This window comes from Sulfurirhabdus autotrophica (genome assembly GCF_004346685.1).
Classification (GTDB): domain Bacteria; phylum Pseudomonadota; class Gammaproteobacteria; order Burkholderiales; family SMCO01; genus Sulfurirhabdus; species Sulfurirhabdus autotrophica.
The window spans coordinates 1-57,671 of the sequence record NZ_SMCO01000017.1; the positions used below are offsets into that span (position 1 = coordinate 1).

Below are 57,671 nucleotides of genomic sequence, written 5' to 3' on the forward strand. Positions count from 1 at the left end.
GTGCCCCTCAAGACTTACTGCACTTTTTTTGATAGTTCGTGCTTTTACACAATACCGTCAAATTTGATACAAAGGAATAATACAAGGTTGGGCTGAAGAAATGAAGCCCAACGTAAACACAGTCGTAATATGTGAGGTCGTAATGCAAACAGGGTCAATTGTTTGGTTTATATGCCCAACTAAACGAACAGGTAAATTTATTCTGCCCACAGTGATATTCGTACAACACTTAGTATGGCTTAGTGACCATCAAGTTAATTGGCACTTCAATTATGGCGAGATCATTATATGTAGCAACCTCAATTTTTCCAGGAATAATTGGTGAGTTAAATCGCCATTGTGATTCAACTACAGTTCCTTCTGTTCCGCCCCGTCTTGAATAGCCGCCACGTTCCCCCACTATAATGGTGCCATCAGTCTTAATGATTTTAATTGTGGCAACTCTTGTTAGCCTGTCATCACCACTCAAAGTCATGGAATCGGACTCAATTTTGGAAATGAGAATATTTCCAAGACCGACATCAATTCCCTTACCTACCTTTGGTTGAAAAGCGGCGCTGTTTCGTTTAATGGCGCTTGCAACGGGTAGTTTTATGAAACCTTTAAATAGCACCCCTGAAACAAAGCTATCCGGTAAGCGAGAGACAGAAATTGAGACTAGGGTTTTCTTACCGTCTTCACTGATTTTTCGAAAGCTTGATGTGCTCGCAGTACCCAAAGACACTTGGGTCTTGTTAGGTAAAATTGCAAACGCACTCACTTTTGAGTCGTCACCGAAAGTGGGAATATCTGCTATTAGCCGATTTTCGAAAATAATGACGGCATGGGTTTCAACTTTTTCTTGCGCTCCAAAAGCACCCATTGGAATGAGATTTTTTTCTCTTCCTGGGGGTGCCTCAAGGAATAAGGCCCCAATCTGCTTTACTGATACAGAAGGGCTATCAGCAACCACTGGCCCATTTAGAAAAAATACCAACAACGTAAATAAGCTGGCTTTCATAGATATCCTTGATCTAACGTTAAGTTCTAGTAAAAAACGCTTTTAATCCTATTTCTTGGCACAGTTTTGACCTAAATGCCAGCCTGCTCATATCTTTTCAGCACCTCAATGCCCAATTCATTTTTTTCCTTCAGACCATTCAAGAAGCATACAACGGTTTTTTTATTTCTTCTTCCTGCTGCTGCAATGCCCACATCTGCGCATAGGTTTCCCCCTTATCCAGCAGTTCTCTGTGTGTGCCACGCTCGATAATCCGGCCATGATCCATCACCAGTATTTGATTGGCATCCACCACCGTTGAAAGACGGTGCGCGATCACCAGCGTGGTTCTGTTTTGTGCAATGAGCTTCAGTTCGGCCTGAATTGCTTTTTCCGATTTTGAATCCAGCGCGGAAGTGGCTTCATCAAATATCAGGATAGGCGGATTTTTGAGAATGGTTCGCGCAATGGCCACGCGTTGTTTCTCTCCCCCTGAAAGTTTTAGCCCACGTTCGCCTACGATGGTTTCATATTTATCCGGCAAGGTTTCTATAAACCCATGGATATGCGCATATTTTGCCGCCTGATAAATTTCTTCTTCGGTGGCATCAGGGCGACCATAAGCAATGTTGTAATAAATGCTGTCATTGAACAACACCGTATCCTGAGGGACGATACCGATAGAGGCGCGCATGCTTTTTTGCGTGACATCGCGAATATCCTGGCCATCAATCATGACCTTTCCCTGATTCACGTCATAAAAACGGAACAGCAAACGAGACAAGGTCGATTTACCTGCGCCGCTTGACCCCACTACCGCAACAGTATGCCCGGGAGGAATATCAAAACTGACATCAAACAGAATCTGGCGGTTGGCATCGTAACCAAAACTCACGTGATCGAAACGCACTGCACTATTTTTAACCACTAACTCCGGCGCATTCGGCTTGTCTGACACTTCGGTATTCACTTCCAGCAAAGTGAACATTTTTTCCATATCGGCAAGAGAATGCCGTATCTCCCGATAGATGAATCCCAAAAAATGCAGCGGTATATATAACTGCAGCATGTAAGCATTCACCAACACCAGATCACCCAGGGTCATGGTGCCTTTTACCACACCATTCCCGGCCAGCATCATCAGGACTGTAACCCCGATGGCAATAATCACACTTTGCCCTGTGTTCAGCGCAGCCAGGGAAGTCTGATTTTTTACCGCTGCGGTTTCCCACACTTTAAGATTGTCATCGTAGCGGCGCGCTTCATATTCTTCATTACCAAAATACTTAACGGTTTCATAATTCAGCAAGCTATCGATGGCTCGGGTATTTGCCTTGGAATCCATGTCATTCATGGTGCGCCGGAAAATCATGCGCCATTCGGTAATGACCAGAGTGAAAGCGATGTAGACAATCAGGCTGACAAAAATCACCACCGAAAACATGATGTCGTATTTTTTCAGCAAAATGCCTGCAACCAGCGCAATCTCTATGAGTGTGGGCAAGATATTGAACAACATGAAATTCAGCAAAAAGCTGATCCCGCGTGTACCCCGTTCAATATCACGGGATACCCCACCTGTCTGACGCTCAAGATGGAAGCGCAGAGCCAGTTGATGCAAATGACCAAACACTTTCAATGCCACTCGCCGGATAGCGCGTTGCGTTACCTTGGCAAAAACCGCATCTCTTAATTCCCCAAAAGCCGTGCTGGCAAACCGCATTGCACCATAACCCAGTAACAATGCGACTGGCAGTACCAAAACGGTTTGAGGATGATTCAGCGAATCTACCACTTCTTTTAAAAACAGGGGTACGGTCACATTGGCGACTTTAGCTGCAACCAGAAGCACCAATGCCAGTACAACCCGCCCTTTGAATTCCAGCAAATACGGGAATAGTGAGCGGATGGTTTTCCAGTCATTTCGGTTTTTAGGGGGTGGCCCGGAATGTTTAACTCGCATAGATCTTCTTTAAACGCTTATTTAGTTTTGTGAGATTATCGGCTATATTGAAGCTGAGCACTACCTTTGCTGCAGATATTCGTGCCCGGATTAAATGTAACCTCCCCTCAAAAACCCGGATTCAACTGATGAAAAAATTATACGTACTGGCTTGTCTTTTATTTTCCCCAGCCCTGTTTGCAGCTACCCCTGCTGAAACACTCTTCAATGTAGTGAACTTTCAGGCTCAGGCAAGCAGGGAAGTTTCCAATGATATCGTCAATGCTGTATTAACGATTGAAATGACCGACAACGATCCAAAAAAATTAGCGAATTCTGTTAACGAAGCGATGGGGCGAGCGCTAAAAATTGCGCAAACCTACAAATCCGTCAAACTCAGATCAGGCGATTATCAGACTTACCCGGTATATGATAAGAACAAACTGATCCAATGGCGTGCCAGAAACGAACTCAAATTAGAAAGTACCAATACCGAAGATGTCACCACTCTGATTGGTAAACTGCAGGACAGCATGCAGCTTTCCCGGATGACCTTCTCGGTCTCTCCCGAAGCAAGACGGAAAATTGAAAACGAGCTGATCACAGAGGCTATCACTGCATTTAAACAGCGCGCGATGTTAATCAGCACCAGTTTCAATGCGAAAACTTACAAAATCAAAGAATGTAACATCAGCAGCGGGGAAAGCACCTTTCGCCCGGAAATGGCCGTACGCAGCCTGTCGGCTTCGATGCATGAGGCATCTGTCTCTCCTGCTGTAGAACCCGGTACAAGCACGCTGACAATTAACGCTGCGGGTTCGATTGTGATCGAGTAAACCCTCTGCTCCATATCAAGAAAAGCTCAGGTCAGGAGTACCGCCACGATTCCCGTCAAAAATATTCCATCAAACGTACCCGCGCCACCTATTGATGCAACAGGGGTTCCCATTTTTTTTATTTCTTTTAAACGCAGCAAATCAGCCCCAATTAATACCCCCATGGTTCCAGCAATATAGGCCAAGGGGGCACTTTGATCTGCGCTTAATGCCACCGCTAGAAACGCAGCGGTTACCGGTGCAACAAAAATCGGCATGCCAATACCTATCCCAGGCAGTGGTCTGCTGAATAAGTAACTGATCGCCGTCACACCAGCAGTAGCAATAATAAGCGGATATAAGCTGATGGGATTGTGCACCAACAGGTACCCGGAAAACATCATGGGAACCAAACCGCCGCCTACATTCAAAACCACCACGGTTTTGCCTTCATACACCCTATTGGCCTGTCTGAATAATTGTCGAAACTGCTTGAGTAACAGCTCCGGGTTAACCGCTTCGTTCTTCACTGTTAAAAGAGGTAAATTAACAAAGCTGCCCAGCAGGGTAACCATAAATAATAAATACGCTGAGTGCGATGACAGGCCCAGCTTATCAAAGGCAATAGTGATTATGTTCAGCTGAACAAAAGTAACCAGAAAGGCCAGCAGCGCAAATAACAATATCATTCTAGGCGGTAACTTTGGCATAGCTAATCCACCTGACCAGCATTTTCAGGAATATAAACCCGAAACAAAAATCCGCATGATAACTGACGGAAATTGCAATGATTGAATGACGCGAAATTTATCATTACGAGAAATCACCCCGCGAGTAAAAAGTAAAATTCCTACCCCAAAAAACTGGCACGCGAATTGCTCTACCTTTTGGTATCAGAAACTGAAAGGAATTGCTCAATGACTTATACCGTAGATCATTTTTTTGCTGCAACCCGTGACGTACTCGTGCAAATACAGGCATGCGAAAACACCAACTATCCTATATGCAAAGACCATCGAAAGCTCTACCGCCTTCCGACATCACTGGATTTGCGTGAATTAGACTGTGATATCCAGCCATGTCGCGCTACCTGCCCTTTCAATTTGATGGAAGTTGAAACAGGGATGGTTTGCTGACACTTTAAAATGGTATCAGTTAGCGAACATTCTTAACCCAGTTTCAACAAAAATTCGGTAACACACTGTCAAATAGCAATATTTAATTCTCTCCACAAATTCTGTGGATAACTCTGTGAACAACACATTAATACTACTGTAACCTGATTGTAAGAAATAGGTTTTTTTCAAGTTGCCCATTATTTAACCAAATAAAATATACTTTTAAATCATATAGATATAAAAAATACCAACAATACAGCATCTATTTAACCAAAGTCATTTTAAACGGCTTTTAGACGGTGCATAACAAACCGCTTACCCCACCCCCTGTACTGTCAGAAAATTGCCACCACTGAGGCAATTTCAACACAGCAATATAATCATTTTGCTTCAATTCAACCTTTTCACAGTAGCTACCACTTTTATATCCAGCGCACTTTTCCTGGCATGGAATTTGCATATTCAAAGATATACCCAAAATATCTTCAGGACTAAACGGCGATGCTATTCAAGTTATCTGACAGATTTACGTTGCAGTTCAAACATGGTAAGACAGCTTTTAGTTTTTTTAGTGCTAAAACTAATCGCTTAGCCCTTTACAGCCTGACTTTCTTGCATCTGGAAGTGAACCTTCACAAGCAGCGTCAATGGCTTTTGGATTAGTGTGCTCATTCCTGTCTGAACATCAATTTTATTGAGGGAGTCATATAGTGCGCATATTGCTTCATTCAAAGTGAATTATGTTGCAGGACAATGGACCTGATCATACCAATAACCGAAAAAAAAGAGACCTAAACTACAGATCTCTTTTTCTCACTCATCACCTAATAAATTAGTGTGCTGAAAAACTCAAACGCCAATCACACCACATTGCCAGACAATGCATGACTGCTTCTGTTCAATACTTTTTAATTATGGACGAATGTAAGCATAGCCTTCGCGCTGCTTCTTCATCAGTTCAACAACACCGGCAGGAACGTAGCCAATTGTAGGCAACATATCATCTTTGGTCAGCTTCTGACCTTTCATGGTATTTTCACAAGCAACTACTTTAACGCCAGATGCCAGCGCCTCATCAATACGGCTTGCTACAGGTGAGTCTATTTTAAGCATACTAATGCCAGGACCATAAACGACAATTTCAAGCTCTGCTTTCGCGCCCAGTTCTTGTCGTACATTTTTCGCATTGTTAAGCGCAAGATTCCAGTTTTTTGGATCGGCTTCACTCACCTGAAAAACCACCTTATCAACGGAAGCTGGAGCAGGAGCTTCAACTTTAGCTTCTGCCTTTGCTTTGCTTTTACTGGATGCAACCGCTTGCCCAGCAAAAAAAGACATTGAAAGAAACACAGCCATTAAAGTTGCGAAGAAAAAGTTTAAACGGTTCATTTGTGTCATATTTAAAACCTCCAATATAGTTATGTTGTATTTGTGATATTTTGTACCACTACTTACTAAGACGTAATACTGCTCTACTTTATTCCATTTATTTTTTAATTTCAAAATATATTTTATTTAATGGAATAAATCAGTAGGTTAGTACGTCTAATTTAATACCGATACTTCTTTAATTTATTTCCACTTCAACATGCGATGAAAATTCTTTCTCTCTTCAGCCGTTCCAAAGCTTTCAACAATCAATTGGAAGCAAGCCGAACACGACTGTATCGCGTCGCATACGCATGGAGTCACGATCCGATGCTGGCTGATGACATCGTACAGGAAACATTAGCCAAGGCACTCAAAAATGCCGGAAAATTACGCGACATGGCGCAATTAAATGCCTGGCTTTTCAGCATTATGACGAATTGCTGGCGTGATCATTTCCGCCAGTTGAGGGAAACTGACAATATTGAAGATATTGAAGACTTTCAATGCAGCCATGAAACCACCCCCGAGCATATAAGCAGCCAGACGCAAACTGTGACACGCGTGCGTGCTGCCGTCGAAAAACTCCCGCTGGGGCAGCGTCAAGTATTAACGCTGGTGGATTTAGAAGAGTTTTCCTATGTAGAAGTAGCTGCCATTCTGGACATACCCATTGGTACCGTCATGAGCCGCCTATGCAGGGCGCGTAAATCCCTGAAAGCGCACTTGCAAGAGCTTGCTCCGCTTCAACCTGAGCAAGCCAACAAAATCCGGAGAATTAAATGAAGCCCATTCAACCCATTTCAGATGAATTCCTGAATGCTTTTGTGGATGATCAACTGGAGTCTGAAGAAAAAGGTCAAGCATTTGACCTGATCGAACAAGACCCTCTTCTGAAAGAGCGGGCATGCGATCTTCGCGGCTTAAAAGAGGTGATGCAGCATGCCTACCAGGACCCACCTTCAGTCAGGAGAGCACCCGCAAAAGGCGTCCCTTCATGGCCCCCGTTTTTCCAAGTTCTGGCTGCTGGCCTGCTGCTATTCATAGGTGGCACATCGGGCTGGCTTACCCACGCCTGGACGAGCCCAGACAGCGATCGCACCATGATTAACATGCTTCAGGCAACCCAGCGTAATAATCCCGGGATGGAGCCTAAAAAAATTATTGTTCACGTTGGCACCTCCAATCCAGTCAGATTGAAAACAGCATTGGATGAAACAGAAAATTTACTGAACTCGTATCGTCAGAACAATCAGGAACTCGAAGTTGAAATAGTAGCAAACGGCAGAGGAATAAATTTGCTCCGCAGCAGCACATCTCCTTATAGCCTGCGCATTGCACAATTGCAGGAAAAATACCCTAATCTGGCACTTGTGGCATGCCAGCAAACGTTGAACAAACTTGAAGAAAGCGGTGTAAGGGTAAAGCTCTTGCCGCACACTGGCATTGCGCCATCAGCTGTCGATCAAATCACTAAACGCGTACAACAGGGATGGGACTACATAAAGGTATAGCGTTAGATCAATCAAGCAAAAAATACAGGCGAGAAAGTCCGAGCCTGCTTGTATGCTGCTTCCTTCGATTACTCTGCGTATAACCAACCGAACATTTCATTCAGATCATCGTGCAATTCATCAATTTCTTCATCGCAAATTACAAAGCCGTCTGAATGACGGAATAATTCTTCACATTCTTCTGGTTTAAAATTAACGGCCATCATTTCCAGCCCGTTTTCGTAAAAATAGGGGCTGTATAGTTCAAATGACTCTTCGACTGAGTCATGCCACAAATACTGGTTAATCATATTAGCCGCCGCTTGCTCTACTTGGCCAAATAACTCCCCATCCATAGTCACGTTGCTTTCGCCTGATGATGTCTGAGAACCTTTTGCGTCGACAAATTTACCATCCTGGAGGTGCCACTCAGCAATCAACCCATCGCTGATGCGCTTGACCCCATCTTTCACTTCCCAGATGAACTGTGTATCCGTTGCATCAATAAAGTAACCATAAACATGCCCCTCCCGAACCGGAAACCAGATGGTTGCGTTCCAGAATTCACTTCCTTCATGTTTAATACAGAGATGTTGTTCAATCATGGCACTATTTCTCGAAAATATAACCGCTAAAAACAAAAGAGGTTAGCTGTAAAGCTAACCTCTTTATTATTTGGTGCGAAAGGGGGGACTCGAACCCCCACACCTTACGGCGCTGGAACCTAAATCCAGTGCGTCTACCAATTCCGCCACTTTCGCAATACAACCCAGGATCAACCTGGTAAGTCTCAAAAGCCTCAGGTTTTACCTGACGCCCTATTATGGTGGGCCCGCACGGACTTGAACCGTGGACCAAAGGATTATGAGTCCTCTGCTCTAACCAACTGAGCTACGGGCCCAAACTTGAATCTAGCCCTGAGGCCAGGCCAGTATTAGACTTGGATTACGTTTCCGTGTCAAGAAAGCTTTTCAGCCTTTCTGAACGAGAAGGGTGACGTAACTTACGCAATGCCTTAGCTTCGATTTGACGAATACGCTCGCGGGTGACATCAAACTGCTTGCCTACTTCTTCCAGCGTGTGATCCGTGTTCATCTCGATACCAAAACGCATACGCAATACTTTTGCTTCACGCGGCGTCAGTGAATCCAGCACATCCTTGGTTGCATCCTGAAGGCTGGCATATACAGCCGCTTCAATCGGAGCCAAGGTAGCTGAGTCTTCGATAAAGTCTCCCAGATGAGAGTCTTCATCGTCACCAATCGGTGTTTCCATCGAAATTGGTTCTTTGGAAATCTTGAGGATTTTACGAATTTTTTCCTCAGGCATTTCCATTTTTTCTGCCAGTTCGGCTGGATCAGGCTCTAATCCTGTTTCCTGCAAGATCTGGCGTGAGATGCGATTCATCTTGTTGATGGTTTCGATCATGTGCACCGGAATCCGGATGGTTCTTGCCTGATCTGCAATAGAGCGGGTAATAGCCTGACGAATCCACCATGTTGCATAGGTAGAAAATTTGTAGCCCCGACGGTATTCAAATTTATCTACCGCTTTCATCAGACCAATATTACCTTCCTGAATCAAATCCAGGAACTGCAAGCCACGATTGGTATATTTTTTGGCAATCGATATCACCAGACGCAAGTTAGCTTCAATCATCTCGCGTTTTGCGCGTCGTGCTTTTGCTTCGCCGGTAGACATCTGACGATTGATTTCTTTCAGGTCCTTGATCGGGATCCCGACATGCTCGCGCAGCTCAACCAGCTTTTGCTGTTGTTCAACAATCGCTGGCTCGTAGCGCAGCAATGCTTCAGCATAAGGTTTCTTGGCCTTGGCTTCATTCGGCAGCCAGTCAAGATTTTCTTCGTTACCCGGAAATACTTTGATGAAATGTTTGCGCGGCATGCCTGCCTTATTTACGCACATTTCCATAATTTCGCGTTCACGCGTACGGACATTTTCGACCAATGAACGAAGGCTGTCGCATAATTTTTCAACTTGTTTTGCTGAAAAACGTATCCCCAGCAATTCATTTGAAATCTGCTCCTGAAACGCGAGGTATTCTTTACTATGCGGGCCTTTCTTAGGCAGCACTTTAATCAAACCGGCAAATGCTGTGCTGATCACGTTAAAACGCTCCATCGCGTCTACTTTCAGCTGAGCAAGATTGGCTGCTGCTGCAGCGGCGCCTTCTTCTTCCTCATCACCATCATCGTCTTCGTTTTCTTCTTCGTCGGTTTCTTCAACAGACGTCTCAGCGACGCCTACGATTATTTCATCTTCACCACTATGGGTCATCAAACCATCAACCAGCTCATCAATGCGCATTTCATCGCGCTCAACTTGCTGCACCAGGCTTAAAATTTCAAGAATAGTCGTCGGACACGCTGAAATAGCCTGAATCATGTGCTTCAGGCCATCTTCAATACGTTTGGCAATTTCGATTTCGCCTTCGCGGGTCAACAACTCAACCGAGCCCATTTCACGCATATACATACGTACAGGGTCTGTCGTACGACCGAAATCCGAATCTACAGTACTAAGGGCTGCTTCGGCTTCTTCCACAACATCTTCATCTGTTACCGAAGGTGCCGCGTCCGACATCAACAATGCTTCTGCATCCGGGGCTTCATCGTAGACTGAAATACCCATATCATTGATCATGCTGATGATCCCTTCAATTTGCTCAGCATCGAGCATATCGTCAGGCAGATGATCATTGATTTCGGCGTAGGTCAGATAACTACGTTCCTTACCCAGCACAATCAGGTTTTTTAAGCGCATGCGCCGTTCTTCGGCATCCGTAGGCTTAACTTCTGATTTATCATTTTGTGAGTTGGCCGCTTGCGCAAGCGCACTCGACTGTGTTTTTTCCGTCGCCATTACCTAATTCTCGCTAGCATTTTTTGCGTTGAAAAATCGAACAATTATACATGAATTTCAAACCATTGCATATCTATTAGCAATAGCTTATTTTATGCCGCGTCCGGGGCAATCAACCTACAAAGTCAGCCGCTGAGCTAACTCCTGAAACTCCCGTTTTTCTTCTGAACTCAATCCTTGTGAACTTGCTTTCACCCGTAGGACATCTAATCTCTTATTACGTTCCATTGTCCGCAACTGGGTCATACCATCACTGAATTCCGCCTTGAGCTCATCCACGTCAAAACTCCCCTGATCCAGCACTTCTCCCGCAATTTCCCCCAGCAATGACGCATAAGTGCCGCTACGAAATTGCTCCATCACAGCGGCCGTAGAATTAACATGAGGGCTGCTCTGCAAAATTTCAAGCAGCATGACGAGCGCGGCCATCTCACCTTGATCGCTTACTGGCAATTTACCCTGGACCTCTACGGCAAGTTGCGGCTGAAACAACAACATCTGCAACATGCGCCTGGGCAATGAAGGCGCTTTTCTGCGAAGTTTTTGTGGCTGTGCAACTGAAGCGCGTCGGTGCGCATTACTACCCATCGAGGCGCTTTGCTGCTGTGGTGCTGACGTTTTCGAATCTGATTTAACCTGAAACACTTCTTCCAGCTCTGCCTGAGAAATCCCCGCAAGCTCAGCAAGGCGTTTGCGTAACATCAGCCCAAAAACAGGCGCTCTGATTTGCCCTTGTAATGGTCGCGCCAGCTCCAATAGCTTCGCTCGCCCTTCCTGGGTTTGCATATCCACTTTTGCAACCAGTTCGCGCAATAAAAAAGCAGAGAGCGGCAAGGCTTCCTGTTGCAAGAGTTTCTCAAAACCATCTTTACCTGCCTGCCTGATGTAACTGTCAGGATCTTCACCCTGCTGTAAAAATAAAAAACTGAGATCTTTACCATCCACTATCAATCCCAGGCTATTTTCCAGCGCACGCCAGGCTGCACGACGACCTGCATCATCCCCATCGAAACAAAACATGACGCTATCACTTTGTCGCAGGAGCTTTTGAACGTGCATCGGCGTAGTCGCGGTACCAAGCGTTGCTACGGCATACTCCACACCATGCTGCGCCAATGCCACCACATCCATATAACCCTCGACAACCAGCACCCGACCTGCATCACGGATTGCCTTGCGCGCCTGAGGAAGTCCATATAGTTCCAGCCCTTTCTCAAACAAAGGTGTTTCAGGCGAATTAAGATATTTCGGCTCACCCTGGCCTAGCACGCGACCACCAAAACCGATGACCATGCCACGCTGATTCTGAATCGGAAACATGATGCGATCACGAAATCGGTCGTAACGCTTCCCTTCTTCTGACTCTATAACCAGCCCACACTGCACCAATGGCTTTGCGTTGTAATCCTGAAATACCGAGGTAAGATTTTGCCAGCCACCTGGCGCATACCCAATGCCAAACCTTGCAGCAATCTCACCAGACAACCCCCGCTTTTTCAGGTAATCGATGGCTGTTTCAGACTGTTTGAGTTGACTGCGATAATATTGCGTCGCCTGCCGCATGATCTCGAACAAATCTTCAGTTTCAGGCTGAACCTTCTTACTGAAATTGTCATCCTTTTCATCCGGGACCGGCATACCCACATTGCCAGCCAGCTCCTTAACCGCCTCAATAAATCCCAACCCGGCGTATTCCATTACGAAACTAATGGCCGTTCCGTGGGCACCACAGCCAAAGCAATGATAAAACTGCTTACTGGGGCTGACGGTAAAAGAAGGGGTTTTTTCTCCATGAAATGGACAGCAGGCAGCGAAGTTCGCTCCCGCTTTCTTGAGCGGGATATAACTTTCTACCACGTCGACAATATCAACGCGATTCAACAAATCCTGAATGAAAGATTGCGGAATCATTGTTTTTTGAAGTTCAGATCAAACCCCGCATATGCCACCAGTAAGACGCAAAAATTCTTGCCCAGCACAAAAAATCAACTTAATTTTGCCTTTACGAGTGCAGATACTTTTGCCGCATCTGCCCGCCCGGTAATTTGCGGCTTCAAAATTGCCATGACCTTACCCATGTCTTTCATGCCTGCAGCACCACTTGCTTCAACGGCCTGATCCAGTAAAGCTGCCACTTCAGCATCGGTTAACGGCTGAGGCAAATAGGTTTGAAGTACAGTAATTTCCAGCTTTTCAACATCAGCTAAATCCTGTCGGTTTGCCGCCTCATATTGAGAAAGGGAATCTCGGCGCTGCTTCAGCATTTTTTCTATTACGGTCAAAATCTGCTCATCATCCAGTTCTATCCGTTCATCGACTTCACGTTGCTTGATTGCAGCCAACAGCATACGAATAGCCGAAAGACGGGAAACATCTTTGGCTCGCATCGCAGTTTTCATATCTTCGGTAATCTGTTGTTTTAAGCTCATGCATCCTACCTATCAAATAAAATATTAGAATTTTTCATCACTACGCACCCGAAATTTCACAAAATCCCGAAATTTCGTAATATTATAAACCACCCTGTTTTTTCGTGTGCATTTCCACCATACTGTATAAAATTGGAAATACACTTCTTAAATTAGCGCACCATAATAAAAATCTTATTTTCTGATGAAGCTGCGCATAAACAATTTATCTGAAACTCATCTTACAAATGAGTAAAAATTTCAGTTTCGGTCTCCGGGGAAAACTGGTGGTCATTGTGGTGACCGGCATTGTCATCGGCTTCACCATCATTGGTGTTTTCAGACTGAATCAGGCCAAACAGAAAATCATCCTGGAAATGAATCGTTCTGGGAATGAACGCGTGACACTCATTGCGGAAGCCTTCTCTAATCTGATCATTGGTTATGATTACAGCAATATGGAGTCGCTTTCAGAACGTATTGCCAAACAAGATGACGTTCTGCAGATTGACGTTCGCAACAAGGCTGGAAAAATCATGGTCAGCCGCATAAGCGATGACTATACGCCATCGAGTTCAAAAGATTTACTTTTTAAATCGGTAATTCAGTTTGGGGGCGAACCGGCAGGAAGCGTAGAACTTAAAATTTCCCTTAAGCGCCTTGAGACCACCATCCACGAAACTTACACCAACATCATTCTGGAACAGGTTTTTTTCGCCATTTTCCTCAGCATTCTCATCTTTGTTGTCACTTCCCGAGTTATCGTCAAACCCATTGGCCATTTTCGGGATCTGATGAATACCATTCTAAACAACCCCAGTGAATCCTCGCATCAAAAACTGGTGATCAAAAATAAAGATGAAATTGGTGATTTAGCGCTCATTTTTAACAGTATGAATAACCAGGTTCATGAATATCAACAACGCCTGAAAGATAAATACAATCTGGCAGACTCTGCATTGGTAGCGACCAATGAGCAACTCAAAATCCGTACAGCCGATCTGGAAAAAGCATTAAGGCTGGTAGAGCAACTGGCCATTACGGACAGTCTGACAAACTTGCCAAACCGACGGCACTTTGATGATTACCTTGCCACCACTTTCTCCCGTGCCGTTCGCTTTAAAGAGCCGCTCTGCATGATTCTGCTTGATATTGATCACTTTAAGCAAATTAATGACACACACGGCCATGCCGCAGGAGATTATGTATTGAAAGAGCTTGGCAAGCTATTTAAATCCAGAATACGGGAAACAGATGTGTGCGCCCGCTTGGGTGGCGATGAGTTTGCAATACTGCTTTACCGTGCAAAAATTGATGATGCAATGAACTGGTCGCAGCTTCTCTTGCGCATCATCCGCGAGCATGCTTTCACAGAAGCTGGAATTACACTCACCGTCACACTCAGTATTGGCATTGCACAGATAACTGCCGATAACCATAGCATTGAGGCACTTTATAATGCTACGGACAATGCGCTTTATGAAGCAAAAAGACGGGGACGAAATCAGGCAGTCATTTATCCTTTCGAGTAGTAGCTTTGACAACTGGCTACCCTCGCGCTAGTCTAGCAGCTGATCAATATCACAATGTAGCGAAGGACACCCCATGCAAAAATACGATTGGTTGCGCTTTATTGTCAGTTTTTTCGCCTGCTTCTCTATAACCAGCATAACCATCCCGGCGCATGCCGCCGAAAACGCACCGCCCGAGTTATATCTGGGCTCGGTTGCCATGGATGTCCCCGCTGAAATGGTCAGACGCATGACCCCTTTAGCAAAATACCTCAGCATGCAAACCGGCTACAATATTTTATTTCGCGCATCCCCAAACCTCGCCTCAGCAGTTGAAGATATTGGCATGGGTCACACCCAGATGGCCTACCTCACACCAGTCGCTTATATCGAGGCACATGACAAATACGGTGCAGTGCCGCTTGTTAGTCCCCTTACCCGGGGCAAATCCACATTCAATCTGGTCATTGCAGTCCGGAAAAACAGCCCAATTAAATCCATGAGCGATTTGCGAGGGAAAAAATTTGCATTCGGCGACAAAAATGCTTTACTTCAACCAGCGGTCGTCGTGAGAACCGGAATAAAATTAGAAGACTTTGCTTCGTATGATTATCTGAAGCATTACGATAACATTGCCAAAGCCGTGTTAAATGGCGATTTTGATGCGGGCATTCTAAAAGACACAGTCGCTGAAAAATTTGAACCACTGGGTTTGCGCATCATTCATATTTCGCCACCTCTTGCTTCCTACCTTTTTGCAGTCAGCAACAAGATTTCACCTGATGCCATAACCAAAATCAAAAGCGCAATGCTTGCATTGAATACCGACACGCCTGACAACAAGGCAGTACTCCGCGCGCTTGACCAAGGGTATGACGGATTCACATTGGTGGAAGATCAGGACTACAACGTGATTAGAAAATTAATTGCACCATTTAAAGACAAAAAATAGCTATCAACATCCAAAATCACTCGACGAATTAAATAGACTTTAATGCAAAACGGCCTGCCTAATTAAAGGCAAGCCGTTTACAGAATTTCTTCATTTCTTGCTAACACATCACATGCGTATCACTACACATGAAAGAATCGGCTTGAAATTGTTACCTGCCAGAGAACTTTACTTAGTAAAGCTTGGTTGGCAACATTTGGCTGCGAATGCGCTTGTAATGGCGCTTTACTGCAGCGGCTAGCTTGCGCTTGCGCTCAGCTGTTGGTTTTTCGTAAAACTCACGAGCGCGTAATTCGGTTAACAAGCCTGTCTTTTCAACAGAACGCTTGAAACGCCTCATCGCCACTTCAAATGGTTCGTTTTCTTTAACTCGTACATGTGACATCGAGGCTCAACCCTTTTATCGAATTCGGAAAAAACAAGGATTATATCAACAAAATTCCCTTTTTCAAAGCACTGATGCACTTTATTTTCTAAACCCCCTGCATTATTCCTCTCAGTCATTTGTGATTTTCAACAAACCCGATAAGATGTCAGTTTTTTGAATTCAATAAACTATGCTGGTACTTGGAATAGAATCTTCCTGCGATGAAACCGGTATCGCGCTTTATGATACGGAGCTTGGCTTGTTATCCCATGCAATCTATTCTCAGGTCGCCATGCATGCAGAATACGGTGGCGTGGTTCCCGAACTGGCCTCTCGCGACCATATTCGTCGTGTTTTACCTTTAACTCAGCAAATTCTTGATGAATCAAGAAAAACGCTTAAAGATCTGGACGCTATTGCCTATACTAAAGGGCCGGGGTTGGCTGGTGCCCTTCTGGTTGGCGCGAGCATTGGTTGCGCGCTGGCATTTACATTAAAAATTCCCACCTTGGGCGTACACCACCTGGAGGGCCATCTTCTTTCCCCCTTAATTTCTGACACCCCCCCGGTTTTTCCTTTTGTCGCCCTGCTGGTATCTGGAGGCCACACCCAATTAATGCAGGTTTCTGGCGTTGGGCAATACGAATTGCTGGGTGAAACGATGGATGACGCTGCAGGTGAAGCTTTTGACAAAACAGCAAAGCTACTTGGATTAGGCTATCCCGGTGGCCCTGCACTTTCTGAAATAGCGCATAAAGGCCAGCCAAAGCGCTTTAAACTGCCGCGCCCCATGCTGCACAGCGGCGATCTGAATTTTAGCTTCAGTGGCTTGAAAACTGCCGTATTGACCTTGGTAAATAAACAGACGCTCGATGACCAGACCAAAGCAGATATTGCACTCGCTTTCCAGGAAGCAATGGTGGAGGTATTGATCACCAAATCAATGGGCGCAATGGAAAAAACCGGCCTTACTCAGCTTGTAGTGGCTGGGGGTGTAGGCGCTAACAGCCAATTACGCGAACAACTCACGCGGAATACCCAGAAAAAAGGCGTAACCGTATTTTATCCAAAACTTGAGTTTTGCACCGACAATGGTGCAATGATTGCTTATGCTGGTGCCATGCGGTTAAAGCACTCACCTGCTGGCGAGTCCTGTTTTACAGTAAAACCACGCTGGGACATGGAAATGCTGACCACCCCCGAGAGCGATAAAGTATAATCTGTATGAGGTGATTCGCGTATGTGGCTAGGTTTAAATACTACTCTCCCCGCAATAATCTCACCCAATGGGCTATGGTGTCGCTCCCACTGAATCGTGCTAACTGTTCTGGAAAAAACAACAGCCCGAACATCAGCAGTAGAAAGAACATCAACATCAAATGCGAAAAAATACTTTCTGGGCGCAACACTCCCCAGTACCGCATACTGAGATAAACGAGATCTTTTTTATGCTCTGACATTCGCGTGTAGCGTTGCACCAGTTTGACTAGCATATAAACGCTATACCCACCCGCCAGAGAAGCAAACACTACACGGAAGATTCCAAACAGATTTAATGATCCTTGCGCATAACGCTGGTACATCAAGGACATCACACCTACCACGACAGAAGCCGATACAGCAATCAGCACATTGGCAATCAGTCTGCGTCGCTCACGTGCCAAATCCTGCTGCCGCTGGACAAAAAAATCATCCACTTCTTTTTTGAGATATTCGACTTTTGTTTGAACCAGAGAGGTGATCTCTTCTTTCATGACGTGAATACGAGCGTCAATCGTCACGCTCAGCTTATCAGCCGCGTAATCTACCAGTTCTTTCACATCGGACTTGGTAAAACTGCGTTGATTGTGGAGTTCTGTTGAAATTTTATCCAGTTTGGCATCAACTTCACGACTCGCCCCCAGAACAACATCCTTAAGCTCACCACTAGCGCCTGTAATCCCTTCGCGCACTACCTGGCTCAGCTTATCACCAGCACGTTCTATTGCCGATTCGGAAGTCTGCTGAAGACTTTCCCGGGCGTAATCCATCTCATCTTTAAACCACACCATGTTCACCTCCGAACATGAAATTAACCCATCCCCGCCGATTTATTACTCCGGCGGCATGTCTCCAGGCCTGTCTGCACATTTCCCGATACCACTTTCTTTACCCGCCAGTAAGTTTTTGATATTACTTTGATGCCGCCAGAATAGTAATAGTGACAAAATCAACACAGTGCCAGTGTAAACAGAAAAACCAAACAGGGTCAGTGCAAATAGCGGTGCAAGACCAGCCGCTATCAAAGCAGAAAGCGAGGACGTACGCCACATATACGTGGCAAGCAACCAAGTACCAAACACGCCGAATCCCATCCAGGGATTTAACGCCAGCAAGATTCCTAATGCTGTCGCCACGCCTTTACCACCATAAAAGCTGAAAAACACCGGGTAAATATGGCCAATAAAAACGGCCAGCGCAACGGAGGCAATGGCATAATCACCGTATCCATAAATGGATGAAAAATGTTGCGCCAAAACAACCGCCACCCAGCCTTTAGCAGCATCACCAAACAAGGTTAATGCTGCTGCCAGCTTTTTACCAGTGCGCAATACATTGGTTGCACCGGGATTTTTCGAACCAAAACTTCTCGGATCAGGCAGACCAAACAGCTTACTGGTAATGATGGCAAATGAAAGAGAACCAATCAAATAGGCCAAAAAGGGCAAAACTATCGTCGTCATATTAAATATCATACAATGGCTGTTTTTTGATTTTAAGGCTAAATGCCACAACTGCAGGGCTGCAACTAACTACACTCATGGATATACTTTTCTTACGTGAATTCAAACTTGATACCATTATCGGCATCTATGACTGGGAGCGCAAAATACCGCAAACCATTCAACTCGATGTGGAAATTGGCTTACCCAACTCCCGCGCCTGCGAAACCGACAATGTGGAGGATACCATAGACTATGCAAAAATCGTTGCTCGAATTCAGGAAACGCTAGCGGCCAAGCCATTTTCACTGGTAGAAGCATTAGCCGAACATGTCGCACAATTAATCATAAATGAATTTGGTTCGCCCTGGGTAAAAGTCTCGGTTGCCAAACTGGGGCTGATCCGCGGAATCAAGCAATTAGGTGTAGTTGTTGAACGAGGCTCTAAAGGTTGAACTGGGAAACCCTGGCACCGGCTTTTGTGATTATTTTTACCGCTTACTTCATTCGCGGCATTACCGGATTCGGGTCAGGCTTAATTGCAGTCCCATTACTTGCACACCTTTTTCCTTTGCAATTTGTTGTCCCATTTGTTTTAGTTCTGGATTTTATTGGTTCCGTTGTGCTCAGTACAGGCACGCGTAACCAAGCCTCATGGCATGAACTGAAAATACTGCTGCCCGTTGGCCTTATCGGCGTAGTGCTGGGTGTAAGTCTGCTCATCAGCCTCCCCAAGGAACCATTACTTGGTGGATTAGGGTTGTTTGTACTGGCATTCGGCATCCGCAACGTCTTGAATATACACGGCAGCAAGATTATTTCACGCTGGTGGGGTATTCCAGCCGGGTTAACTGGCGGCACTGTCAGCGCTTTATTTGGTACCGGCGGCCCACCTTACGTTATTTATTTATCCCATCGATTACAAGATAAATCCGTTATGCGCGCAACTACTTCAGTCTTGTTTATGATTGAAGGCGGCGCAAGAGTTGTGGCTTTTATGATTGCAGGACTTTTTCTGCAGACCAACATTGCCTTGGCCATTCTCAGCGCCATTCCGGTTATGGCGATCGGGCTCTATCTTGGGAACAAAACGCATATCGGTATCTCTCAACAGCAAATCCTCAAACTCATCGGCCTGCTACTTGTCGTGAGCGGTTCATCGCTGCTTTGGAAGGCATGGATATTACATATTCACCCTCTGGGATGATGGGCAGCATGCAACAACTTCAATCTTTCCCGAGCCACATGGGTGTAAATCTGCGTAGTCGAAATGTCGGAATGCCCCAGTAACATCTGCACTACGCGCAAATCTGCACCATGATTCAAGAGATGCGTTGCAAATGCATGTCGCAGCGTATGAGGAGAAACCGTCTCGTGCAGTCCGGCTTGGGCAACATAACGCTTGATCAGATACCAAAAAGCCTGTCGCGTCATTGACTCTCCACGTTGCGTCAGAAAAAGCGCATCGTGCAGCTTGCCACTTAACAATCCAGGCCGCGCTTCCTGTGCAAAACGACGGATCCAGTCCAGTGCCTCTTCGCCTAATGGCACCAGCCTTTCCTTATTTCCCTTTCCCGATATACGCACAACCCCCATATCCAGAGATACTTCGGAAATTTTCAACGCAACCAGTTCTGAAACCCGCAATCCAGTAGCATAAAGCGTTTCAAGCATGGTTCTGTCCCGCAAACCGAGCGCTGTATTAACATCAGGAGCATTCAGCAAAGCTTCAACATCTGTCTCGGTCAAGCTTCTAGGCAGCAGTCGCACCATTTTGGGCGACTCAATCTGCAAACTGGGATCTACACTGATTTTACCCTGACGCAACTGATATTGATAAAACCGTTTAACACTCGAAAGTACACGACTAGTGCTACTTGGACGTGCTTTAAGACTCACTTTATATGATAAATAATCCAGCAAATCAAAATGCTCTACATCCAGCAACGTTTTATTGCGCTCTTGCGCCAACCAGATAGTCAATTGACGTAAATCACGACGATAACTTTCCAATGTGTTGCGCGAAAGTCCATCTTCCAGCCACAACGCATCACAAAACTCGTCTAGCAAACCGTCACTGGATACCTTCATGCCTCAATAGCCATTTTTTAATCTGAAGCGGGTCACCACCGCTATGACTCATGAACCCACCCAAGCCATTTTTAGCAAGCACCCGATGACAAGGGATAATAATGGGAACTGGATTTGCTCCACACGCCTGCCCCACCGCACGAGGGCTCGAGTGCAAAGTTTTAGCCAGTTCGCCATAGTGCAATACACTGCCACTCGGAATATTTTTCAAACTCTCCCACACTTTCATCCGATGGGGCGTGGCGTTCCTGAGAGACATGGGCAAATTAAAGCAATACCCTGCATCCTGCAGATAAATCGCAATTTGCTCACAAGCTGCCGTTGAAACTTCGTCCTGTGGTGCTAACGGCAATGTATTGAGTGGCAAAAAATCAATGCCAACCAATGTATTTTCTTCCGTTAAGATACCTAGTACGGAAAAAGGAGTAACAAATTTTGCCTGATATGTCTTCATCTTAAATGCACCTCAGTCAGGTTAGCAGATAAAAACGACAAAGGGCGCAAGGTTAACCTTGCGCCCTTTAGCCCTACAGCAATAAACTTATACTGCTGTTTTAACTTTACGTGCTGGCAGTTTCTCTTTAATACGCGCAGACTTACCTGAACGATCACGCAGGTAATACAGTTTAGCACGTCGCACATCACCGCGGCGCTTCACTTCAATACTGGCGATCAACGGTGAATAGGTCTGGAAAGTACGTTCCACGCCTTCGCCTGAAGAGATTTTACGAACGATGAAAGAGGAATTCAAACCACGGTTGCGTTTTCCGATTACCACACCTTCATAGGCCTGGAGACGTTTACGCTCACCTTCCACTACATTTACGCTCACAATCACGGTATCACCAGGGGCGAATTCCGGAATAGTTTTACCCAAACGAGCAATTTCTTCTTGCTCTAGTTGTTGAATTAAATTCATTTAAAACTCCTTATCATTTACTTATCGGCATCCTGTTCCTGCTTATGATCCGCCTGAAATGCGGCCAGCAGCCCGGATTCCTCTTTTGTTAACTGACGGGCTGCCAATAAATCCGGTCGCCTTAGCCAGGTCCTGCCCAACGCTTGTTTCAAACGCCATTTTTTTATGTGAGCATGATTACCAGACATTAACACTTCCGGTACCGGCTCACCTTGATAAATCTCCGGACGCGTATAGTGCGGATAATCCAGCAATCCATTTACAAAGGAATCCTGTTCCGCCGAATCCGCATCACCTAAAACACCAGGCAATTGTCTGACAATCGCATCAATTACGACCATTGCCGCCAATTCACCACCTGACAAGACATAATCTCCGATAGAGATTTCATCATCCACCTGACGCCTAACAAGTCGTTCATCAACGCCTTCGTAACGCCCTGCCAGAAAAATTAAACCCGATTGAGACACCAACTCCATTACAACTGCATGAGTTAAGTGTCGGCCTTGCGGTGACATATAAATCACTTTCGGCTTTTCTACACCATTTGCAAGCTGCCGCTGTTTAGCTGCTTGCACCGCCTTTTCCATGGGATCTGCCAGCATCACCATACCTGGACCGCCACCATAAGGCCTGTCATCAATTGTTCGGTAATTATCATCAGTAAAATCACGAGGATTCCACAAATGTAACTGGTAGCGGCCCTCTTCCCCGGCGCGGCGCGTAATCCCGAATTGAGATATCGCTTCGAACATCGGAGGGAAAAGCGTTACAACGTCAAATTGCTTAACATCCACTGCACTAATAGTCCGCAGCCCAGTCTACCTTAATCAGATCTTTGGCCAGATCGACTTCCAGAATAACCGACTTCACAAACGGAATAAGACGTTCGCGGTCACCTTTTACCACCAGCACATCACTGGCTCCGGTTTCCAGCAACTCACTGACCTGACCTAATATGTCACCTTGAACATTGACTACACTGCGCCCGATCAGATCGGACCAGTAATATTCATTTTCTTCAGCTTCAGGTAACTGTGCTCTAGGCAATGCGATCTGACTACCTTGCAAAATTTCAGATGCTTCACGGCTCGCGCATCCTTCCAGACTGGCTACCAGCCCTTTGCTATGAACGTCCGCTTCAAGAACTGTATATTCACGCCAGTTTCCCTCTTTTCCCAACCACCATACCGGGTAATCAAGAAGAGAATCCAGCGTTTCAGTATAAGGTTTAACCTTTATCCAACCACGCACGCCGAATGGGGCCGTTACATGCCCCATCACAACCATGCTATCAGGCAGCTGCTTTTGCACCAACACGTTTAACCAGTTTGGCTACCGCATCGGAAAGCTGAGCACCCTGACCTTGCCAATGAGTAAGACGATCCATATTAATACGCAGACCTTCAATGCCTTCTTTAGCCAGCGGGTTATAAAATCCTACACGTTCAATAAATCTTCCGTCACGACGATTACGGGAATCTGCCACAACCAAATTGTAGAACGGACGGTTCTTGGCGCCGCCACGCGCAAGTCTAATCACTACCATAGCTTTGCCTACCCTGAAAAGAGTCAATAAAAAGACAGCGATTTTAAGCTATTTTTGCCACGCTTGGCAAGGCCTGTTTTACCTATCCACTTAAAGAAAAACGATGACTTGGCATAAACAGTGTGTTCAGACGCACATTTTACCGCATGCCCGGTAGCATTCCCTTCATACCACGCATCATTTTGCTCATTCCACCTTTGGACATCATCTTCATCATTTTTTGGGTTTGTCCAAATTGATTCAATAATCGATTGATTTCCTGCACCTGCACTCCTGCACCTGCCGCTATACGGCGTTTACGCGAAGCTTTGAGTATAAGCGGGTGCTGACGTTCTGCAGGGGTCATGGAATTGATAATCCCTTCAATACGGTTAATCGCCTTATCGTCTACTTGCGCCCCCATGGCGGCCTGCCCCAATTGTGCAGGCAATTTATCCATGAATGCGCTCATCCCACCCATTTTTTTCATTTGCAGCAACTGCTGCTTGAAATCTTCCAAATCAAAATCTTTGCCTGACTTGAGCTTTTTCGCCAGTTTTTGAGCTTCTTCCTGATCAACACCGCGCTGCGCTTCTTCAATTAATGAAAGCACATCACCCATACCTAGAATACGGGAAGCCATACGCTCCGGGTGAAATGCTTCCAGGCCAGTCAGCTTTTCCCCTACACCAGCAAACTTGATTGGCTTACCCGTTATATGACGCACCGATAACGCTGCACCACCTCTGGAGTCTCCATCCAGTTTGGTAAGCACTACGCCCGTTAAAGGCAACGCTTCAGAGAATGCTTTCGCTGTGTTGACGGCATCCTGCCCCTGCATGGCATCCACCACAAATAACGTCTCAATTGGCTTCAGTGACGCATGCAATGCTTTTATTTCGTCCATCATGGCCTGATCAATCGCCAAACGACCAGCTGTATCCACAATCAATACATCATGAAAATGCTTGCGGGCATAGTCATGCGCATTTCTTGCAATATCGATCGGCAATTGCCCAACTTCAGAAGGGAAAAAATCCACCCCCAGCTGTCCTGCCAAAGTTTTTAGCTGTTCTATAGCTGCCGGCCTGTATACGTCACAACTGACCAACAATACTTTTTTCTTGTTTTGCTCAAGCAATAGCTTGGCTAACTTACCCGATGTAGTAGTTTTACCTGCGCCTTGCAAACCCGCCATTAAAATGACTGCTGGTGGTGTCGTATTCAAATCCAGAGCATCATTGTGCTCACCCATGAGTCGAGTTAATTCCTGGTGAACAATTCCAATGATTGCCTGGCCGGGAGTCAAACTGGACAAAACATCCTGCCCCATTGCCCGCTCTTTGACATGAGAAATAAATTCTTTCACCACAGGCAATGCGACGTCCGCCTCCAGCAAGGCCATGCGTACTTCTCTAAGCGCATCCTGAACGTTGCTTTCCGTCAGGCGCGACTGCCCGCGTAATGATTTAATGACACCTGAAAGTCGGTTTGTAAGATTATCAAACATAATGCTGAGATTCCTGAGTAATGCCTTCTCGTTTGAGATAGTGTAGACTTATGAGAAACACATAGTTTACATCAGAATGATTCAAACTTTACCGTCCATCGTCACATCCTTATTGTATGCTGCGCTAGGCTTGCACTTTTGGCGCACGCACTGGCACGCAAAAAAACAACCACCTGAAAAATCAGCCTGGGAAAAGTGGGCGCTTCTATCTCCTTTAGTCGTTCACGCTACACTGGTATATCAATCCCTATTTGGGGGCAGTGATTTCAATATGGGCGTAAGCAATGCTGTATCAACCATGGCATTTCTGACTGTTCTTATTTATTGGTTAGCCAGTTTCAGCTATAAGTTTGAAGGTTTACAGGCCTTGGTTCTTCCGATTGCAGCAATCTGTGTGTTGTTGCCAGCGGTATTCCCAGAGAACCATCCCATTCCTTATGCCAATTTCCCGGCCTTTCGCTTTCACTTGCTCATCTCGATGGTTGCCTACAGTCTTTTCACGATTGCGGCACTTCATGCAACGCTGATGACTTTGATAGAACGCCAGTTACATCATGGCTCTCTTCCGTTCATGCTTGCCAATATGCCTCCGCTGCTCACTATGGAAACGCTGCTTTTCAGGATTATTTTCATTGGCTTTATTTTACTGACACTCTCGCTGGGAAGCGGCATGCTTTTCTCTGATGAACTATTTGGTAAACCCATGCCGTTTAACCATAAAACCATTTTTGCAATTATTTCCTGGGGTATTTTTGCTGCACTGCTCAGCGGCAGAAAAATCTATGGGTGGCGCGGTCGCATTGCTGTACGCTGGACAATCAGTGGATTTGCCATGTTATTTTTAGCTTATTTCGGTAGCAAATTTGTTTTGGAAGTGATATTGCACCGTTAAAACACCGTCACAATACCTAATACTTGTTTTCACGAAAAACATGACTTGCGAAATTGGTACCACCCACACTAGAATTCAACCTTCTAGTTACTTAAGGTATTTTCTCCTTGGATGAAATTCCTGTAAGCGTGTTGCTTGGCGCGCTCGTAGTTTTACTGCTTCTTTCTGCATTCTTTTCAACTTCTGAAACCAGCATGATGGCCCTCAACCGCTATCGGTTGAAACGCCTGGTACAACAAGGCCATCGCGGTGCCATCATTACTGCAAAGCTGCTTGCAAAAACTGACAAACTGCTAGGCGTCATTTTATTAGGCAACAATCTGATTAATGCCGCAGCTGCCGCGCTCGTTACGGTTATCAGTTTCCGATTATTTGGTCAGGGTGAATTTGCCCTAACCATGGGGACACTTGCCATTACATTTGCCATTCTCGTGTTCAGCGAAGTTACACCTAAAGTACTGGGCGCAGCATTCCCCGAAAAAATTGCCTTACCTGCAAGCTACGTACTATCCCCTTTACTTAAGCTAGCCTATCCCATTGTATGGTTTATCAATTTGTTTGTTCGCGCTCTGCTCTGGTTAATGCGTCTAAAGCCAGAGCAGAGCGCAGGTGAACATCATTTAGGCATGGAAGAACTTCGTACCATGGTATTGGAAGCCGGACATTTTGTTCCCCAAAAACACAAAAGTATTTTGCTTAATTTATTCGAGCTGGAAAACATCACCGTGGATGATGTCATGATTCCACGTAACCATATTGAAGCCATTAACATCGAAGCACCCACTTCCGTTCTAATAGAACAGCTATCCACCAGTCATCACACGCGCGTACTCGTCTATCAGAATGAGTTAGATAACATCATCGGCATCATTCATGTACGTCGAGTCCTGCATCAGGCACAGGGGGGCGAACTGGACGTCACACTACTTCGCGAAATCCTGCGCGAGCCCTATTTTATTCCAGCCGGCACCCCCCTATTTTCTCAACTTCAGCACTTTCAGGAAAATCAGGAACGCATGGGTCTGGTTGTCGACGAATATGGTGAAATAATGGGTTTAGTGACGCTTGAAGATATTTTAGAAGAAATCGTCGGGGAATTTACCACCCACGCGCCCTCCCAAACGGGCCTTTATCGCAAACAGGAAGATGGCAGTTGGATGGTAGAAGGCAGCAGCATGCTGCGCGACCTGAACCGAAAACTTCAGCTCAAGCTTCCACTTGACGGTCCAAAAACCCTAAATGGCCTGATTCTCGAGCATTTGGAGGATATTCCTGAAGCGGGAACCAGTCTTAAAATTGCCGACCATACTATCGAAATAGTGCAAACCCACGACCGGGTTGTTAAGGTGGTTCGTATCTTTCCACCCGCCCCAGAGAAACAATAGCGTGCCTACAGGCTTTACAAAACAAATTGACAAGTGCATCATTTACTTGTTTTTTAGATTCATCCACTTGGAAAAATAATGGCAGCTGTATCAAGTTCAAGTAATTTAAGTGGTCTTGCTTACGCGCTAGTGCAACATGGCCGTTTACCCAATGCTGATGCCGAAGCCATCCAAAGCCAGGCAAACACAGAGAAAAACAGCTTTGTCGCACAACTCGTTCAAAGCAAAAAACTCAACGCTTATGAGATAGCCGAATTCGCTTCGCTAACTTTTGGTTTCCCGTTGATGGACCTTAATGCTATTGACCAGGATCATTTGCTTAAGGGATTGCTCGACGCCGCATTGATTCAGAAACGCCAGGTGTTGCCATTACAACAACGTGGCACAAAGCTTTATCTTGCCATTTCAGACCCCACTAATTTACAGGCCCTTGATGACGTCAAATTTCAAACCGGACTGACGGTAGAACCCGTTATTGTCGAAAACGACAAATTAAGCAAATTGGTTGAAAGATTCGTCGAATCTTCCGACACCAGCATGAAAGACCTGGTGGCAGAAGACTTTGATGATCTGGATTTTGTTGACGAAGAGGCTGTAAACAAACAGACTGAAGCTGCGAGCGGTGAGGTTGATGATGCTCCGGTAGTCAAGTACCTTCAAAAAATACTGCTGGATGCCATCAATGCAGGTGCATCCGATATCCACTTTGAGCCTTTCGAGAAATATTACCGCATACGCTACCGGATGGATGGTGTGTTATACGAACATGCGCAACCCCCTTTGGCAATCAAAGAAAAAATTTCCTCTCGGATCAAAGTGATTTCCAAGATGGATATCTCGGAAAAGCGGGTGCCGCAAGATGGACGTATGAAACTGGTGCTTTCAAAGAACCGCGCGATTGATTTTCGCGTAAGCACTTTACCAACCTTGTTTGGTGAAAAAATTGTAATGCGTATTTTGGATCCATCCAGTGCAAAATTAGGTATTGATGCGCTGGGTTATGAACCCGACCAAAAAGAAATGCTGATGAATGCGATTCAGCGCCCTTATGGAATGGTACTTGTAACGGGACCAACAGGAAGCGGAAAAACCGTTTCACTTTATACGTGTCTGAATATTTTGAATCAACCTGACAGAAATATTTCTACAGCAGAAGATCCGGCCGAAATTAACTTGCCCGGAATCAACCAGGTCAATGTCAACGACAAGGCTGGACTGACTTTTTCCGCAGCGCTTAAAGCCTTCTTGCGGCAAGATCCAGACATTATCATGGTGGGTGAGATTCGCGACATAGAAACCGCAGAGATTTCCATCAAGGCAGCACAAACCGGTCATATGGTGATGTCTACACTGCATACCAACGATGCGCCTAGCACATTAACCCGACTCATGAATATGGGGGTTGCACCATTTAACATCGCCTCTTCCGTTATTCTGATTACGGCACAACGACTGGCACGTAAACTGTGTAGCTGCAAACAACCTGCCGACATTCCCCGTGAAGCGCTATTACGGGCAGGTTTTACGGAAGAAGACCTGGATGGTTCATGGACTCTGTATGCTCACAAACCGGATGGCTGTGAACTCTGCAAAGGGACTGGATACAAAGGCCGGGTTGGTATATACCAAGTGATGCCAATCACAGATGAAATCAGCCGCATTATTATGAAAAACGGCACGGCCATCGATATTGCTGATCAAGCTAAAATTGAGGGGGTGCGCGACCTCCGCCAATCCGGTTTACTCAAAGTAAAAGCAGGCCTTACTTCTCTCGAAGAAGTTGAAGCCGTTACCAACGAATAAGGAAGCATCCATGGCAACAGCCGCAAAAAAAACAGCCACGAAAGAATTTCCATTTACCTGGGAAGGCGTGGACAAAAAAGGCAAAAAGGTCAAAGGGGATATGATCGCCGCGGGTGAAGCCGTTGTCAAAGTCAATCTGCGTAGACAGGGTGTCACTGTTCTCAAAGTAAAAAAACAAAGTGCTTTGGGTAAAGGCAAGAAAATCACAGAAAAGGATATTGCATTATTCACCCGGCAATTAGCAACAATGATGAAAGCCGGAGTTCCTTTGCTACAAGCTTTTGATATTGTTGCCAAGGGCCATAGCAATCCTGCCGTTCAAAAACTTTTGCTCGACATCAAAGCGGATGTAGAAACAGGCAGCAGCTTGACTCAAGCGTTCGGTAAACACCCCCTTTACTTTGATGCCCTCTATTGCAACTTGGTGAATGCAGGTGAGCAGGCTGGTATTTTAGATACGGTTCTTGAGCGATTAGCCACCTACAGCGAGAAAATTCTCGCGATAAAAGGGAAAATCAAGTCAGCCATGTTTTACCCGATTTCTATCGTTGTAGTGGCATTTGTGATCACTGCTGTAATTATGCTATTTGTAATTCCTGCTTTCAAAGAGCTATTTACAGGTTTTGGCGCCGATCTACCTGCACCCACTTTGGTTGTGATGGCAATTTCTGATTTCTTTATTGCCTACTGGTGGGCTATTTTTGGCAGTATAGGAGGTGGATTGTGGTTCTTCTTCTACACTTGGAAGCGCTCCAAAAAGATGCAACATACAATGGACCGATTACTTCTTAAACTTCCCATTTTTGGAACGCTTCTTGAAAAATCGGCTATTGCACGATGGACCAGAACGCTGTCCACCATGTTTGCGGCTGGCGTTCCCCTAGTTGAAGCTTTAGATTCAGTTGCGGGTGCAGCTGGTAATGTTATCTATTATGACGCTACTAAAAAAATTCAAGGCGAGGTTAGCACTGGCACGAATTTAACCAACGCGATGCAAAACACCAATCTATTTCCCAACATGGTATTACAAATGGTTGCTATTGGAGAGGAATCTGGTGCTTTGGATGGCATGTTAGGTAAAGTTGCTGATTTTTACGAAGCTGAAGTGGATGACATGGTAGATGCTTTGAGCAGCCTGATGGAGCCAATCATTATGGTTGTATTAGGCACATTGATTGGTGGTCTTGTGATTGCCATGTATATGCCTATTTTCAAGATGGGACAGGTTGTTTAAGGAAACATTAGCATCACGTTATCTTCATATTTAGCGAAAGATTTACAAGGGAATTGCGTTTACCCACTGCAATTCCCTGCTAAACCCCACAGCCAGCTTAATTACAACAAGATTATAGCCAAGTCTGTGATTACGGTTGCAGACACAAACATTTCAGCTATTCATTCTAAAAATCAGCTATCAATCAACTTAAATATTCATTGTTAAAACATGCCCTTTCTAGAATTCCTCCAATCATCTCCATCCGCTTTCATCCTTTTGTGCATCATTCTAGGCCTGATGGTTGGCAGTTTTCTGAATGTTGTTATCTACCGACTACCCTTGATGATGCAACGGGATTGGAAAGCACAATGTGCCGATCTAAAAGGGGAAGTTCTACCTGCTCTCCCCCCTTTGACGTTATCCATACCAAGATCAGCTTGCCCATCCTGCGGGCATAAAATCACGGCAGCAGAAAATATTCCGCTTTTGAGTTATTTTTTTCTGCGAGGAAAGTGCTCTCAGTGCCATGCGCCCATCGGAATACGTTATCCTGTAGTCGAACTCATTACTGGCTTATTGTCCGGAATAATGGCTTGGCATTTTGGATTTAGTGCTGCAGGAGTAGCTGCAATAGTTTTTACCTGGGTCTTAATAGCGCTTACCTTCATTGACTTTGACACCCAATTGCTGCCCGACAGCATCACCCTCCCCATGATTTGGGCAGGTTTATTACTCAACCTATGGAATATCTACGTTCCGCTTTCTGCTGCGGTTATTGGTGCCGTTGCAGGTTACCTATCTTTGTGGTCTGTTTATTGGCTATTCAAACTGGCAACTGGCAAAGAAGGCATGGGATTCGGTGATTTCAAACTCCTAGCGCTCATAGGTGCCTGGCTCGGATGGCAGATGCTACCCCTGGTTATCCTGCTTTCCTCCGTAGTAGGCGCTGTAGTGGGCATCAGCCTGATACTCTTCACAAAGCATGGCCGTAACATTCCTATCCCCTTCGGACCATACCTCGCCGGTGGTGGCTTGATCGCCATGCTCTGGGGCCATGATCTGACCCAACTATATTTAGGTACCCTCTAAATTCTGCATGGTTTATACAGTCGGTCTGACAGGTGGCATTGGCTGCGGCAAAAGTAGCGCAGCCCGATTATTTGCCTCCCTGGGCGCGGCGGTGATCGACACAGATGAAATCGCACATCAACTGACAGCCCTCGGCCAACCAGCGCTTGCATCCATTTCAGCTGCCTTCGGAAATCAATATTTTCATTCAGATGGCAACCTTGACCGCGCTCGAATGCGGCAGCTTATATTTTCTGATCAGACAGCGAAGATCAAACTGGAAAATATTCTTCACCCGCTAATCAAACAACAAGCAATGAATGCACTTAGTGAGTGCACCGCCCCTTACGCTCTGATTGTTGTGCCCCTGCTTCTGGAAACAGGCAATTATGATGAACTGATCCAGCGCAAATTGCTTGTTGACTGCACGGAAGAACAACAAATATCGAGAACAATGGCGCGTAGTAAGTTGACTGTCCAAGAGGTCCAAGCCATCATGGCTACTCAAATCCCCCGGAACGAACGCTTAGCCTTGGCAGATGACATCATCACGAACACCGGTGAGTTTAGCAGCATGCAAACGCAGGTCTTACAATTACACGAAACCTATCTTCAAGCCACAAAATAAAGCTGGCAACTAGTACATATCAACCAGCAGTTTTCCATTAATAATCATTCTGTTTTAGAACAAACATGATTTTATTTGTCAAATAGCGTTGAATCCGTCAGAATTGGCGTATTCATGATGAATTTATTCATCTGCCTGCTTATGATAGAACTTTGCCCGCCAAAATAAACTGTGATTAGCTACGAATATCCACTCAATGAACGAATTCGCACCTTGCTTCGGCTTGAGAATTTGTATGAAAAAGTTCATTACTTTTATGCCAAAAATGATGGGGCTGAGCACCATGTCGCATTGCTTGTGCTATTTGAAATTCTCGAAGTTGCCAGCCGTGCAGATTTAAAATCTGATTTACTACAAGAATTAGACAGACAAAAACACATTCTGGAAGCGCTGAGAAACAACCCTGCAATTGCTGAGGACGCGTTGGAAGACGTGCTACAGAACATTGAAAGAACCAGCGCCAACCTGCTTAAAGTAGCAGGGAAAGTCGGGCATCATATGCGTGAAAATGAATGGTTGATGAGCATCAAGCAACGTTCAGGTATACCAGGCGGCGTATGTGAATTTGACCTGCCTTCCTACCATTTCTGGTTAAATCTGCCTCCTGAAAACCGGAAACAGGATCTTGCCGAATGGTTAGAACCATTTTTGCCTATTTACGACGGATTAAGTATCGTGCTCCGACTTTTGCGTGACAGTGGCAAATCAAGTAGCTATATTGCGCTTCAAGGTATATTCCAGCAAATGCTGGCAGGCAGCAAACTGGCGCAAATGCTGCGAATTACACTTCCGCATGATATACCCTGTATTCCAGAAATTAGCGCCAACAAATACGCTTTGAACATTCGTTTTACCACGCCTGACGTAGATCAACGACCTAAAGTATGCGAAATGGACATTGACTTCAAACTCACCTTTTGCAACCTTTGATTACATTCAGACATGTCATCCCATACGAAAACAGTCACTTCATGCCCTGTTTGCAAAAAAACCCTTATATGGAGCACTGAAAATCCATACCGCCCTTTTTGCTCAGAAAGATGTAAGGCTATTGACCTCGGGAATTGGGCAAACGAAGATTACCGCATCCCTGTTGAAGAACCTAACGAACTCAAAGATACCCCTTATGATGACGAATAACTTTTCAACCTTCTTGCAACCATTTCATTCTCATCGCTTCTTTAAAGCAGCGATGCTTTGCACATTATTATTTTCTGGAAGCAACGCACTGGCTAAAAGTGACAACCTTACCGTCAGTAAGGCATGGGTTCGCGCTACAGTTCCAGGGCAGGAAGTAAGTGGCGCTTTTATGGACCTGACCAGCAAAACCAATGCTCGACTCATTAAGGCTGAGAGTCCAGTTGCAGAGATCGTGGAAATTCACAGCATGTCTATGCAGAATGGCGTAATGAACATGCGCGAAATCAAGGAACTGGATTTACCTGCTGGCAAAACCATCCAGTTAGCACCCGGAGGTTTTCATATCATGCTAATCAACCTGTCCAAGCAGCTAAAAGCGGGAGACTCTATCCCAATTAAGCTAACAATCAAGGAGGCAGGTAACACTGATTCCGTGATCAGCATTGACGCCAAGGTAAAGTGACGTTGACCTGAGCTAGTCCAGCCAAGTTAAAACATTTAACTTCAAGTTGAAAATGGAATAAACACCATTCGCTGATCTAGTTCCAAAATCAGCATCCAGTCACGTCGGCCAGCAACGCAAACAGGCAGTATTACCTTGGCCTCCCACGCATTTTTCTGTACTTGCTTTAGCCGGTATTTGGTTGGCCCCATTTCCATCCCTTCCATCTTAAAATCAGCATACACTGACTGCATTTCTGACGCTGTCATGGTTATCATAAAAGGCTTTAGCGCACTAGGGGGCTCAGAGAATTTAACGACCAAATTTTGGCCATTCAGCACGATCTTGCATCCCTGAAGCAAATCAGTACATTTTTCCAATTTTGATTTTGTCTGGGGAGGCGTTTGCAGAAATTGGTAGAACATCAATCCAGCCAGGGCAGCCATCATGATTGCAACCGATAGTGTTTTCACCCTGCCTGCACCTGCTTTCATTAATCACTGTCCTTCCATACACTACGCAACATTGCTATACCATGAGCACCATAGTGCCAGGCAGTGACCAAATCAGCTGGCTCCAAACCACCTAATGCATAAACAGGCATAGGAAGATCCTTAATGACCTCACCAAAAGTTGCCCATCCTAAAACCGGATTATCTGGATGACTAAGCGTAGGCAAAACTGGCCCGAATAATACATAATCCAGATTCAACGCTGCTGCACGTTCCAACTCTTCTTGATTATGGCAGGAAGCACCGATTAAACCGACATCCGGCCTCACTTCAACTTGCATCAACTGCTGAGAAGTCAGATGAACCCCATCTGCCCCCACCTTTGCTGCAAGTGCCACATCACTATTGACCACCACCTTAGCGCCATAAGTTTTGCCAAGCGAAACCACGTCTGCCGCAAAACTGGCAAGCTCATCGGCAGTCATTTGTTTTTCACGTACCTGCACGATTTTCAAGCCGGATTTTAACGCTGATTCCAAACGTACCAGAAAGCCCTCTTTACCCAACTCAGCAGCATTGCTGATTCCGTAGACTACAGGGAGAGAGAGGGCCTGCAACACAGGTCCGTTGGCTGGCAATAACGGGGCAACATTCACTGCATCGCTATACAGCCAGGAGAATGCCTGATTTTCGTGGGGATAGGGTTCACCCTGCCACTGTGTTACACGGTAAAAATGTAATTTAACCAGCGCATGTGGGTAGGAAAAAATTTGCGTTATCCAGGGATAGGCATGCGTAACCTGTATCCCCAGTTCTTCCTGAATTTCTCGCACCAGCGCTTCGTAGACGCTTTCACCCAGCTCAACTTTTCCTCCAGGGAATTCCCAATAACCCGCATAAGGTTTTCCTTCCGGTCGCTGGGCAAGCAGAAACTTTCCATCTTCATACACAATGACAGCAACGGCAACATCGACCAACTTTCTCTTCTCACTCATGAACGCCCGGTGATTTGTTGCTGCCCTGCCCAGTCTCGTGCAAATTGCCAAGCCACCCGACCACTGCGCGATCCACGTGTAAGCGCCCACTGCAGCGCAGCCCTATGTAACATATCGATGTTTTTCGAATCTGCTTGAAGATAAGCCACCCAGTAATCTACTATTTTCAGATATTCATCTTGCGTAAAAGGATAGAATGACACCCATAAACCAAAGCGCTCTGACAAGGAGATTTTTTCCTCTACCGCCTCTCCGGGATGAATTTCCGATCCCACGTGCCGTGCAACTAAATTCTCCTCCATATACTCCGGCATCAGATGGCGGCGATTGGAAGTCGCATAAATCAATACATTCTCTGATGTTGCGGCAATAGAGCCATCCAGCACAACTTTTAATGCTTTATAACCAGGCTCTTCTGCCTCAAAAGACAGATCATCACAAAAAATCAGAAATCGCTCAGAGCGATTACAAATCTGTTCCACAATTTCAGGCAGATCAATCAAATCATGCTTTTCAACTTCAATCAACCTTAATCCCTTAGTTGCAAATTTATTGAGCACTGCTTTGACCAAGGAAGATTTACCTGTTCCATGCGCACCGGTCAGCAAAACATTATTTGCCGGCAATCTCTGCACAAATTGACGAGTATTGCGTTCAATCAGTTTTTTCTGATCATCGATATCCTGCAAATCCTTGAGAAAAATCCGATGGGGCTGGCTAACGGGCTGAATAAACCCTACCCCATTTCGCTTACGCCAGCGAAATGCAATAGATGCGGCCCAGTCCGTCTCGCCAGGTAAATGGGGCATACATTGCTCCAGGCGGGTAAGCAGAGATTCTGCTTTGGCTATCAAATTTACAAAATCAGTCATTCAGTCAAATTATCAGGGAGTTTAAAAACTTATTATTTAAACAATAAGCAGCTTCATGGAACGCGAGAGCAACCTTACGCCGGGCCTAGCTCCGATATTCCGCATTGATTTTTACATAGTCATAAGAAAAATCGCATGTCCATACGGTAGTTTCTGCTGATCCTCTGTTGAGCACCACTCGAATAGTTATTTCATCCTGTTTCATAATTCTTTGTCCATCGGCTTCCTGGTAACTCAGCGCGCGACCGCCATTCTCCACAACCAGCACATCTCCCAGATAAAGCGAAATGCGATTAACATCTAGATCAGCAATACCCGCATAACCGATAGCAGCCAGTATTCGCCCCAGATTAGGATCAGAAGCAAAAAATGCCGTTTTGACCAGTGGTGAGTGAGCAATCGCATACGCTACCTTCGTGCATTCCGCCTCGTTATGCCCACTTTCGATATTGATCGTCATGAATTTAGTTGCCCCCTCCCCATCGCGCACAATCGCCTGGGCAAGAAAAGTAGCCACGTCTGTTACCGCAGCCTGAAGCGCAATGAATTCATGACTTCCCGGATCCGTAATCTCTGGCATTTCAGCCGCGCCAGAGGCGATTAAAATCAACGAGTCATTGGTCGAAGTATCCCCATCGACGGTTATACGATTAAAAGAACGTTTTACCGCATGGTGCAACATGGTTTCCAACATTGCCTTGCTAACGACTGCATCTGTTGCGATATAGCCTAACATTGTCGCCATATTGGGGTGAATCATCCCAGAGCCCTTGGCAATACCTGTAATCGTAATCGCAACGCCGTTCAACTGGATCTGTTTTGAAATCGCTTTGGGTAAAATATCTGTAGTCATTATTGCCTGCGCTGCATTGAACCAATTATCTTCGCGCAAATCGGCAACACTTGCTGGCAAACCCGCTACAATTTTTTCAATCGGCAGCGGTTCCATAATGACACCCGTTGAAAAAGGTAAAACCTGCGTTGACTCACAACCCAGCAATTTTGCCACTTCGTCGCAAGTGCGCTTCGTTCTCGCCAGCCCTTCTTCGCCAGTTCCTGCATTCGCATTTCCTGTATTCACCACTAAAGCTTTAACAGGTAATTTTGAGTGTAAGTGCTCACGTGATACCAGCACAGGCGCAGCGCAAAAGCGGTTCTGAGTAAAGACCCCTGCTATTTTTGCTTGATCACTCACAGTAATCAACAATAAATCCTTGCGATTCGGTTTTTTGATACTGGCTTCTGCAACTCCCAAAGACACCCCTTTAACAGGTGCGAGTTGTTCTGATTTAAGAGGTTCGAGATTAACTGGCATATATATTCCGATAGAGATTTTTCAAATACGATCAATCTATTTTAAACCAAAACTGGCTATGTAGTTTAACCGCTAAAAAACGGAGTGAAAGTGCGCAATAAAAAAGCGGGAATAAATTCCCGCTTTTTTATAATGACGCTTTAAAATTCTTGATCAGCGAATTTCAACTCACCCCATTAATTTAATTTCCCATGACACTGTTTATATTTTTTGCCAGAGCCACAAGGGCAAGGATCATTTCGCCCTACCTTGTCTCCCTCGCGAACAACCGTTTGCTGTGAAACTTCTGCCTCATCGGTACCAGCCAAAGCATCTTCATAGTCTGCATGGTGATATTGCACATTTTCAAGCTCGCTAGGTTCCACCGCCTCGACATCTTCTTCACTACGAACCTGAACAGTCATTACCAGCTTGGTTACTTCATACTTGATTGTTTCAAGCATACTTGAGAACAACTCAAACGCTTCACGCTTATATTCCTGCTTTGGATTCTTCTGCGCGTAACCACGCAAATGTATCCCCTGACGCAAATGATCCAATGCCGCCAAATGCTCGCGCCAATGATTATCCAAGCCCTGCAGCATGACAGCACGTTCAAAATGATGCATGACTTCAGGACCGACTTTCTCCAGTTTTGCCTGATATTGGGTATGGGCAGCCTCAATGATACGCTGGCGCAATCCTTCTTCGTTTAAACTGGATTCTTTGTCCAGCCAATCCTGCAAGGGTAATTGCAACTGAAATTCTGAAGCGAGCACTTTTTCCAGATCAGCCACTTCCCACTCTTCTTCCATACTATGTGGAACAATGTGTTGACTGATCAGATCGAGAATAACGTTTTCACGCATATCGCGAATTGTTTCGGAGATATCCTGTACTTCCAGCAGTTCATTGCGCTGCTGATAAATTACACGACGCTGATCATTGGAAACATCATCGTATTCCAGTAATTGCTTACGCATATCAAAGTTACGTGCTTCAACTTTTCGCTGTGCATTTTCAATCGCACGGGTTACCCACGGATGTTCAATTGCTTCACCCTCAGGCATTTTCAGGCGATCCATAATGGATGCCACGCGATCAGAAGCAAATATTCTGAGCAATGGATCTTCTAGCGACAAATAGAACCGACTGGATCCCTGATCACCCTGTCTACCAGCCCGACCGCGCAACTGGTTATCAACACGACGAGACTCGTGCCGCTCAGTTCCAATAATGTGCAGCCCACCTAATTCCAACACCTGGTCATGAATCTTTTTCCATTCATCCTTGATCATTTTTACTGCGCTATCTTTTTGCTCTGCTGATAGCTTTTCATCTTCACGGACTTTTTCCAAATCAGCTTCGATACTACCACCCAGTACAATGTCCGTACCACGACCGGCCATATTTGTTGCAATAGTGATCATTTTAGGACGGCCAGCCTGGGCGACAATTTCAGCTTCCCTTGCGTGCTGTTTCGCATTAAGCACCTGGTGAGGAATTTTTTCTTTATTCAGCAATGAAGAAAGATATTCGTTTGTTTCAATGGATGTTGTACCAACCAACACTGGCTGCCCACTTGTGTAGCAAGCTTTAATATCGTTAATGACTGCCTGGTATTTCTCTCCGGTGGTACGGTAAACCTGATCCATTCGATCTTCCCGCACCATAGGGCGATGCGTTGGAATAACTACCGTTTCCAAGCCATAGATTTGCTGGAATTCATACGCTTCGGTATCTGCCGTACCAGTCATACCGGATAATTTCTCGTACATACGGAAATAATTCTGGAATGTGATGGAAGCGAGCGTCTGGTTTTCCTTAAGGATTGCCACTCCTTCCTTAGCTTCCACAGCCTGATGCAAACCATCAGACCAACGTCGCCCGGACATTAAACGACCGGAAAACTCATCCACAATAACTACTTCACCTTCCTGCACCACGTAGTGTTGATTAAGGTGATACAGTGAATGTGCACGTAATGCCGCGTAAACATGATGCATCAGGTTGATGTTAGCTGCATCGTATAAGCTGCTGCCTGGCAGAAGTAACCCTGCTTCCACAAGCAAATCTTCAGCATGTTCATGCCCTTCTTCTGTCAGCAGAACCTGATGCGCTTTTTCATCTACACTGTAATCACCCGGACCATCTTCAGCTTCTTGTTTGACTAGCTTGGGCGCTAATTTATTGACACTGATATAAAGATCAATATTGTCATCCGCCTGTCCTGAAATAATCAACGGCGTACGTGCTTCATCAATCAGAATAGAGTCCACCTCGTCGATGATGCCGTAATGCAAACTGCGTTGCACACGTTCAGAGGGCTGGAACACCATATTGTCACGCAGGTAATCAAAACCAAATTCGTTATTGGTACCGTAGGTAATGTCTGCAGCATAGGCTTGCTGTTTTTCTTCGTGAGACATTTGAGAAAGATTGACACCGACGGAAAGCCCAAGAAAGTTATGAACACGCCCCATCCAGCCCGCATCCCGTTTCGCGAGATAATCATTCACGGTTACCACATGCACACCTTTGCCAGTGATGGCATTCAGGTACGCAGGCAATGTTGACACCAGCGTTTTACCTTCACCGGTACGCATTTCAGCAATTTTTCCGTAATGGAGCACCATGCCACCAATCATCTGCACATCGTAGTGGCGCATTGATAGCACTCGACTACTTGCCTCTCTCACCACAGCAAAAGCTTCGGGCAGTAGCGCATCAAGCGCTTCGCCGTTTTGATAACGCTGTTTGAATACATCTGTTTTCGCTCGCAACTCATCGTCTGTGAGTTTCGCTATTTCCGGCTCCAGCGCGTTAATGACGCGAACCTTTTGCATGTATTGCTTGACCAGCCGCTCATTGCGACTACCGAAAACTTTTTTAAGCAGATTGGATAACATGTATCTTCTTGATATTTATCTTATAAAATTATGAGGCGCCAGGCTTCAAGTGTTTATAACACCAAAAACCTCACGCCTCATGCACACACCGGACCTTTCAGTCACCTGAGGTGAGTCTACAATTCCCTAATTCGCTGCCTGCAAAAACCGAGCCGGGTTTTGCGCCACACCTTTAAAACGTACTTCAAAATGCAAATGCGGGCCGGTTGAGCGCCCAGTGCTGCCTACTTTGGCAATCTGCTGGCCTTTCAACACAACATCACCCAACTTAACCAACCGTTGGGAAGCATGTGCATAGCGACTTACCAAACCATTCCCGTGGTCAATCTCGACCATATTACCATAGTCATGATGATAATCCGAGTAGACCACAATCCCTGCGGCTGCGGCCTTTATCGGGGCGCCAGTCTCAGCAGAAAAATCAATGCCTTCATGCATTGATTTTTTGCCCGTAAATGGATCGATACGAAATCCAAAATCCGATGAATGCCATTCAGTCGCAACAGGCGCTGCAGAAGGAAGCCTGATTTCCTTCTGATATTCTTTGGACAGCAGAGCATCCAAAACAGCCAAACGGTCAGATCGATCCACTATTTTCGAGGATAATTGTTGCAATTGATCACTTACTTCAGCTGGCGACAAGTCGCCCAGCGTTTGCGATGGAATGGCCCCACCTTGCCCGGGGGATTGCTGAAAGTTAAATTCCTGAGGCTTTAAACCGGCGGTTTTAGAAAGCCTTTCACCCAAAGCATCCAAACGAAACATCTGCGCCTGCATCTTTCCTACCCGAACTGCCAGCGAACTCAAATCATCTTTAAAATACGCAGCTTTATTTGGCTGTGGCATTGAAATGGGAAAGAATGATTGCAAGAATGGACTTTTGATATCCACAGCAATATGCAAAGAAAAATAATATAATGAAGTTGCAAGCAATACAGGGAACACTAAAAATAGTGATGCCGCAGCAAGTGTGACTTGCGCCTTGTTCAACTGTATTGTTCGACTTTTTCCTAATGAATTGGAAACAAGAATAATATTCATTGCCCCACCTTATCCTTATATAGTGCACTTTATGTCCGCCAATAAATTGAATAGTTATCTGCATGCATCACCCATTCTTGACAGCCTGGCTATCAAAGCGCAACGTCTTCTGGATCTGCAAAAAGTTTTCAATCACCTCGCGCCGCAGTCTCTTGTTAATTATTCCAGCATTGCCTCTTTTGAGAACAACATACTGGTTGTTTATACTGTTAACGGCGCAATTGCGGCAAAACTCAAACAACAAATTCCGTCTGTTCTAGCCAAATTTCATAAACGGGGGTTTGAGATTACTTCAATTCGAGTAGAAGTGCAAGCCCACCCTCGGAGCACGAATCTTAATAAAATGAAAGAGATAGAACTCAGCCCTGGTGCAACCCAAAGCCTGGAAACACTTGCAGAAAGCTTGAGTGAATCTCCGCTTAAATTGGCCCTGCTGACAATGTTACAACGGCATACAGTGAAGAAAAGTTAAATATATTTAAATCAGGACCAGTCTTTCGAGGATGAAGAGCGCAGCAAAAATCAGCAAAAAAACTATTGTAAATCTGAATATTTGCCAAGCAAATTGAAGATACCGTTTATCGCGAGAGAAGAAATATACGACGATTGAAGCGCCAATCGCTATTAAGGCTAGAAGTACAAGCAATCGTAAAACGATCACATTTGCCCCATTTTAATAATCAATGGCTTAGTGATGTAAATCAGGCAGCCTGTTTTTGTAGCTTGACGAATGCAACAGGTGCAGACTCCGCATTATCAAAAGAAACATATTCCCAGGCATCAGCTTCTGACAGCAAACAACGCAACAAACGGTTGTTAAGTGCATGTCCCGATTTATATCCTGTAAAGGCACCAACCAGCGGGTGTCCAAGCAGATATAAATCACCAATTGCGTCTAACACTTTATGCTTCACAAATTCATCTTCATAGCGCAAACCATCACTATTCAGAATACGGAACTCATCCATTACAATGGCGTTATCCAGACTACCACCTAATGCCAGCCCCTGGGAGCGCAGCATTTCTACATCCTGCATAAAACCAAAGGTTCTGGCACGGCTGACTTCTTTGATATAGGAAGTAGTGGCAAAATCCACTGTCAGCGACTGACTGGAACTATCCAGTACCGGATGACTGAAATCAATGGTAAAGCTCACTTTGAAGCCATCATACGGCTCAAAGCGCACCCATTTATCCCCTTCCATTACTTGCACTGTTTTTTTGATGCGAATGAATTTTTTGGGAGCAGTCTGCTCTTCGATGCCGGCTGATTGCAGCAAAAACACAAAAGGACCGGCACTGCCATCCATTATTGGCACTTCAGCCGATGTCAGATCGATATACACATTATCAATCCCCAACCCGGCAAGTGCTGACATCAGATGTTCAACTGTTGATACTTTGACTTCTCCATTTTCCAATGTTGAGGAAAGACGGGTATCGCCAACATGGTGAGGGGCAGCTTTTATTTCAACCGGTTCCGGCAGATCAATGCGACGAAAAACAATCCCTGTGTTGATGGCAGCCGGACGCAGGGTTAGGTATACCTTTTCCCCGGTATGCAGTCCCACGCCCGTGGCACGAATAATGTTCTTCAATGTGCGCTGTTTGATCATGCGCGTTTTCCCTAAACTATTAGTCCTTCATTTTAAATTGAAAATCCCTGTGCAGCAAGATTTCAATTCCTTGCCGATTATACATTTACAACAACACCGACTTATTTGTTGCAAAAATGTAACACCTGGATTTTCACTTAAATTTTTGGATTCCCAGTTTAGTCAGGTCATTAATCCGCTTGTTTGCGAAGAAATGCCGGTATATCCAGCAGCTCCACCCCTGATTGTTTCATGGCTTCGATCGTGGCATCGCGACGGCGACGCATTACCGCTGGCTGATCCAAAGTTGCATAGTCCACTTGGGAGTCAACTTGCAGCGGTGCGTTATCTGTACCCGTTCTGATCACCATCAACGGCTTGTTCTGCTGACGATTTAAAGGACTTCCCAAGCCGGTTGCCACCATGGTCACGCGCAGATCATCTCCCATGCTTTCATCGATTACGGTTCCTACGATTACGGTTGCATCTTCAGCAGTGAATCCCTTAATGGTATTCATCACATCATGCACTTCTTTCATTTTCATGCTCATGCTCGCGGTGATATTGACCAGCACACCACGCGCACCTGAAAGATTAATGTCTTCCAACAACGGGCTTGCAACGGCTTTTTCTGCCGCGATTACTGCGCGATCCACGCCTGAAGCAGACGCTGAACCCATCATGGCCATTCCCATTTCTGACATGACTGTTTTCACGTCTGCAAAATCCACGTTGACCAGACCAGGGCAGTTAATCACTTCTGCAATACCTGAAACTGCACCATGCAGCACATCATTTGCAGCTTTAAAGGCATCCAGCATGCTGACATCGTCGCCCAACACTTGCATCAGTTTGTCATTTGGAATCACGATGAGCGAATCTACATGTTTGCTTAGCGCTTCAATACCTTCTTGCGCGATTCGCTGACGTTTCCCTTCGAATCCAAAAGGCTTGGTGACGACGGCTACGGTCAGAATACCCATTTCCTTGGCCACTTCAGCTACAATCGGTGCTGCGCCTGTACCTGTTCCACCACCCATACCCGCAGTAATGAACAGCATGTCTGCGCCTTCAATCAGCTCTGCAATACGCTCACGATCTTCAAGCGCTGCTTCTCGGCCTATCTCCGGATTTGCTCCTGCACCCAGGCCTTTTGTGACATTCGAACCTAATTGCAGAACCGTTTTTGCCTGATTACGTTTAACTGCCTGAGCATCGGTATTGGCGCAAATGAATTCCACACCCTGCACGCCATAGTTGATCATGTGGTCGACTGCGTTACCACCACAACCACCTACTCCGATTACTTTGATCACAGCTTCCTGAGTTTGTGTGTCCATTAATTCAAACATTGTTGCCTCCTAATTATCGCGCCAAAATGAAATTTATCTTCAACCCACTACTTAAATATTTCCCCACCTGCCTGATACTTTCACTACCCTTTACTTCTTTTTTAAAAATTTCCCTGGAACCAGTTTTTCATTCTTTCCAGCACATGTTTAAATGATGTACTTTGCATTTTTACCAATTGATGCCGCTGATGTTGATCCAGCCCTGCGAGCAACAAACCCACACCGGTTGAATATCGCGGATTTCGAACCACTTCTGCCAACCCGCCTTCATACGTGGGTTTACCCAATCTGACCGGCATATGAAATACTTCTTCACCCAGCTCTACCATGCCGGACATTCCTGCGCATCCTCCCGTGATCACGATGCCGGAAGACAGCAAATCTTCAAACCCGCTTCGCCGTAATTCCGCCTGCACCAGCGAATAAAGTTCCTCTACTCTTGGTTCAATTACTTCAGCCAATGTTTGCCGCGACAACTGACGGGCACCCCTCTCACCTACACCAGGCACTTCCAGCATTTCATGCGGGTCAGCCAATTGACGCAAGGCACATCCATAGGTGCGTTTGATATCTTCTGCATCCTTGGTCGGGGTACGTAACGCCATGGCGATATCGCTGGTAACCTGATCTCCCGCTATGGGTATGACCGCTGTGTGGCGTATGGCGCCATCGATAAATACGGCGATGTCGGTTGTTCCACCGCCAATGTCTACCAAACAGACACCCAAATCCTTTTCATCTTCCGAGAGGACTGCCAGTGCCGATGCCAGCGGCTGCAAGATCAAATCAGTGACATCTAACCCGCATCGGCGCACACACTTAACAATATTCTGCGCTGCTGAAACAGCACCGGTAACAATATGGACTTTGACTTCCAGCCTGACGCCGCTCATGCCAATTGGCTCGCGTACATCTTCCTGCCCATCGATGATGAATTCCTGTGTAAGGATATGCAGGATTTGCTGATCCATCGGGATATTGACCGCTCTTGCAGTTTCAATCACGCGATCAACATCTGCTTGCGTCACTTCCTTGTCTTTAATTGCAACCATACCGTGGGAGTTAAACCCCTTGATATGGCTACCGGCGATCCCGGTATACACTTCCCGTATCTTGCAATCCGCCATTAATTCAGCTTCTTCAAGCGCACGTTGTATGGCGCTCACTGTTGATTCAATGTTTACCACGACACCTTTTTTCAGGCCGCGCGAGGGATGGTTACCCATGCCGATGATTTCCATGCGGCCTTCCGGTAACACTTCTGCGACGATTGCGACTATCTTGGATGTACCGATATCCAGTCCCACAATCAGATTTTTTTGTTCCTTAATCTTGCTCATCCTGCTTTTCCCCTTGTCCGGTATGTATGCCAACTATGCTGGCTTGGCATTACTTGCCGGCTCCTTGCCTCTCAATTGTTGTTGCGGCACCCGAACTGCAAATCCATTCGGATAACGTAAATCTACGTACTGTATTTTCCTTTGAAGCGTGCCCAGCGTCCTGTCATATACAGAGATAAACTTTGTCAGACGGGTTGCTACCTGGTCACGTCCTAGTTCTACCACCATGCCGTTATCCAGTTTCAACTGCCAGGCTCGGCGTGGGGACAATATCACCTGTGATGGCGCCAGCTTAAGCACAACCAATTGTTGCTTGAAGCGCATGTAGTTCTCGGCCACTTCTTTTTCACTGCCTGGCTGCCCTACAAACTCAGGCAGACTGATGTCACTCGAAGCAGCCTGAAACAGTTCACCCTTGGTATTCACCAGCGCCATATTCCCCCAGCGGGCCATTGCGACGTGTTCTTCCAGTGACACTTCCAGTCCATCCGGCCAGCGACGACGCATACTGACATTACGCACCCAGGGTAGCTTCTCGAATGCGCCTCTCGCTTTCTTCAAGTCCAGCGTAAAAAAATTTCCTTTTAGTTGCTGGTCCACAATGTATTTAACCTGCTCTCTTGTCACGTATTTCAATTCCCCATTCACCGTGATGTCACGTAATGGAAACACCGGGAGATGCACTACCATAAACAGTATTGCGTACAACACCAGAATCGCTGACACTGCATAAAACAGGTTTGCAATCCATAGCAATAGTTGTGGCTTATCCCACATTGGCCAATTCCAGAATCTGAATTACCAGTTCATCAAATGCGATGTTCTTCCCACGAGCCGCCATCGGTACCAGACTGTGATCAGTCATTCCGGGAGAGGTATTGATTTCAAGGAAATAAGCCACCCCACTCTTATCAATCATCACATCAGCACGTCCCCACCCACGGCAACCTATTACCTGAAATGCTTTGAGCGCCTGGGCCTGAATGGCCTTTTCCTGCTCTTCCGGCAACCCGCAAGGGCATAAGTAACGGGTATCATCCAGCAAATATTTCGCTTCGTAATCGTAAAAAGTACGCGGAGTTTCCAGTCGAATCAGTGGCAGGGGCTCCTCACCCAAAATTGCTGCAGTATATTCACTGCCTTCGATGAATTGTTCCGCCAGCACCAGCGCATCGAATTTCACTGCCAGCTGATACGCTTTTTCCAGTTCAGCAACTGAATTAACTTTGCTCATGCCGATGCTAGAGCCTTCCCGGGCAGGTTTCACAAAAATGGGGAACCCCAGTTTTTCAGCCACCTGTTCATAATTGGTATGCTCGTCCAGCAATGCATATTCTGGTGTTGAAATTCCTGCTGACAGCCACAACAATTTGGTGCGCCATTTATCCATTGCCAATGCAGATGCCATGACACCGCTTCCGGTGTAAGGTATACCCATTAATTCAAGTGCACCCTGCATGGTGCCATCTTCACCATATCGACCATGCAGTGCGATAAACACGCGATCGAACTTCTCTTCAAATAATTCATCCAGATTTCTCTTACCTGTATCAAAAGCATGAGCATTCACTCCCCGGCTCTTTAACGCAGCGAGTACCGCATTTCCACTTTTCAGGGAAACTTCTCTTTCTGCTGACAGCCCTCCCAGGAGCACGCCCACTTTCCCGAAATCCTTCACTTGATACTTTCTCCAACAATTCTGACTTCTCTTACGAGTTGAATCCCATGTTTGGCATTCACTGCTTCTTGCACTTTATCTATCAGCATTTCTATATCTGTTGCTGTGGCGGAACCTGTATTGACGATAAAGTTGGCATGCTTGGTCGATACCATTGCCCCGCCAATCGCAACACCTTTTAAACCTGTGTCTTCTATCAATCTTGCTGCATAATCCCCTTCCGGATTACGGAACACCGAGCCCGCATTGGGCATATTAAGCGGCTGACTGGCAATGCGCTTTTGCAGCAGGGATTTGATTTTCGCCAGTGATGCTTCGCCATCCCCTTTAGGCAATTTGAACCATGCCCCTACATACCATTCTCTTGCCAGAGGTACGTTATCTCCTGACATTTTCTGCAACACATGACGGTAGCTAATTTCATAGTCTGCCGGCATCCTTTTATGAAGTTCGCCATTTCGATTCAATGTCAGAACTTTTGCAACCACTTCCCAGGTTTCAGCCCCATAGCATCCTGCATTCATTGCCAGTGCGCCGCCCACTGTTCCGGGTATTCCGGCCAGAAACTCTGCCCCGACTAAATTGTGCCTTGCTGCATATCGCGCAACTTTTGGGCTTGCTACACCTGCTTCGGCATATACCAGATCGATATTTTCACCAAGTGTGGTTGCAAAACCGTTTTTGCGTTGTTCAATACAAATTCGTTTCAGTGCGCCATGCACTAATATGACCGTACCGCGCAACCCGCCATCCCGCACCAGCAAATTACTGCCAAGCCCTACCATGTGTACGGCTTCATCCTTAGGTAAATTGCGTAGAAAAGTGGATAGGTCAGCCAAGTCAGCCGGAATATACACCTGGTCTGCTACCCCGCCTGCACGCCAGCTAGTATGCTTTTGCATCGGCTCATTTTGTCTAAGCTCCCCGCGTAATCCACTGGGTTCAACATTAAAATAGGCTGGCGAGACACCGCCGCATGATCGTCCATGATTAACTTCTTCACTTCGTCTCATAGCTCCCCCTTTTCTAACAGGCCAGGCACCTGGCCGATCGAACCGGCTCCCATGGTGAGCACAATATCGCCGTCTTGCGCGATATCGCGAATCACCTGGGGTAATTCCGCTACATTTTCGACAAATATCGGCTCAAGCTTGCCACCCACACGTATGGCTCTTGTCAGGGCACGACCATCTGCTGCCACGATAGGGGCTTCCCCTGCGGCATAAACTTCTGCCAGCAACAACACATCTACGGTGGCAAGCACTTTGACAAAATCTTCAAACACATCGCGAGTACGGGTATATCGATGCGGCTGGAATGCCAGAACCAGACGTTTTTCCGGGAAAGCCCCCCGTACAGCAGCAATGGTTGCCTGCATTTCAGTAGGGTGGTGACCATAGTCATCAATCAATGTAAAACTACCGCCTTTGGCTATAGGCACTTCACCATAACGCTGGAACCGTCTGCCAACACCTGTGAAATCTGCCAGTGCTTTAACAATGGCTTCATCTGGCGCCCCGACTTCCATCCCGACTGCAATTGCAGCCAAAGCATTTTGCACATTGTGTATGCCGGGTAAATTAAGGGTGATTTCTAAATCAGGGTATTTATCCCCCATAGCCCTTTCAACCCGAAATTGCATTTGTCCGCCACAATGCCGCAGATCCACAGCACGCAGCTGCGCCCCTTCTGAAATGCCGTAAGTCATGATCGGCTTCGTAATACGGGGCATGATTTCACGTACATTTGCGTCATCCACACACAATACGGCCATCCCGTAAAATGGAAGATGCTGAATGAAATCGACGAAAGCTTGTTTCAACTTGCCGAAATCATGCTCATAGGTTTCCATATGATCCGCATCAATATTGGTGATGACTGCCAGCACAGGCTGCAGGTACAGAAATGACGCATCGGATTCATCTGCTTCCGCTACCAGAAATTCTCCGCTGCCCAATTTGGCATTTGCGCCCGCGCTGTTCAGCCGACCACCTATGACAAATGTCGGATCCATGCCCGCCTCTGCCAGCACACTTGCTACCAGACTGGTCGTGGTGGTTTTACCGTGTGTGCCTGCTACGGCGATCCCCTGCCGCAGTCTCATCAATTCAGCCAGCATGAGTGCACGCGGAACAACCGGCACATTTTGCCCACGGGCAGCGATAACCTCGGGGTTATCCTCTTTCACTGCTGTCGAAACCACTACGGCGTCAGCATTCACAATATTGTTACTGGCATGCCCCAAATGCAGCGTTGCACCCAGTTTCTTTAGACGCTGGGTAGCTGCATTTTCAGATAGATCTGAGCCGCTTACCTGAAAGCCGAGGTTTAACAATACCTCGGCAATTCCGCTCATCCCTGATCCGCCAATTCCAACGAAATGGACGTGTTTAACTTTATGCCGCATTGGCCAGCTCCCTGCACATATCTGCAACTTCATTTGTGGCTTCTGGCTTCGCCAGCTTGCGCGCCGCCACCGCCATTTTCACAAGGTTTTCCCTATCCAGATTTAGCAGCAACTCATGAATTTTTTCTGCAGTCAGTTCTTTTTGTGGTATCAGAATTGCTGCATGGTTATCGCTTAAAAACCGCGCATTGTCTGTTTGATGATCATCTACTGCATAGGGATAAGGCACGAGCACGCTACCTAAACCAGCGGCTGTTAACTCTGATACCGTTAATGCACCTGCCCTGCATATCACCACATCGCACCATGCATATAAGCTTGCTATATCATCAATAAAAGTTTTCACCTCTGCTGAAACACCTGCTGCAACGTAGTTCGCTTCGAGTGAATCCATATGTTTTGCGCCTGCCTGATGCACAATTTCAGGCCGTTTTTCTTCTGGCATTAACGCGACTGCTTTTGGCACAACATCATTTAATGCCGTTGCACCGAGGCTACCGCCAACTACTAATAATCTTAATTTTCCAGTGCGCCCTTCAAATCGTTTTACCGGTTCGGTTATTTCTGCAATCTCTTTACGTACTGGATTGCCACACCAGATTGTTTCCGGTCTGGCGCACAACAATGGTTTATCTACCTTCCCTTTGAATGCGCCCGGAAACGCCACCATCACTTTATCTGCCAGACAGGCCAACACCCGGTTTGTCAGCCCAGCGATAGAGTTTTGCTCATGAATCACCAATGGTTTAGCAAGCAGCACAGCCATCATGCCACCAGGAAAGGCTGTATAGCCGCCCATCCCCAACACCACGTCCGGTCTTTGCTTAAAAATCACAGCTGCGCTCTGATAAAAAGCGATCAGTATTTGAAATGGTAAAACCATCCACCGCACCAGCCCGTTGCCTCTCACGCCAGAAAATTTTAACCAGGCCATTTCATAGCCTCTCTGGGGAACCAATTTTGCTTCCATCCCTGATTTTGTACCCAGCCAAATCACTTTCCAGCCTTCTTCTCGCAGATTGTCGGCCACTGCCAAGGCCGGAAATACATGCCCACCGGTACCGCCAGCCATTACCAGAATTGTTCGGTGTTTCGTTGAGGTCATACTGCATACCCCTTCATCATTTGACGGTTTTCCCAGTCAATTCTCATGAGCACGGCAATGGCTATGCAATTTGCTGCAATTCCACTTCCGCCGAAACTGAGCAGCGGAAGCGTAAGCCCTTTGGTTGGCAACAATCCCATGTTGACGCCCATATTGATAATGGATTGCACGCCAAGCCATACACCTACGCCTTGAGCTGCCAGCGCAGAGAAAGGACGCTCAAGAATATTTGATTGCCTTCCAATTGCGAATGCCCGATAAACTATCCAGAAGAACATGCCAATCACAATCGTCACACCTACAAAACCCAGTTCTTCAGCAATCACAGCCAGTAAAAAATCCGTATGTGCTTCAGGCAAATAGAAAAGCTTCTCTACGCTTGCGCCTAACCCCACCCCAAACCATTCCCCCCGCCCAAACGCGATCAAGGCATGGCTTAACTGATACCCCTTTCCAAATGGATCCGCCCATGGGTCCATAAACCCGACAACACGTTGCATTCGGTAAGGCGAACTCCAGATCAACAGCAGGAATCCGACGAACAGCATGCCAATCAAGCCTACAAACTGCTTTAAATTAATGCCTCCTAAAAACAGAATGGACATAGCAATTGATATAATGACTGCAAATGCGCCAAAATCCGGCTCACGCAATAACAACCATCCAATCACCAGCATCACAATCAGCATGGGCAAAAAGCCTTTAATAAAACTTTCCATGTGGGCTGCTTTACGCACCGTATAGTCAGCTGCATACATGACGGCAAACAACTTCATGAATTCTGATGGTTGCAGGTTGATCACAAATAATGAAAGCCAGCGCTGACTTCCATTCACTTCGCGTCCAACTCCCGGAATGAGTACCGCAACCAACAACACGGCACCCATGATAAAAAGATAGGGGGCAGATTGTTGCCATATACGCATCGGAACCTGAAACGCCATTAACCCAAAAACAATGCTTACCACCAAAAATATGGCATGACGAACCAAAAAATAACTGTACTGATAGTTAGTGTGTCGATCAGCCTCAGCTATCGCAATAGAAGCCGAGTACACCATTACCAGACCGAAACCCAGCAACATAATAGTGAGCCAGAGCAATATGGCATCGTATTCTGGCAACACCCTGCTTTTATTTGCCCCTACGTAGCTCATTGCTGGGCCCCGTTCAAGCTGATTTCACTTTTCAATTCCTTGGCTGCACGGACAAATTCCTGGGCCCGGTGTTCATAATTTCGGAACATATCGAAACTCGCGCACGCCGGAGACAGCATTACTGCGTCACCGGCCTTTGCCTGCATAAAGCCCAAACGCACTGCCTCGTCCATATTTTCAGCGCGCAATACCGGCACACCACAGCCGGTAATGGCTGATTTAATTTTGTCTCCATCCCGGCCAATCAAAACTACTGCCCGCGCATGATTCGCAACTGCCGCTTTTAGCGGACTGAAATCCTGACCTTTTCCATCTCCACCTGCAACCAGGACTACTTTTTCAGTCATGCCGTTTAGTGCTGCTTCTGTCGCACCAACATTGGTTCCTTTGGAATCATCATAAAAATTGACGCTGCCGATTTCCAGCACCCATTCCACTCGATGCGGCAATCCTTTAAATCCTTTCAATCCTTGAATCAACAATTCAAACGACAAACCAATTGATCTGCATAAAGCCAATGCGGCTAATGCATTAACCGCATTGTGCAAACCAGCAACTGGCAGTTCCGTGACTGGCATTAGCGCTTGATCACCTTGCGCCAGCCACATGCTTCCTTCCTTTTTTTTCAGGCCATATTCATCTTCACTATGCGGCTCGCCCACACCAAATGTTTTAACTGTTCGATCAGGTACCTTCATTGCCTTGCAATAGTTATCTTCCCGATTCAAAATTTGCACACCCGAACCTTGAAATATTTTCGCTTTTGAATCTGCGTAATGCTGCATGCCTGTATACCGATCCAAATGATCTTCACTGACATTCAATACAGCAGCTGCATCAGCATTGAGTGTCGATGTGGTTTCCAGTTGAAAACTGGACAACTCCAGTACATACACATCCGGCTCTGCTTTGCCTTGCTGCGCATTGTTTTCCACCTCAAGTAACGCATCCAATACTGGTAGGCCGATATTCCCTGCCATGACTGTATTCAATCCGGCTTTTTTACACATCGCACCCACCATAGAGGTAACGGTGCTTTTTCCATTTGAACCGGTAATGGCAATTATTTTGCTGGCTGTTCGATTGACTGCCTGAGCAAACAATTCCACATCCCCTACTACCGGTATACCGCCAGAATGCGCTTGAACAATCATGGGTTCGCTTACTGCTACGCCAGGGCTGCTTACTATCAGATCAATATTCTGGAAAGAGGCATCTTTAAAACTACCTGTATCCAGCTGAACATCCGGAAATTCTTTCTGAAGAAGCCCAGCGTGAGGTGGCGCTACGCGACTGTCTGCCACACGCACGTCTGCCCCCTTGCGCTTCAACCAGCGCACTGCAGATAGCCCTGTATCACCCAGACCTAACACCAGCACTCTTTTGTTTTCCAGATGCATTCCGTTTTATCTCAACTTCAACGTTGACAAACCAAACAGTACAAGCAACATTGTTATAATCCAGAACCGCACGACCACTTGCGTTTCCTTCCAGCCTTTTAATTCATAGTGATGATGTAGCGGTGCCATACGGAATATCCGTTTCCCCGTCAGTTTGAATGACGCTACTTGCAACATCACAGAGAGGGTTTCTACAACAAATACCCCGCCCATAATGAACAGCACAATTTCCTGACGGACAATCACTGCTACCGCGCCTAATGCAGCGCCCAGCGCCAGTGCGCCGACATCGCCCATGAACACTTCGGCTGGATAGGCGTTGAACCATAAAAACCCCAGCCCTGCTCCAGCCATTGCCGCACAAAACACAGCTAACTCGCTTGCACCCGGTATATGGGGAATACCTAGGTAGTGTGAAAAAACAAAGTGCCCGGTGACATACGCAAATATGGCCAGTGCGCTAGCTACCATCACGGTTGGCAGAATGGCCAGACCATCCAGCCCATCTGTCAGATTCACCGCATTGCTGGTGCCCACAATCACAAAGTAGGTCAACACCATAAATCCGACCGCACCCAAAGGAATCGAAACTGTTTTAAAGAACGGCACGATCAATTCTGTTTGTGCCGGCAATGACGTACCGCTATAAGCCAGGTATGCTGCCACACCTATACCGATAACCGATTGCCAGAAATACTTCACCTTGGCGGACAATCCCTTTGGATTGCGATAAACCACCTTGCGATAATCATCTACCCACCCAATAGCGCCGAACCCTAAGGTCGTTGCAAGCACAACCCAGATATACGGATTGGACAGATCTGCCCACAGCAGAGTTGTGATGCCAATTGCCACTATAATTAGCGCCCCGCCCATGGTTGGTGTACCGGCTTTACTTAAATGGGTTTGTGGTCCGTCAGTCCGAACTGATTGACCTATTTTATAAGCTGTCAATTTGCGAATCATGGCAGGACCGACCATGAATGAAATCGCAAGTGCCGTCATGGTTGCCAGCATGGCACGCAAGGTGATGTAGTTGAACACGTTAAATGCTCTGATGTCGTGCCCCAGCCACTGAAACAATGCTAATAACATGCTTTCCCCGCCTTAAACTCACAACACTCCGCTTGAGTGTCTTTTAGAGGGAGCATTCCTTTAACTTTCACGCTTCACTCCTGATTTCAAAACTCTTCACTACGCGCTCCATTTGCATAAATCGCGACCCTTTGACCAGCACCGTGACATCAGGAGCCAGATAGTTTTCAAGATCAGCCAGCAATTCCTGGATTCTTTCAAAATGCCAGGCACCTACCCCGAATCCTTCAACGGTAAACCGACTCAAGTCACCCAACGCCAATAGCACATCAATTCCGGCCTGCTTCGCCTGCATACCAAGCTGCTTATGAAACGCTTCCGCTCCCGGTCCTAATTCACCCATATCGCCAAGCACTAATACTTTTTTTCCCAGCGCTGCCGCCAGTACAGAAATAGCTGCTTTTACTGAATCCGGATTAGCGTTATAACTATCATCAATTAAAGTTGCACCATGCAAACAGGCCTTTCTTTGCAAACGCCCTTTCACCCCCGAAAACTTGCCCAATCCTGCTGCAATTATTTCGTTTGGAATATGAATAGCCAATGCCACTGCGGATGCTGCAAGGGCATTACGCACGTTATGCATCCCTGGCACTTTCAACACCACTTGCATTTCACCCTGAGGATTTTGAATCGTTATTACGCTTTCAAATACGCCCAACTTATAACCAGCCGTCACCTTGGCACTGCTTTCTACACCGAAATCAATAACAGTGCGATCACCAATCAGTTCTCGCCAAAGTGGTGCATACACATCATCTGCATTAATGATTGCTACACCATCCTGCTTTAACCCCTCAAAAATCTCACCTTTAGCTCGCGCAACCTCTTCTACTGTTTTCAGTCCCGCCAAATGCGCAGCATGCGCATTATTAATCATTGCTACGTCCGGCCTTGCCAATCGGCTTAAATAGGCAATTTCTCCCGCATGATTCATGCCCATTTCTATTACCGCATAACGATGATTTGATCTCAAACTCAGCAATGTCAGCGGCATTCCTATATCGTTATTCAAGTTCCCTTGCGTTGCCAGCACTGCTTCGTTTTTATTCGTTGATGCAGCACATGCCTCTCGTAATATAGCTGCCAGCATTTCCTTCACTGTGGTTTTCCCATTGCTGCCTGTCACAGCCAATATGGGTGTCTCAAACTGATCGCGCCAAAATGCTGCAAGACGCCCCAATCCTATGCGTGTATCCTGCACAATCAATGCGGGCATAGCATCTGATATTCGATGATCTACCATAACCGCAGCTGCCCCATCTGCAATGGCCTGCGCCGCAAATGCATGACCATCAAACTTTTCACCCCGCAGAGCCACAAACAAATCACCCGCCTCAATTGCGCGACTGTCAGTAGTTACTCTATTAAAAGTAACATCTGAACCAACTACTTCCGCATTGATGGCTTCAGCAACAGCGCTGAGATTCGTCATACTCATTTATATTTCCTAGTGCAGTTCATTCTGCAACACTCGATTAGCTACTTCTACATCACTGAACGGCAGTTTTACGCCTTTAATTTCCTGATATTCTTCATGCCCTTTTCCAGCAATCAGCACCACATCCCCCGCTTCAGCTTCCTTGATTGCCCGCATGATTGCCATGGTCCGATCTTCTTCAATCAGATAATTGGCATTTGCCACTTTAACAATTTCTTCGATAATTCCGCGTGCATTTTCCTTGCGCGGATTATCACTGGTAACAATGACCCAATCCGCCAGACGGGTTGCAATTTCGCCCATTAATGGGCGTTTGCCTTTATCCCGATCACCGCCACATCCAAATACACAAATCAGCTTTCCTTGTTGGCTAACCGATGCTGCCAATAATTCCTTCAGCGTAAGCAATACCTTTTCCAGGGCATCCGGGGTATGCGCATAATCCACAATGACCAGCGGTTTATCACCTCCACCTACGCGCTGCATTCTGCCAGATGCAGGCAGAACGCTTGACACTTCTCCCAGCGCAACCTCTAAATCCATTCCACTTACCAGTAGCGTACTTAAAACGCCAAGCAAATTACTGGCATTAAAAGCGCCCAACATCTGGCTTTTTATTTGCCCACTTCCCCAGGGAGTATGCACATCCAGCATCAGGCCATCTTGATCCAGCCTGAGATTGCTGCCTGACACGTCACCTCGCCCAACACCGTACCCGACAACATTCACCTGTTTTTTATCCAGGGTATTTGCCAGCTTTACCCCGAACGGGTCGTCCATGTTGAGCACGGCAGACTTTAAGCCTTTCCATGTAAACAAACGGGCTTTTACCTGTGCATAGGTTTCCATGTCTCCGTGATAATCCAGATGATCACGAGAAAGATTGGTCAGCAATGCCACATCAAAAGCCACCCCATTTACTCGTCCTTGATGCAATCCATGGGATGACACCTCCATCGCTACGCATTGGGCGCCTTCATCATGGAAGCCTTTCATCATATTTTGCAGACTGACCGGATCCGGGGTTGTATTGGTTGCAGGCGACAATTCACCATAAAACCCGTTTCCGAGGGTGCCAATCACGGCAGTTTTTCTTCCCTGAGCACTCAAACATTTTGCCAACCAGTTAGCGCAGGAAGTTTTACCGTTTGTTCCTGTCACGCCAATCACCCATAATTTTGATGAGGGATCGCCATATACCTTGCTTGCTATTACTCCTGCGGCATCTCGCAGTGCAGGAACACCCAAATTGGGAACTGACCAGTCAGCCCGTTCAAATCCATCGCTTTCCCATATCACTGCGTTTGCACCATTAGCAATCGCTTGGTCAATATGTTTTCTTCCATCGCCTTGCTCGCCGGGAAAAGCCAGGAACGTATCCCCTGGTTTCACTACCCTACTGTCTGAGACCACATTGTTTATCACTACACCTAACTGTGACAACAAGGCGTCATCCATCTGTTCTGCAATTTCGTAACCCTGAACGGAGGCTGGCATTGTCATACCTCCTCCTTTATTTCAGGCGCATTTTCGGGAGGGATCACAATATTATTGGTTGGCGCATCGGGCGGAATGCTTAGCATACGCAATGCACCGGACATAACCTTACTGAATACGGGAGCAGCGACCATACCGCCGTAATATGTGCCCGCGCTGGGTTCATCAATCATTACCGCAACGATCAAACTTGGATTACTGGCCGGTGCCATTCCGATAAACGATGAAACATATTTATCCGCTGCGTATTTCCCTGATGCGTCTATTTTGTGCGCAGTACCAGTTTTACCTGCAACACGGTATCCCATGATTTGCGCACGCGGAGCGGTTCCACCTGGCTGCACGACCAGCTCAAGCATTTGTCGAACAGCCAGTGCAGTTGCAGGTGAAATTTCTTGTTTTCCTACTGCGGGCGCTTCCAGCTTTACGAAGGAAAGCGGCTTAATCTCACCCCCATCTGCAAAAATGGTATATGCCTTTGCTAATTGCAACAGGCTCACTGAGATGCCATGTCCATAGGCCATCGTTGCCTGCTCAATGGGACGCCAGGTTTTGTAGGGCCGCAATTTACCGCTTGCTTCCCCAGGGAATCCAGAATGCGGTGCAGTTCCGAACCCAACATTATTCAACATTCCCCATAAAGCATCAGGTGCTAGTGACAGTGCAATTTTAGCCGCCCCCACATTGCTGGATTTTTGTATGATCTGAGCCACCGTCATCACACCGCCAGGATGAGAATCATGAATTGTTGCAGGTCCGATAGAGTAATGCCCCGTACCGGTATCAATCTTGCTATCCGGTTTTACCAACCCTGCGTCCAAAGCTTCAGCAATTGTGAAAGGCTTGAGGGTTGAGCCGGGTTCAAAGGTATCTGTAATCGC

57 protein-coding genes and 2 tRNA genes (1 of these 59 running past the window's edge) are annotated in these 57,671 nt (G+C 46.2%); 19 read left to right on the forward strand and 40 right to left on the reverse strand.

All coding sequences use genetic code 11. The features are described from left to right. Positions 1-229 precede the first annotated feature (229 nt). Both EDC63_RS14065 and EDC63_RS14070 read right to left on the reverse strand, forming a co-directional pair. On the reverse strand, positions 230-1,000 hold the full coding sequence (locus EDC63_RS14065) for a hypothetical protein (RefSeq protein WP_124944874.1): 771 nt from the start codon (positions 998-1,000) through the stop codon (positions 230-232). Between the two features lie 139 nt (positions 1,001-1,139). Continuing rightward, positions 1,140-2,942, reverse strand: a complete 1,803-nt coding sequence (locus tag EDC63_RS14070) for an ABCB family ABC transporter ATP-binding protein/permease (protein ID WP_124944873.1) — start codon at positions 2,940-2,942, stop codon at positions 1,140-1,142. 128 nt (positions 2,943-3,070) lie between these two features. Here EDC63_RS14070 and EDC63_RS14075 point away from each other — a divergent pair, with 128 nt between their 5' ends. Beyond that, positions 3,071-3,757 carry an SIMPL domain-containing protein gene (locus tag EDC63_RS14075; RefSeq protein ID WP_124944872.1) on the forward strand — a complete coding sequence of 229 codons (687 nt, stop codon included), beginning with the start codon at positions 3,071-3,073 and terminating at the stop codon, positions 3,755-3,757. 26 nt (positions 3,758-3,783) lie between these two features. Here EDC63_RS14075 and EDC63_RS14080 read toward each other — a convergent pair whose 3' ends face one another. After that, positions 3,784-4,446, reverse strand: a complete 663-nt coding sequence (locus EDC63_RS14080) for a DUF1614 domain-containing protein (protein WP_124944871.1) — start codon at positions 4,444-4,446, stop codon at positions 3,784-3,786. 207 nt (positions 4,447-4,653) lie between these two features. Here EDC63_RS14080 and EDC63_RS14085 point away from each other — a divergent pair, with 207 nt between their 5' ends. Continuing rightward, positions 4,654-4,872: a hypothetical protein gene (locus EDC63_RS14085; RefSeq protein WP_124944870.1), complete on the forward strand. Its 219-nt coding sequence runs from the start codon at positions 4,654-4,656 to the stop codon at positions 4,870-4,872. A gap of 894 nt (positions 4,873-5,766) precedes the next feature. On the opposite strand, the gene EDC63_RS14090 is transcribed toward EDC63_RS14085, so the two are convergent. Further along, on the reverse strand, positions 5,767-6,357 hold the full coding sequence (locus tag EDC63_RS14090) for a DsrE family protein (protein WP_223248140.1): 591 nt from the start codon (positions 6,355-6,357) through the stop codon (positions 5,767-5,769). 90 nt (positions 6,358-6,447) lie between these two features. On the opposite strand from EDC63_RS14090, the gene EDC63_RS14095 reads away from it, so the two are divergent. Both EDC63_RS14095 and EDC63_RS14100 read left to right on the forward strand, forming a co-directional pair. After that, positions 6,448-7,008 (forward strand): RNA polymerase sigma factor, encoded by a 561-nt coding sequence (locus tag EDC63_RS14095; protein WP_124944869.1) that lies wholly within the window; start codon positions 6,448-6,450, stop codon positions 7,006-7,008. After that, complete coding sequence (locus EDC63_RS14100) at positions 7,005-7,736, forward strand: hypothetical protein (RefSeq protein ID WP_124944868.1); 732 nt, start codon at positions 7,005-7,007, stop codon at positions 7,734-7,736. The genes EDC63_RS14095 and EDC63_RS14100 overlap by 4 nt, the downstream gene beginning before the upstream one ends. A 68-nt stretch (positions 7,737-7,804) precedes the next feature. Here EDC63_RS14100 and EDC63_RS14105 read toward each other — a convergent pair whose 3' ends face one another. The 6 genes from EDC63_RS14105 to EDC63_RS14130 form a co-directional block, all read right to left on the reverse strand. Then, positions 7,805-8,320: a hypothetical protein gene (locus EDC63_RS14105; RefSeq protein WP_124944867.1), complete on the reverse strand. Its 516-nt coding sequence runs from the start codon at positions 8,318-8,320 to the stop codon at positions 7,805-7,807. Positions 8,321-8,391: 71 nt separating this feature from the next. Continuing rightward, positions 8,392-8,476, reverse strand: a tRNA-Leu gene (locus EDC63_RS14110). Between the two features lie 63 nt (positions 8,477-8,539). Further along, positions 8,540-8,616: transfer RNA gene (locus EDC63_RS14115), tRNA-Ile, on the reverse strand. A 44-nt stretch (positions 8,617-8,660) separates the two neighbouring features. Continuing rightward, on the reverse strand, positions 8,661-10,598 hold the full coding sequence (gene rpoD / locus EDC63_RS14120) for an RNA polymerase sigma factor RpoD (protein ID WP_124944866.1): 1,938 nt from the start codon (positions 10,596-10,598) through the stop codon (positions 8,661-8,663). A 117-nt stretch (positions 10,599-10,715) separates the two neighbouring features. Then, positions 10,716-12,509: a DNA primase gene (dnaG, locus tag EDC63_RS14125; RefSeq protein WP_124944865.1), complete on the reverse strand. Its 1,794-nt coding sequence runs from the start codon at positions 12,507-12,509 to the stop codon at positions 10,716-10,718. Between the two features lie 74 nt (positions 12,510-12,583). Next, positions 12,584-13,027: a GatB/YqeY domain-containing protein gene (locus EDC63_RS14130; RefSeq protein WP_124944864.1), complete on the reverse strand. Its 444-nt coding sequence runs from the start codon at positions 13,025-13,027 to the stop codon at positions 12,584-12,586. A 227-nt stretch (positions 13,028-13,254) separates the two neighbouring features. Between EDC63_RS14130 and EDC63_RS14135 the strand changes: the two genes are divergently transcribed. Then, positions 13,255-14,538, forward strand: coding sequence for a sensor domain-containing diguanylate cyclase (locus EDC63_RS14135; RefSeq protein WP_124944863.1), 1,284 nt, complete (start codon positions 13,255-13,257; stop codon positions 14,536-14,538). 73 nt (positions 14,539-14,611) lie between these two features. Then, a complete protein-coding gene (locus tag EDC63_RS14140) occupies positions 14,612-15,469 on the forward strand; it encodes a PhnD/SsuA/transferrin family substrate-binding protein (protein ID WP_124944862.1) in 858 nt (285 codons plus the stop codon). Between the two features lie 172 nt (positions 15,470-15,641). Here the strand turns inward: EDC63_RS14140 and rpsU are convergent, their stop codons facing one another. Further along, positions 15,642-15,854, reverse strand: coding sequence for a 30S ribosomal protein S21 (rpsU, locus tag EDC63_RS14145; RefSeq protein WP_124944861.1), 213 nt, complete (start codon positions 15,852-15,854; stop codon positions 15,642-15,644). A 172-nt stretch (positions 15,855-16,026) separates the two neighbouring features. Between rpsU and tsaD the strand changes: the two genes are divergently transcribed. Then, positions 16,027-17,055 carry a tRNA (adenosine(37)-N6)-threonylcarbamoyltransferase complex transferase subunit TsaD gene (tsaD, locus tag EDC63_RS14150; protein ID WP_124944860.1) on the forward strand — a complete coding sequence of 343 codons (1,029 nt, stop codon included), beginning with the start codon at positions 16,027-16,029 and terminating at the stop codon, positions 17,053-17,055. A gap of 40 nt (positions 17,056-17,095) precedes the next feature. On the opposite strand, the gene EDC63_RS14155 is transcribed toward tsaD, so the two are convergent. After that, positions 17,096-17,887 carry a hypothetical protein gene (locus EDC63_RS14155; RefSeq protein ID WP_124944859.1) on the reverse strand — a complete coding sequence of 264 codons (792 nt, stop codon included), beginning with the start codon at positions 17,885-17,887 and terminating at the stop codon, positions 17,096-17,098. Positions 17,888-17,929: 42 nt separating this feature from the next. Next, positions 17,930-18,559 carry a glycerol-3-phosphate 1-O-acyltransferase PlsY gene (gene plsY / locus EDC63_RS14160; RefSeq protein WP_124944858.1) on the reverse strand — a complete coding sequence of 210 codons (630 nt, stop codon included), beginning with the start codon at positions 18,557-18,559 and terminating at the stop codon, positions 17,930-17,932. Between the two features lie 77 nt (positions 18,560-18,636). Between plsY and folB the strand changes: the two genes are divergently transcribed. Further along, positions 18,637-18,993 carry a dihydroneopterin aldolase gene (gene folB, locus EDC63_RS14165; RefSeq protein ID WP_124944857.1) on the forward strand — a complete coding sequence of 119 codons (357 nt, stop codon included), beginning with the start codon at positions 18,637-18,639 and terminating at the stop codon, positions 18,991-18,993. After that, complete coding sequence (locus EDC63_RS14170; protein ID WP_223248139.1) at positions 18,990-19,745, forward strand: sulfite exporter TauE/SafE family protein; 756 nt, start codon at positions 18,990-18,992, stop codon at positions 19,743-19,745. Before folB ends, EDC63_RS14170 begins: the two co-directional genes overlap by 4 nt. Here the strand turns inward: EDC63_RS14170 and xerD are convergent. The 7 genes from xerD to ffh form a co-directional block, all read right to left on the reverse strand. After that, positions 19,730-20,629, reverse strand: coding sequence for a site-specific tyrosine recombinase XerD (gene xerD, locus EDC63_RS14175; RefSeq protein ID WP_124944856.1), 900 nt, complete (start codon positions 20,627-20,629; stop codon positions 19,730-19,732). The genes EDC63_RS14170 and xerD overlap by 16 nt on opposite strands. After that, a complete protein-coding gene (locus tag EDC63_RS14180) occupies positions 20,613-21,083 on the reverse strand; it encodes a methylated-DNA--[protein]-cysteine S-methyltransferase (RefSeq protein ID WP_124944855.1) in 471 nt (156 codons plus the stop codon). The genes xerD and EDC63_RS14180 overlap by 17 nt, the downstream gene beginning before the upstream one ends. A gap of 87 nt (positions 21,084-21,170) precedes the next feature. Next, entirely contained in the window at positions 21,171-21,548 is a 378-nt protein-coding gene (gene rplS / locus EDC63_RS14185) for a 50S ribosomal protein L19 (RefSeq protein ID WP_124944854.1), read from the reverse strand. 17 nt (positions 21,549-21,565) lie between these two features. Beyond that, positions 21,566-22,345 carry a tRNA (guanosine(37)-N1)-methyltransferase TrmD gene (gene trmD, locus EDC63_RS14190; RefSeq protein WP_223248138.1) on the reverse strand — a complete coding sequence of 260 codons (780 nt, stop codon included), beginning with the start codon at positions 22,343-22,345 and terminating at the stop codon, positions 21,566-21,568. Positions 22,346-22,349: 4 nt separating this feature from the next. Beyond that, complete coding sequence (gene rimM / locus EDC63_RS14195; RefSeq protein WP_306307875.1) at positions 22,350-22,862, reverse strand: ribosome maturation factor RimM; 513 nt, start codon at positions 22,860-22,862, stop codon at positions 22,350-22,352. Further along, the gene (gene rpsP / locus EDC63_RS14200; RefSeq protein WP_124944853.1) at positions 22,843-23,097 is read right to left on the reverse strand and encodes a 30S ribosomal protein S16; all 255 of its coding nucleotides are present in this window, start codon (positions 23,095-23,097) and stop codon (positions 22,843-22,845) included. Before rpsP ends, rimM begins: the two co-directional genes overlap by 20 nt. Before the next feature lie 139 nt (positions 23,098-23,236). Next, positions 23,237-24,586, reverse strand: a complete 1,350-nt coding sequence (gene ffh, locus EDC63_RS14205) for a signal recognition particle protein (protein ID WP_124944852.1) — start codon at positions 24,584-24,586, stop codon at positions 23,237-23,239. A gap of 76 nt (positions 24,587-24,662) precedes the next feature. Here ffh and EDC63_RS14210 point away from each other — a divergent pair, with 76 nt between their 5' ends. The 9 genes from EDC63_RS14210 to EDC63_RS14250 all read left to right on the forward strand — a co-directional run bounded on the left by EDC63_RS14210 (position 24,663) and on the right by EDC63_RS14250 (position 33,181). Next, positions 24,663-25,478, forward strand: coding sequence for a cytochrome C assembly family protein (locus EDC63_RS14210; protein ID WP_124944851.1), 816 nt, complete (start codon positions 24,663-24,665; stop codon positions 25,476-25,478). Between the two features lie 107 nt (positions 25,479-25,585). Continuing rightward, a complete protein-coding gene (locus tag EDC63_RS14215) occupies positions 25,586-26,863 on the forward strand; it encodes an HlyC/CorC family transporter (protein WP_124944850.1) in 1,278 nt (425 codons plus the stop codon). 78 nt (positions 26,864-26,941) lie between these two features. Then, positions 26,942-28,666: a type IV-A pilus assembly ATPase PilB gene (pilB, locus tag EDC63_RS14220; protein WP_124944849.1), complete on the forward strand. Its 1,725-nt coding sequence runs from the start codon at positions 26,942-26,944 to the stop codon at positions 28,664-28,666. A 10-nt stretch (positions 28,667-28,676) separates the two neighbouring features. Beyond that, a complete protein-coding gene (locus EDC63_RS14225; protein WP_124944848.1) occupies positions 28,677-29,900 on the forward strand; it encodes a type II secretion system F family protein in 1,224 nt (407 codons plus the stop codon). A 210-nt stretch (positions 29,901-30,110) separates the two neighbouring features. Beyond that, on the forward strand, positions 30,111-30,971 hold the full coding sequence (locus tag EDC63_RS14230; protein ID WP_124944847.1) for a prepilin peptidase: 861 nt from the start codon (positions 30,111-30,113) through the stop codon (positions 30,969-30,971). Positions 30,972-30,978: 7 nt separating this feature from the next. Beyond that, entirely contained in the window at positions 30,979-31,578 is a 600-nt protein-coding gene (gene coaE, locus EDC63_RS14235) for a dephospho-CoA kinase (protein WP_124944846.1), read from the forward strand. A gap of 171 nt (positions 31,579-31,749) precedes the next feature. Continuing rightward, entirely contained in the window at positions 31,750-32,508 is a 759-nt protein-coding gene (gene zapD, locus EDC63_RS14240; RefSeq protein ID WP_124944845.1) for a cell division protein ZapD, read from the forward strand. A gap of 12 nt (positions 32,509-32,520) precedes the next feature. After that, the gene (locus tag EDC63_RS14245; protein ID WP_124944844.1) at positions 32,521-32,718 is read left to right on the forward strand and encodes a DNA gyrase inhibitor YacG; all 198 of its coding nucleotides are present in this window, start codon (positions 32,521-32,523) and stop codon (positions 32,716-32,718) included. Next, a complete protein-coding gene (locus tag EDC63_RS14250; RefSeq protein WP_124944843.1) occupies positions 32,705-33,181 on the forward strand; it encodes a copper chaperone PCu(A)C in 477 nt (158 codons plus the stop codon). The genes EDC63_RS14245 and EDC63_RS14250 overlap by 14 nt, the downstream gene beginning before the upstream one ends. A gap of 41 nt (positions 33,182-33,222) precedes the next feature. On the opposite strand, the gene EDC63_RS14255 is transcribed toward EDC63_RS14250, so the two are convergent. The 6 genes from EDC63_RS14255 to EDC63_RS14280 all read right to left on the reverse strand — a co-directional run bounded on the left by EDC63_RS14255 (position 33,223) and on the right by EDC63_RS14280 (position 40,723). Continuing rightward, on the reverse strand, positions 33,223-33,654 hold the full coding sequence (locus EDC63_RS14255) for a hypothetical protein (protein ID WP_124944842.1): 432 nt from the start codon (positions 33,652-33,654) through the stop codon (positions 33,223-33,225). Then, entirely contained in the window at positions 33,654-34,607 is a 954-nt protein-coding gene (locus EDC63_RS14260) for a Nudix family hydrolase (RefSeq protein WP_124944841.1), read from the reverse strand. Before EDC63_RS14260 ends, EDC63_RS14255 begins: the two co-directional genes overlap by 1 nt. Then, complete coding sequence (locus EDC63_RS14265) at positions 34,604-35,479, reverse strand: ATP-binding protein (protein ID WP_124944840.1); 876 nt, start codon at positions 35,477-35,479, stop codon at positions 34,604-34,606. The genes EDC63_RS14260 and EDC63_RS14265 overlap by 4 nt, the downstream gene beginning before the upstream one ends. Before the next feature lie 85 nt (positions 35,480-35,564). After that, positions 35,565-36,794, reverse strand: coding sequence for a bifunctional glutamate N-acetyltransferase/amino-acid acetyltransferase ArgJ (argJ, locus tag EDC63_RS14270; RefSeq protein ID WP_124944839.1), 1,230 nt, complete (start codon positions 36,792-36,794; stop codon positions 35,565-35,567). Between the two features lie 176 nt (positions 36,795-36,970). Then, positions 36,971-39,682 carry a preprotein translocase subunit SecA gene (gene secA, locus EDC63_RS14275; RefSeq protein ID WP_124944838.1) on the reverse strand — a complete coding sequence of 904 codons (2,712 nt, stop codon included), beginning with the start codon at positions 39,680-39,682 and terminating at the stop codon, positions 36,971-36,973. A gap of 126 nt (positions 39,683-39,808) precedes the next feature. Next, positions 39,809-40,723: a M23 family metallopeptidase gene (locus EDC63_RS14280; protein ID WP_124944837.1), complete on the reverse strand. Its 915-nt coding sequence runs from the start codon at positions 40,721-40,723 to the stop codon at positions 39,809-39,811. Between the two features lie 31 nt (positions 40,724-40,754). On the opposite strand from EDC63_RS14280, the gene EDC63_RS14285 reads away from it, so the two are divergent. Further along, positions 40,755-41,195: a DciA family protein gene (locus EDC63_RS14285; RefSeq protein ID WP_124944836.1), complete on the forward strand. Its 441-nt coding sequence runs from the start codon at positions 40,755-40,757 to the stop codon at positions 41,193-41,195. Positions 41,196-41,424: 229 nt separating this feature from the next. Here EDC63_RS14285 and lpxC read toward each other — a convergent pair whose 3' ends face one another. From lpxC to EDC63_RS14355, 14 genes are all read right to left on the reverse strand, one after another. Continuing rightward, positions 41,425-42,339 carry a UDP-3-O-acyl-N-acetylglucosamine deacetylase gene (gene lpxC, locus EDC63_RS14290; RefSeq protein WP_124944835.1) on the reverse strand — a complete coding sequence of 305 codons (915 nt, stop codon included), beginning with the start codon at positions 42,337-42,339 and terminating at the stop codon, positions 41,425-41,427. Between the two features lie 170 nt (positions 42,340-42,509). Continuing rightward, entirely contained in the window at positions 42,510-43,670 is a 1,161-nt protein-coding gene (gene ftsZ, locus EDC63_RS14295) for a cell division protein FtsZ (protein ID WP_124944834.1), read from the reverse strand. Positions 43,671-43,771: 101 nt separating this feature from the next. After that, a complete protein-coding gene (ftsA, locus tag EDC63_RS14300) occupies positions 43,772-45,010 on the reverse strand; it encodes a cell division protein FtsA (RefSeq protein ID WP_124944833.1) in 1,239 nt (412 codons plus the stop codon). A 33-nt stretch (positions 45,011-45,043) separates the two neighbouring features. Then, positions 45,044-45,787 carry a cell division protein FtsQ/DivIB gene (locus EDC63_RS14305; protein WP_124944832.1) on the reverse strand — a complete coding sequence of 248 codons (744 nt, stop codon included), beginning with the start codon at positions 45,785-45,787 and terminating at the stop codon, positions 45,044-45,046. After that, positions 45,777-46,688 carry a D-alanine--D-alanine ligase gene (locus EDC63_RS14310; protein WP_124944831.1) on the reverse strand — a complete coding sequence of 304 codons (912 nt, stop codon included), beginning with the start codon at positions 46,686-46,688 and terminating at the stop codon, positions 45,777-45,779. Before EDC63_RS14310 ends, EDC63_RS14305 begins: the two co-directional genes overlap by 11 nt. Continuing rightward, positions 46,685-47,701, reverse strand: a complete 1,017-nt coding sequence (gene murB / locus EDC63_RS14315) for a UDP-N-acetylmuramate dehydrogenase (protein WP_124944830.1) — start codon at positions 47,699-47,701, stop codon at positions 46,685-46,687. The genes EDC63_RS14310 and murB overlap by 4 nt, the downstream gene beginning before the upstream one ends. Further along, on the reverse strand, positions 47,698-49,095 hold the full coding sequence (gene murC, locus EDC63_RS14320; RefSeq protein ID WP_124944829.1) for a UDP-N-acetylmuramate--L-alanine ligase: 1,398 nt from the start codon (positions 49,093-49,095) through the stop codon (positions 47,698-47,700). The genes murB and murC overlap by 4 nt, the downstream gene beginning before the upstream one ends. Next, positions 49,085-50,200, reverse strand: coding sequence for an undecaprenyldiphospho-muramoylpentapeptide beta-N-acetylglucosaminyltransferase (gene murG / locus EDC63_RS14325; RefSeq protein ID WP_124944828.1), 1,116 nt, complete (start codon positions 50,198-50,200; stop codon positions 49,085-49,087). Before murG ends, murC begins: the two co-directional genes overlap by 11 nt. Beyond that, on the reverse strand, positions 50,197-51,357 hold the full coding sequence (gene ftsW, locus EDC63_RS14330; protein ID WP_124944827.1) for a putative lipid II flippase FtsW: 1,161 nt from the start codon (positions 51,355-51,357) through the stop codon (positions 50,197-50,199). The genes murG and ftsW overlap by 4 nt, the downstream gene beginning before the upstream one ends. Continuing rightward, positions 51,354-52,757: a UDP-N-acetylmuramoyl-L-alanine--D-glutamate ligase gene (murD, locus tag EDC63_RS14335; protein ID WP_124944826.1), complete on the reverse strand. Its 1,404-nt coding sequence runs from the start codon at positions 52,755-52,757 to the stop codon at positions 51,354-51,356. The genes ftsW and murD overlap by 4 nt, the downstream gene beginning before the upstream one ends. Before the next feature lie 6 nt (positions 52,758-52,763). After that, a complete protein-coding gene (gene mraY, locus EDC63_RS14340) occupies positions 52,764-53,852 on the reverse strand; it encodes a phospho-N-acetylmuramoyl-pentapeptide-transferase (RefSeq protein WP_124944825.1) in 1,089 nt (362 codons plus the stop codon). A 67-nt stretch (positions 53,853-53,919) separates the two neighbouring features. Beyond that, entirely contained in the window at positions 53,920-55,293 is a 1,374-nt protein-coding gene (locus EDC63_RS14345) for a UDP-N-acetylmuramoyl-tripeptide--D-alanyl-D-alanine ligase (protein ID WP_124944824.1), read from the reverse strand. 9 nt (positions 55,294-55,302) lie between these two features. Then, on the reverse strand, positions 55,303-56,796 hold the full coding sequence (locus tag EDC63_RS14350; protein ID WP_306307874.1) for a UDP-N-acetylmuramoyl-L-alanyl-D-glutamate--2,6-diaminopimelate ligase: 1,494 nt from the start codon (positions 56,794-56,796) through the stop codon (positions 55,303-55,305). After that, a protein-coding gene (locus EDC63_RS14355; protein WP_124944823.1) for a peptidoglycan D,D-transpeptidase FtsI family protein crosses the window boundary here: on the reverse strand, positions 56,793-57,671 show its 3' portion. Its footprint extends 858 nt past the window's final position; 879 of the gene's 1,737 nt are visible here — the last part of the coding sequence; the start codon falls outside the window, past its right edge; the stop codon is at positions 56,793-56,795. Before EDC63_RS14355 ends, EDC63_RS14350 begins: the two co-directional genes overlap by 4 nt.

Bases quoted from the DNA above. Each gene is read 5' to 3' on its own strand.
- EDC63_RS14065 (WP_124944874.1), bottom strand. From the start codon at position 1,000: ATGAAAGCCAGCTTATTTACGTTGTTGGTATTTTTTCTAAATGGGCCA.
- EDC63_RS14070 (WP_124944873.1), bottom strand. From the start codon at position 2,942: ATGCGAGTTAAACATTCCGGGCCACCCCCTAAAAACCGAAATGACTGG.
- EDC63_RS14075 (WP_124944872.1), top strand. From the start codon at position 3,071: ATGAAAAAATTATACGTACTGGCTTGTCTTTTATTTTCCCCAGCCCTG.
- EDC63_RS14080 (WP_124944871.1), bottom strand. From the start codon at position 4,446: ATGCCAAAGTTACCGCCTAGAATGATATTGTTATTTGCGCTGCTGGCC.
- EDC63_RS14085 (WP_124944870.1), top strand. From the start codon at position 4,654: ATGACTTATACCGTAGATCATTTTTTTGCTGCAACCCGTGACGTACTC.
- EDC63_RS14095 (WP_124944869.1), top strand. From the start codon at position 6,448: ATGAAAATTCTTTCTCTCTTCAGCCGTTCCAAAGCTTTCAACAATCAA.
- EDC63_RS14100 (WP_124944868.1), top strand. From the start codon at position 7,005: ATGAAGCCCATTCAACCCATTTCAGATGAATTCCTGAATGCTTTTGTG.
- EDC63_RS14105 (WP_124944867.1), bottom strand. From the start codon at position 8,320: ATGATTGAACAACATCTCTGTATTAAACATGAAGGAAGTGAATTCTGG.
- rpoD (WP_124944866.1), bottom strand. From the start codon at position 10,598: ATGGCGACGGAAAAAACACAGTCGAGTGCGCTTGCGCAAGCGGCCAAC.
- dnaG (WP_124944865.1), bottom strand. From the start codon at position 12,509: ATGATTCCGCAATCTTTCATTCAGGATTTGTTGAATCGCGTTGATATT.
- EDC63_RS14130 (WP_124944864.1), bottom strand. From the start codon at position 13,027: ATGAGCTTAAAACAACAGATTACCGAAGATATGAAAACTGCGATGCGA.
- EDC63_RS14135 (WP_124944863.1), top strand. From the start codon at position 13,255: ATGAGTAAAAATTTCAGTTTCGGTCTCCGGGGAAAACTGGTGGTCATT.
- EDC63_RS14140 (WP_124944862.1), top strand. From the start codon at position 14,612: ATGCAAAAATACGATTGGTTGCGCTTTATTGTCAGTTTTTTCGCCTGC.
- rpsU (WP_124944861.1), bottom strand. From the start codon at position 15,854: ATGTCACATGTACGAGTTAAAGAAAACGAACCATTTGAAGTGGCGATG.
- tsaD (WP_124944860.1), top strand. From the start codon at position 16,027: ATGCTGGTACTTGGAATAGAATCTTCCTGCGATGAAACCGGTATCGCG.
- EDC63_RS14155 (WP_124944859.1), bottom strand. From the start codon at position 17,887: ATGGTGTGGTTTAAAGATGAGATGGATTACGCCCGGGAAAGTCTTCAG.
- plsY (WP_124944858.1), bottom strand. From the start codon at position 18,559: ATGACGACGATAGTTTTGCCCTTTTTGGCCTATTTGATTGGTTCTCTT.
- folB (WP_124944857.1), top strand. From the start codon at position 18,637: ATGGATATACTTTTCTTACGTGAATTCAAACTTGATACCATTATCGGC.
- xerD (WP_124944856.1), bottom strand. From the start codon at position 20,629: ATGAAGGTATCCAGTGACGGTTTGCTAGACGAGTTTTGTGATGCGTTG.
- EDC63_RS14180 (WP_124944855.1), bottom strand. From the start codon at position 21,083: ATGAAGACATATCAGGCAAAATTTGTTACTCCTTTTTCCGTACTAGGT.
- rplS (WP_124944854.1), bottom strand. From the start codon at position 21,548: ATGAATTTAATTCAACAACTAGAGCAAGAAGAAATTGCTCGTTTGGGT.
- rpsP (WP_124944853.1), bottom strand. From the start codon at position 23,097: ATGGTAGTGATTAGACTTGCGCGTGGCGGCGCCAAGAACCGTCCGTTC.
- ffh (WP_124944852.1), bottom strand. From the start codon at position 24,586: ATGTTTGATAATCTTACAAACCGACTTTCAGGTGTCATTAAATCATTA.
- EDC63_RS14210 (WP_124944851.1), top strand. From the start codon at position 24,663: ATGATTCAAACTTTACCGTCCATCGTCACATCCTTATTGTATGCTGCG.
- pilB (WP_124944849.1), top strand. From the start codon at position 26,942: ATGGCAGCTGTATCAAGTTCAAGTAATTTAAGTGGTCTTGCTTACGCG.
- EDC63_RS14225 (WP_124944848.1), top strand. From the start codon at position 28,677: ATGGCAACAGCCGCAAAAAAAACAGCCACGAAAGAATTTCCATTTACC.
- EDC63_RS14230 (WP_124944847.1), top strand. From the start codon at position 30,111: ATGCCCTTTCTAGAATTCCTCCAATCATCTCCATCCGCTTTCATCCTT.
- coaE (WP_124944846.1), top strand. From the start codon at position 30,979: ATGGTTTATACAGTCGGTCTGACAGGTGGCATTGGCTGCGGCAAAAGT.
- EDC63_RS14245 (WP_124944844.1), top strand. From the start codon at position 32,521: ATGTCATCCCATACGAAAACAGTCACTTCATGCCCTGTTTGCAAAAAA.
- EDC63_RS14250 (WP_124944843.1), top strand. From the start codon at position 32,705: ATGATGACGAATAACTTTTCAACCTTCTTGCAACCATTTCATTCTCAT.
- EDC63_RS14255 (WP_124944842.1), bottom strand. From the start codon at position 33,654: ATGAAAGCAGGTGCAGGCAGGGTGAAAACACTATCGGTTGCAATCATG.
- EDC63_RS14260 (WP_124944841.1), bottom strand. From the start codon at position 34,607: ATGAGTGAGAAGAGAAAGTTGGTCGATGTTGCCGTTGCTGTCATTGTG.
- EDC63_RS14265 (WP_124944840.1), bottom strand. From the start codon at position 35,479: ATGACTGATTTTGTAAATTTGATAGCCAAAGCAGAATCTCTGCTTACC.
- argJ (WP_124944839.1), bottom strand. From the start codon at position 36,794: ATGCCAGTTAATCTCGAACCTCTTAAATCAGAACAACTCGCACCTGTT.
- secA (WP_124944838.1), bottom strand. From the start codon at position 39,682: ATGTTATCCAATCTGCTTAAAAAAGTTTTCGGTAGTCGCAATGAGCGG.
- EDC63_RS14280 (WP_124944837.1), bottom strand. From the start codon at position 40,723: ATGAATATTATTCTTGTTTCCAATTCATTAGGAAAAAGTCGAACAATA.
- EDC63_RS14285 (WP_124944836.1), top strand. From the start codon at position 40,755: ATGTCCGCCAATAAATTGAATAGTTATCTGCATGCATCACCCATTCTT.
- lpxC (WP_124944835.1), bottom strand. From the start codon at position 42,339: ATGATCAAACAGCGCACATTGAAGAACATTATTCGTGCCACGGGCGTG.
- ftsZ (WP_124944834.1), bottom strand. From the start codon at position 43,670: ATGTTTGAATTAATGGACACACAAACTCAGGAAGCTGTGATCAAAGTA.
- ftsA (WP_124944833.1), bottom strand. From the start codon at position 45,010: ATGAGCAAGATTAAGGAACAAAAAAATCTGATTGTGGGACTGGATATC.
- EDC63_RS14305 (WP_124944832.1), bottom strand. From the start codon at position 45,787: ATGTGGGATAAGCCACAACTATTGCTATGGATTGCAAACCTGTTTTAT.
- murB (WP_124944830.1), bottom strand. From the start codon at position 47,701: ATGAGACGAAGTGAAGAAGTTAATCATGGACGATCATGCGGCGGTGTC.
- murC (WP_124944829.1), bottom strand. From the start codon at position 49,095: ATGCGGCATAAAGTTAAACACGTCCATTTCGTTGGAATTGGCGGATCA.
- murG (WP_124944828.1), bottom strand. From the start codon at position 50,200: ATGACCTCAACGAAACACCGAACAATTCTGGTAATGGCTGGCGGTACC.
- ftsW (WP_124944827.1), bottom strand. From the start codon at position 51,357: ATGAGCTACGTAGGGGCAAATAAAAGCAGGGTGTTGCCAGAATACGAT.
- murD (WP_124944826.1), bottom strand. From the start codon at position 52,757: ATGCATCTGGAAAACAAAAGAGTGCTGGTGTTAGGTCTGGGTGATACA.
- mraY (WP_124944825.1), bottom strand. From the start codon at position 53,852: ATGTTATTAGCATTGTTTCAGTGGCTGGGGCACGACATCAGAGCATTT.
- EDC63_RS14345 (WP_124944824.1), bottom strand. From the start codon at position 55,293: ATGAGTATGACGAATCTCAGCGCTGTTGCTGAAGCCATCAATGCGGAA.
- EDC63_RS14350 (WP_306307874.1), bottom strand. From the start codon at position 56,796: ATGACAATGCCAGCCTCCGTTCAGGGTTACGAAATTGCAGAACAGATG.